This is a genomic window from Raskinella chloraquaticus (SeqCode), assembly GCF_021731865.1.
GTDB classification, from domain to species: Bacteria; Pseudomonadota; Alphaproteobacteria; order Rhizobiales; family UBA4765; genus Raskinella; species Raskinella chloraquaticus.
This window is the reverse complement of the sequence record NZ_JAKFWN010000026.1, coordinates 1-55,496: the sequence shown is the minus strand read 5'-3', so window position 1 is coordinate 55,496 and position 55,496 is coordinate 1. Positions and strand designations below refer to the sequence as shown.

59 protein-coding genes (1 of these 59 running past the window's edge) are annotated in these 55,496 nt (G+C 60.9%); 21 read left to right on the top strand and 38 right to left on the bottom strand.

What is annotated here, in order from left to right; genetic code table 11:
- Positions 1-827, bottom strand: the 5' portion of a protein-coding gene (locus ACINK1_RS09480) for a lytic murein transglycosylase (RefSeq protein ID WP_376801591.1). It extends 436 nt beyond the left edge of the window; 827 of the gene's 1,263 nt are visible here — the first part of the coding sequence; the start codon lies at positions 825-827; the stop codon falls past the left edge of the window.
- A 167-nt stretch (positions 828-994) separates the two neighbouring features.
- Between ACINK1_RS09480 and ACINK1_RS09475 the strand changes: the two genes are divergently transcribed.
- Positions 995-1,873 (top strand): UTP--glucose-1-phosphate uridylyltransferase, encoded by an 879-nt coding sequence (locus ACINK1_RS09475; protein ID WP_376801590.1) that lies wholly within the window; start codon positions 995-997, stop codon positions 1,871-1,873.
- Here the strand turns inward: ACINK1_RS09475 and ACINK1_RS09470 are convergent, their stop codons facing one another.
- From ACINK1_RS09470 to ACINK1_RS09415, 12 genes are all read right to left on the bottom strand, one after another.
- Complete coding sequence (locus ACINK1_RS09470) at positions 1,874-3,109, bottom strand: phenylacetate--CoA ligase family protein (protein WP_376801589.1); 1,236 nt, start codon at positions 3,107-3,109, stop codon at positions 1,874-1,876.
- Positions 3,110-3,444: 335 nt separating this feature from the next.
- Positions 3,445-4,281 carry an ABC transporter ATP-binding protein gene (locus ACINK1_RS09465; RefSeq protein WP_376801617.1) on the bottom strand — a complete coding sequence of 279 codons (837 nt, stop codon included), beginning with the start codon at positions 4,279-4,281 and terminating at the stop codon, positions 3,445-3,447.
- Between the two features lie 98 nt (positions 4,282-4,379).
- On the bottom strand, positions 4,380-5,705 hold the full coding sequence (locus ACINK1_RS09460) for an ABC transporter substrate-binding protein (protein ID WP_376801588.1): 1,326 nt from the start codon (positions 5,703-5,705) through the stop codon (positions 4,380-4,382).
- A gap of 82 nt (positions 5,706-5,787) precedes the next feature.
- Positions 5,788-6,867: a branched-chain amino acid ABC transporter permease gene (locus ACINK1_RS09455; RefSeq protein ID WP_376801587.1), complete on the bottom strand. Its 1,080-nt coding sequence runs from the start codon at positions 6,865-6,867 to the stop codon at positions 5,788-5,790.
- Positions 6,868-6,891: 24 nt separating this feature from the next.
- Positions 6,892-7,896 (bottom strand): branched-chain amino acid ABC transporter permease, encoded by a 1,005-nt coding sequence (locus ACINK1_RS09450; protein ID WP_376801616.1) that lies wholly within the window; start codon positions 7,894-7,896, stop codon positions 6,892-6,894.
- A 130-nt stretch (positions 7,897-8,026) separates the two neighbouring features.
- A complete protein-coding gene (locus ACINK1_RS09445) occupies positions 8,027-8,815 on the bottom strand; it encodes an ABC transporter ATP-binding protein (protein ID WP_376801615.1) in 789 nt (262 codons plus the stop codon).
- 38 nt (positions 8,816-8,853) lie between these two features.
- Positions 8,854-10,845 (bottom strand): AMP-binding protein, encoded by a 1,992-nt coding sequence (locus ACINK1_RS09440; RefSeq protein ID WP_376801586.1) that lies wholly within the window; start codon positions 10,843-10,845, stop codon positions 8,854-8,856.
- A 149-nt stretch (positions 10,846-10,994) separates the two neighbouring features.
- Positions 10,995-14,498 (bottom strand): indolepyruvate ferredoxin oxidoreductase family protein, encoded by a 3,504-nt coding sequence (locus ACINK1_RS09435; protein WP_376801585.1) that lies wholly within the window; start codon positions 14,496-14,498, stop codon positions 10,995-10,997.
- 328 nt (positions 14,499-14,826) lie between these two features.
- A complete protein-coding gene (locus ACINK1_RS09430; protein ID WP_376803038.1) occupies positions 14,827-15,087 on the bottom strand; it encodes a hypothetical protein in 261 nt (86 codons plus the stop codon).
- 43 nt (positions 15,088-15,130) lie between these two features.
- Positions 15,131-16,456: a VWA domain-containing protein gene (locus ACINK1_RS09425; RefSeq protein ID WP_376801583.1), complete on the bottom strand. Its 1,326-nt coding sequence runs from the start codon at positions 16,454-16,456 to the stop codon at positions 15,131-15,133.
- A gap of 86 nt (positions 16,457-16,542) precedes the next feature.
- Positions 16,543-17,772: an acyl-CoA dehydrogenase family protein gene (locus ACINK1_RS09420; protein WP_376801582.1), complete on the bottom strand. Its 1,230-nt coding sequence runs from the start codon at positions 17,770-17,772 to the stop codon at positions 16,543-16,545.
- Positions 17,773-17,807: 35 nt separating this feature from the next.
- Entirely contained in the window at positions 17,808-18,575 is a 768-nt protein-coding gene (locus ACINK1_RS09415; RefSeq protein WP_376801581.1) for an SDR family NAD(P)-dependent oxidoreductase, read from the bottom strand.
- A 114-nt stretch (positions 18,576-18,689) separates the two neighbouring features.
- Here ACINK1_RS09415 and ACINK1_RS09410 point away from each other — a divergent pair, with 114 nt between their 5' ends.
- The 4 genes from ACINK1_RS09410 (at position 18,690) to ACINK1_RS09395 (ending at position 21,209) form a co-directional block, all read left to right on the top strand.
- The gene (locus tag ACINK1_RS09410; RefSeq protein ID WP_376801580.1) at positions 18,690-19,469 is read left to right on the top strand and encodes a gamma-glutamyl-gamma-aminobutyrate hydrolase family protein; all 780 of its coding nucleotides are present in this window, start codon (positions 18,690-18,692) and stop codon (positions 19,467-19,469) included.
- 63 nt (positions 19,470-19,532) lie between these two features.
- On the top strand, positions 19,533-20,189 hold the full coding sequence (gene nthA, locus ACINK1_RS09405) for a nitrile hydratase subunit alpha (RefSeq protein WP_376801579.1): 657 nt from the start codon (positions 19,533-19,535) through the stop codon (positions 20,187-20,189).
- Positions 20,186-20,845: a nitrile hydratase subunit beta gene (gene nthB, locus ACINK1_RS09400; RefSeq protein WP_376801578.1), complete on the top strand. Its 660-nt coding sequence runs from the start codon at positions 20,186-20,188 to the stop codon at positions 20,843-20,845. Before nthA ends, nthB begins: the two co-directional genes overlap by 4 nt.
- Complete coding sequence (locus tag ACINK1_RS09395; RefSeq protein ID WP_376801577.1) at positions 20,829-21,209, top strand: nitrile hydratase accessory protein; 381 nt, start codon at positions 20,829-20,831, stop codon at positions 21,207-21,209. Before nthB ends, ACINK1_RS09395 begins: the two co-directional genes overlap by 17 nt.
- 9 nt (positions 21,210-21,218) lie before the next feature.
- On the opposite strand, the gene ACINK1_RS09390 is transcribed toward ACINK1_RS09395, so the two are convergent.
- From ACINK1_RS09390 to ACINK1_RS09375, 4 genes are all read right to left on the bottom strand, one after another.
- On the bottom strand, positions 21,219-22,208 hold the full coding sequence (locus ACINK1_RS09390; RefSeq protein ID WP_376801576.1) for a nickel/cobalt transporter: 990 nt from the start codon (positions 22,206-22,208) through the stop codon (positions 21,219-21,221).
- A 2-nt stretch (positions 22,209-22,210) separates the two neighbouring features.
- A complete protein-coding gene (locus tag ACINK1_RS09385; RefSeq protein WP_376801575.1) occupies positions 22,211-22,870 on the bottom strand; it encodes a DUF1007 family protein in 660 nt (219 codons plus the stop codon).
- 121 nt (positions 22,871-22,991) lie between these two features.
- Positions 22,992-23,552, bottom strand: coding sequence for an EF-hand domain-containing protein (locus tag ACINK1_RS09380; RefSeq protein ID WP_376801574.1), 561 nt, complete (start codon positions 23,550-23,552; stop codon positions 22,992-22,994).
- A gap of 102 nt (positions 23,553-23,654) precedes the next feature.
- Positions 23,655-24,323 carry a chloramphenicol acetyltransferase gene (locus tag ACINK1_RS09375; protein ID WP_376801573.1) on the bottom strand — a complete coding sequence of 223 codons (669 nt, stop codon included), beginning with the start codon at positions 24,321-24,323 and terminating at the stop codon, positions 23,655-23,657.
- Positions 24,324-24,372: 49 nt separating this feature from the next.
- On the opposite strand from ACINK1_RS09375, the gene phnN reads away from it, so the two are divergent.
- Complete coding sequence (gene phnN, locus ACINK1_RS09370; RefSeq protein WP_376801572.1) at positions 24,373-24,957, top strand: phosphonate metabolism protein/1,5-bisphosphokinase (PRPP-forming) PhnN; 585 nt, start codon at positions 24,373-24,375, stop codon at positions 24,955-24,957.
- Here phnN and ACINK1_RS09365 read toward each other — a convergent pair.
- Genes ACINK1_RS09365 through phnG form a run of 9 tightly spaced genes read right to left on the bottom strand, consistent with a single transcriptional unit; the run spans position 24,947 to position 31,885 of the window.
- A complete protein-coding gene (locus ACINK1_RS09365) occupies positions 24,947-25,642 on the bottom strand; it encodes a DUF1045 domain-containing protein (protein ID WP_376801571.1) in 696 nt (231 codons plus the stop codon). The genes phnN and ACINK1_RS09365 overlap by 11 nt on opposite strands.
- A complete protein-coding gene (locus ACINK1_RS09360) occupies positions 25,639-26,784 on the bottom strand; it encodes an alpha-D-ribose 1-methylphosphonate 5-triphosphate diphosphatase (RefSeq protein WP_376801570.1) in 1,146 nt (381 codons plus the stop codon). The genes ACINK1_RS09365 and ACINK1_RS09360 overlap by 4 nt, the downstream gene beginning before the upstream one ends.
- Entirely contained in the window at positions 26,784-27,482 is a 699-nt protein-coding gene (phnL, locus tag ACINK1_RS09355; RefSeq protein ID WP_376801614.1) for a phosphonate C-P lyase system protein PhnL, read from the bottom strand. The genes ACINK1_RS09360 and phnL overlap by 1 nt, the downstream gene beginning before the upstream one ends.
- A 47-nt stretch (positions 27,483-27,529) precedes the next feature.
- Positions 27,530-28,339 carry a phosphonate C-P lyase system protein PhnK gene (phnK, locus tag ACINK1_RS09350; protein WP_395760084.1) on the bottom strand — a complete coding sequence of 270 codons (810 nt, stop codon included), beginning with the start codon at positions 28,337-28,339 and terminating at the stop codon, positions 27,530-27,532.
- Positions 28,336-29,250, bottom strand: coding sequence for an alpha-D-ribose 1-methylphosphonate 5-phosphate C-P-lyase PhnJ (locus ACINK1_RS09345; protein WP_376801568.1), 915 nt, complete (start codon positions 29,248-29,250; stop codon positions 28,336-28,338). Before ACINK1_RS09345 ends, phnK begins: the two co-directional genes overlap by 4 nt.
- Entirely contained in the window at positions 29,247-29,666 is a 420-nt protein-coding gene (gene fosX, locus ACINK1_RS09340; RefSeq protein ID WP_376801567.1) for a FosX/FosE/FosI family fosfomycin resistance hydrolase, read from the bottom strand. The genes ACINK1_RS09345 and fosX overlap by 4 nt, the downstream gene beginning before the upstream one ends.
- Entirely contained in the window at positions 29,663-30,772 is a 1,110-nt protein-coding gene (locus tag ACINK1_RS09335; protein ID WP_376801566.1) for a carbon-phosphorus lyase complex subunit PhnI, read from the bottom strand. Before ACINK1_RS09335 ends, fosX begins: the two co-directional genes overlap by 4 nt.
- 3 nt (positions 30,773-30,775) lie before the next feature.
- Complete coding sequence (phnH, locus tag ACINK1_RS09330; protein ID WP_376801565.1) at positions 30,776-31,399, bottom strand: phosphonate C-P lyase system protein PhnH; 624 nt, start codon at positions 31,397-31,399, stop codon at positions 30,776-30,778.
- 3 nt (positions 31,400-31,402) lie between these two features.
- Positions 31,403-31,885: a phosphonate C-P lyase system protein PhnG gene (phnG, locus tag ACINK1_RS09325; protein ID WP_376801564.1), complete on the bottom strand. Its 483-nt coding sequence runs from the start codon at positions 31,883-31,885 to the stop codon at positions 31,403-31,405.
- A 120-nt stretch (positions 31,886-32,005) separates the two neighbouring features.
- Between phnG and phnF the strand changes: the two genes are divergently transcribed.
- Together phnF and ACINK1_RS09315 are read left to right on the top strand one after the other, a co-directional pair.
- A complete protein-coding gene (phnF, locus tag ACINK1_RS09320) occupies positions 32,006-32,773 on the top strand; it encodes a phosphonate metabolism transcriptional regulator PhnF (protein WP_376801563.1) in 768 nt (255 codons plus the stop codon).
- Positions 32,774-32,840: 67 nt separating this feature from the next.
- Positions 32,841-33,095, top strand: a complete 255-nt coding sequence (locus ACINK1_RS09315) for a hypothetical protein (protein WP_376801562.1) — start codon at positions 32,841-32,843, stop codon at positions 33,093-33,095.
- A 4-nt stretch (positions 33,096-33,099) separates the two neighbouring features.
- On the opposite strand, the gene ACINK1_RS09310 is transcribed toward ACINK1_RS09315, so the two are convergent.
- The 3 genes from ACINK1_RS09310 to ACINK1_RS09300 all read right to left on the bottom strand — a co-directional run bounded on the left by ACINK1_RS09310 (position 33,100) and on the right by ACINK1_RS09300 (position 37,269).
- Positions 33,100-33,624 (bottom strand): hypothetical protein, encoded by a 525-nt coding sequence (locus ACINK1_RS09310; protein WP_376801561.1) that lies wholly within the window; start codon positions 33,622-33,624, stop codon positions 33,100-33,102.
- A gap of 95 nt (positions 33,625-33,719) precedes the next feature.
- Positions 33,720-35,777 carry a glucans biosynthesis glucosyltransferase MdoH gene (gene mdoH / locus ACINK1_RS09305; protein ID WP_376801560.1) on the bottom strand — a complete coding sequence of 686 codons (2,058 nt, stop codon included), beginning with the start codon at positions 35,775-35,777 and terminating at the stop codon, positions 33,720-33,722.
- Positions 35,770-37,269 carry a glucan biosynthesis protein gene (locus tag ACINK1_RS09300; protein ID WP_376801559.1) on the bottom strand — a complete coding sequence of 500 codons (1,500 nt, stop codon included), beginning with the start codon at positions 37,267-37,269 and terminating at the stop codon, positions 35,770-35,772. The genes mdoH and ACINK1_RS09300 overlap by 8 nt, the downstream gene beginning before the upstream one ends.
- A 710-nt stretch (positions 37,270-37,979) precedes the next feature.
- Between ACINK1_RS09300 and ACINK1_RS09295 the strand changes: the two genes are divergently transcribed.
- The 5 genes from ACINK1_RS09295 to ACINK1_RS09275 all read left to right on the top strand — a co-directional run bounded on the left by ACINK1_RS09295 (position 37,980) and on the right by ACINK1_RS09275 (position 42,245).
- Positions 37,980-39,110 (top strand): type III PLP-dependent enzyme, encoded by a 1,131-nt coding sequence (locus ACINK1_RS09295; protein ID WP_376801558.1) that lies wholly within the window; start codon positions 37,980-37,982, stop codon positions 39,108-39,110.
- Between the two features lie 69 nt (positions 39,111-39,179).
- On the top strand, positions 39,180-39,719 hold the full coding sequence (locus tag ACINK1_RS09290; protein ID WP_376801557.1) for a GNAT family N-acetyltransferase: 540 nt from the start codon (positions 39,180-39,182) through the stop codon (positions 39,717-39,719).
- Between the two features lie 95 nt (positions 39,720-39,814).
- Positions 39,815-40,219, top strand: a complete 405-nt coding sequence (locus tag ACINK1_RS09285; protein WP_376801556.1) for a cupin domain-containing protein — start codon at positions 39,815-39,817, stop codon at positions 40,217-40,219.
- A 215-nt stretch (positions 40,220-40,434) separates the two neighbouring features.
- Positions 40,435-41,868: a homospermidine synthase gene (locus tag ACINK1_RS09280; RefSeq protein WP_376801555.1), complete on the top strand. Its 1,434-nt coding sequence runs from the start codon at positions 40,435-40,437 to the stop codon at positions 41,866-41,868.
- A 134-nt stretch (positions 41,869-42,002) separates the two neighbouring features.
- A complete protein-coding gene (locus ACINK1_RS09275; protein ID WP_376801554.1) occupies positions 42,003-42,245 on the top strand; it encodes a twin-arginine translocase TatA/TatE family subunit in 243 nt (80 codons plus the stop codon).
- A gap of 81 nt (positions 42,246-42,326) precedes the next feature.
- On the opposite strand, the gene ACINK1_RS09270 is transcribed toward ACINK1_RS09275, so the two are convergent.
- From ACINK1_RS09270 to ACINK1_RS09235, 8 genes are all read right to left on the bottom strand, one after another.
- Positions 42,327-42,626 carry a hypothetical protein gene (locus tag ACINK1_RS09270; protein ID WP_376801553.1) on the bottom strand — a complete coding sequence of 100 codons (300 nt, stop codon included), beginning with the start codon at positions 42,624-42,626 and terminating at the stop codon, positions 42,327-42,329.
- Position 42,627: 1 nt separating this feature from the next.
- Positions 42,628-43,644, bottom strand: coding sequence for a WD40 repeat domain-containing protein (locus tag ACINK1_RS09265; RefSeq protein WP_376801552.1), 1,017 nt, complete (start codon positions 43,642-43,644; stop codon positions 42,628-42,630).
- A 54-nt stretch (positions 43,645-43,698) separates the two neighbouring features.
- Entirely contained in the window at positions 43,699-44,661 is a 963-nt protein-coding gene (locus ACINK1_RS09260; protein ID WP_376801551.1) for a GTP-binding protein, read from the bottom strand.
- Between the two features lie 9 nt (positions 44,662-44,670).
- On the bottom strand, positions 44,671-45,612 hold the full coding sequence (locus ACINK1_RS09255) for a metal ABC transporter substrate-binding protein (protein ID WP_395760083.1): 942 nt from the start codon (positions 45,610-45,612) through the stop codon (positions 44,671-44,673).
- Positions 45,613-45,633: 21 nt separating this feature from the next.
- On the bottom strand, positions 45,634-46,503 hold the full coding sequence (locus tag ACINK1_RS09250) for a metal ABC transporter permease (protein ID WP_376801549.1): 870 nt from the start codon (positions 46,501-46,503) through the stop codon (positions 45,634-45,636).
- A gap of 8 nt (positions 46,504-46,511) precedes the next feature.
- Complete coding sequence (locus ACINK1_RS09245) at positions 46,512-47,252, bottom strand: metal ABC transporter ATP-binding protein (protein ID WP_376801548.1); 741 nt, start codon at positions 47,250-47,252, stop codon at positions 46,512-46,514.
- Positions 47,249-47,458 carry a hypothetical protein gene (locus ACINK1_RS09240; protein ID WP_376801547.1) on the bottom strand — a complete coding sequence of 70 codons (210 nt, stop codon included), beginning with the start codon at positions 47,456-47,458 and terminating at the stop codon, positions 47,249-47,251. Before ACINK1_RS09240 ends, ACINK1_RS09245 begins: the two co-directional genes overlap by 4 nt.
- A gap of 69 nt (positions 47,459-47,527) precedes the next feature.
- Positions 47,528-47,848, bottom strand: a complete 321-nt coding sequence (locus ACINK1_RS09235) for a lysozyme inhibitor LprI family protein (protein WP_376801546.1) — start codon at positions 47,846-47,848, stop codon at positions 47,528-47,530.
- Positions 47,849-48,046: 198 nt separating this feature from the next.
- Here ACINK1_RS09235 and hemH point away from each other — a divergent pair, with 198 nt between their 5' ends.
- Positions 48,047-49,132, top strand: coding sequence for a ferrochelatase (hemH, locus tag ACINK1_RS09230; protein WP_376801545.1), 1,086 nt, complete (start codon positions 48,047-48,049; stop codon positions 49,130-49,132).
- A 153-nt stretch (positions 49,133-49,285) separates the two neighbouring features.
- Positions 49,286-50,239 (top strand): sterol desaturase family protein, encoded by a 954-nt coding sequence (locus tag ACINK1_RS09225; RefSeq protein WP_376801544.1) that lies wholly within the window; start codon positions 49,286-49,288, stop codon positions 50,237-50,239.
- Here the strand turns inward: ACINK1_RS09225 and ACINK1_RS09220 are convergent.
- The gene (locus ACINK1_RS09220) at positions 50,194-50,814 is read right to left on the bottom strand and encodes a TetR/AcrR family transcriptional regulator (protein ID WP_376801543.1); all 621 of its coding nucleotides are present in this window, start codon (positions 50,812-50,814) and stop codon (positions 50,194-50,196) included. The two genes, ACINK1_RS09225 and ACINK1_RS09220, sit on opposite strands and share 46 nt — an antisense overlap.
- A gap of 139 nt (positions 50,815-50,953) precedes the next feature.
- Here ACINK1_RS09220 and ACINK1_RS09215 point away from each other — a divergent pair, with 139 nt between their 5' ends.
- The 6 genes from ACINK1_RS09215 (at position 50,954) to ACINK1_RS09190 (ending at position 55,373) form a co-directional block, all read left to right on the top strand.
- On the top strand, positions 50,954-51,271 hold the full coding sequence (locus ACINK1_RS09215; protein ID WP_376801542.1) for a hypothetical protein: 318 nt from the start codon (positions 50,954-50,956) through the stop codon (positions 51,269-51,271).
- Between the two features lie 181 nt (positions 51,272-51,452).
- Complete coding sequence (locus ACINK1_RS09210) at positions 51,453-52,100, top strand: TetR/AcrR family transcriptional regulator (protein WP_376801541.1); 648 nt, start codon at positions 51,453-51,455, stop codon at positions 52,098-52,100.
- A gap of 81 nt (positions 52,101-52,181) precedes the next feature.
- The gene (locus ACINK1_RS09205) at positions 52,182-53,150 is read left to right on the top strand and encodes an SPFH domain-containing protein (protein ID WP_376801540.1); all 969 of its coding nucleotides are present in this window, start codon (positions 52,182-52,184) and stop codon (positions 53,148-53,150) included.
- Between the two features lie 9 nt (positions 53,151-53,159).
- A complete protein-coding gene (locus ACINK1_RS09200) occupies positions 53,160-53,615 on the top strand; it encodes an NfeD family protein (RefSeq protein ID WP_376801539.1) in 456 nt (151 codons plus the stop codon).
- 126 nt (positions 53,616-53,741) lie between these two features.
- Positions 53,742-54,515: a motility protein A gene (locus ACINK1_RS09195; RefSeq protein ID WP_376801538.1), complete on the top strand. Its 774-nt coding sequence runs from the start codon at positions 53,742-53,744 to the stop codon at positions 54,513-54,515.
- A gap of 3 nt (positions 54,516-54,518) precedes the next feature.
- Positions 54,519-55,373 (top strand): flagellar motor protein MotB, encoded by an 855-nt coding sequence (locus tag ACINK1_RS09190; RefSeq protein ID WP_376801537.1) that lies wholly within the window; start codon positions 54,519-54,521, stop codon positions 55,371-55,373.
- Positions 55,374-55,496: the final 123 nt, after the last annotated feature.

Sequence of the window (55,496 nt, the reverse complement as noted above, 5' to 3'; positions counted from 1 at the left end):
CTGACCAGCCGCTCGCGCCGGTTATCTGCCAACTCAAAATTGAAACCGTCGGCAGCCTTGACCTCATATCCCCAGGGCAGACCGCTTTGCCAGCCACCGCGATCTTTCAGATAATGGGCCGCCGACCCAAGCGCATCGGCAATCGTGTTGAGGTCGATCTTTCCATCCCGATCAAAATCAACGCCGTTGCGCAGCCAGGAGCTTGGCATGAACTGGGTCTGGCCGAGTGCACCCGCCCACGAGCCCACGAGTGTCTGCTGCGTTCCCCACCCCTTCTCGATCAGGACAAGCGTGTTGATGAATTCGCTTTCCCAGAACGCCTGGCGTCGTGCCTCCCGCCAGGCAAGCGCACCCAGCGAAGGCAATGTCGGTTTCATCGCCCGCGGATTAGTCATCACTTCGCCATAGGCTGATTCATTGCCCCAGATCGACAGGACAACAAAACGGTCGACACCGTAGACGCGCTCGACCCGGGCGAGCAGATCACCATGCTGGCGGGCCCGCTCCCTGCCCGTATCAATCCGCCATTGCGACACACGGCGATTGAGATATTGCCACAGCACCTCGGTGAACTCGGCCTGGCGGTTGACCGTATCGAGAACCGACAGGTCAGGCACCAGCCCTCCCGTCTCGCGATCAAACGTCTCAGGTGACACGCCCTTGGCGAGCGCCTTGGGCCGTATCCGCGATAGCCATTCGGCGAAACTGTCAGCATGCGCCAGCCTCGGCGCCACCAGCAGCGACACGGCCTGCAACAAACTGCGGCGCGGCAGCCCTCGCGGTGCAGCCCGAGGTGGCAGCGTTATGCTCTGGTCAACCGGTCTCATCAGATGAGTTTAACCGGACCACGGCTATCACCCAAGCCCCATTCGCCCGTCGCCGCTTGTTTTCAGCCAGGCAGCTGCGTTAACGCTCCATTCACGCCACGCAACCCATGTAGCTCGGCATACCCGCCTCACCCCCTGCAGAATAGTTTTCAGACAGCGATCGCACCATGAGCTCAAAAATCCGCAAAGCCGTCTTTCCCGTCGCCGGCCTCGGCACACGCTTTCTGCCCGCCACCAAGGCCATGCCCAAAGAGATGCTGACCGTCGTCGACCGGCCGGTGATCCAGCATGTGGTTGACGAGGCGCGTGAGGCGGATATCGAGCATTTTGTCTTTGTGACCGGCCGCAACAAACAGGTGATCGAAGACCATTTCGACCGCTCCTACGAATTGGAAGACACGCTTCAGGAGCGCGGCAAGAAGCCTGAGCTCGAATTGCTGACCAGTGACCTTCCCGGTGCCGGCCAAACCAGTTTCACCCGCCAGCAGGCCCCGCTCGGCCTTGGCCACGCGGTGTGGTGTGCCCGCGATATCGTCGGTCGTGAACCTTTCGCGCTGCTCCTTCCCGACATGCTCCATCAGCCCAAGACGCGGCCCTGCATGGCGATGATGGTGGAGGCATACGCAAAAAATCCCGGCAATTATGTTGCCGTCTATGAGGTTCCCGAAAGCCAGACCCATCAATATGGCATCGTCGGGCGCGGCAAGGATGTCGGACACGGCTTCGAAATCACCGCCATGGTCGAAAAACCGGCAGCAGGAAAAGCGCCGTCAAATCTGGCCATTTCGGGGCGCTATATCCTGGAGCCGGCGATCTTCGACATCCTGCAGACCCAGCCGCGCGGCGCTGGCGGCGAGATCCAGCTCACCGATGCAATGAAGACGCTGGCAGCGACGCGGCCCTTCTACGGCATCACCTTTGACGGCCAGATCCATGATTGCGGCATGAAGATCGGCTTTCTGGTTGCCAATGTCGCCTATGCGCTCGCCCGCCACGACCTTGCGCCGACCTTTCGTCAGGAATTGCGCAAGCTGATTGACGGTTGATTATTGGTCGGCACGCTCGTCAGCAATAATGCGCCCGTCATTTGGCAGCGACCCGGCAGCGACGATTTTGACAATCCCGCTCATTTTGGTGAACTCACGCAACGTCGATGCAACACCGTCGGCAAGACCGTTGACGGGATTGGCGCATTCGCCGTGCAGCGTCATCACATCCTGATCATCCTTGCGGCTGACGACCAGCCGCACCTTGGTGATCTGCGCATGCCGCTTCATGATGTCAACGATGGTGCCGGGATGAACGAACATGCCCTTGACCTTCGTCGCCTGATCAGCGCGCCCGAGCCATCCCGCCAGAAGCTGATTGGAGCGCCCGCAGGATGAGCGGCCCGGCAGGATTTTCGACAGATCGCCGGTGGCAAAGCGCAGCAGCGGATAATCCTGGTTGAGGCGGGTCACCACAACTTCGCCAACCTCGCCATCCTCGACGACATCCCCGGTGCCCGGACGGACGATTTCAACGATCACCGTTTCGTTGATAATGAGCCCCTGGCGCGCGTCGCTTTCATAGGCAACCACCCCAAGATCAGCCGTAGCATAGGCTTGGTACACAGGCAGCCTGTGCTGCTTGAAGAACTTCTGAAGCGCCGGCGTGAGCGCCGCGCCGGACACCAGCGCCCGGTCGAAAGGCTGTGAGATGCCCTCTTCCGCTGCTTTTTCGATCAATATTTTGAGGAAATCGGGAACGCCGACATAGCCGTCGGGCTCAAACCGTCGCAGACAGGCCATCTGCTGCTCGGTATTGCCAGGCCCCGAGGGCACGACCGCACAGCCAAGCGCGCGCGCCCCGCTGTCCATGATGAAGCCACCCGGCGTCATATGGTAGGAGAACGTGTTAAGAATGACGTTATTCTTGCGGAAACCGGCCGCAAAAAGCGCCCGCGCTGCTCCCCACCAATCCGATGACGACCCCTCGGGTTCGGCGATGGGACCCGGCGACAGGAAGAGCCGGCTCATCGATCCGCAGCGCCGGGCGGCAAGGCCGCCAAAAGGTTCAGCACCTGTCTGCAAATCGAGCAGATCGGATTTGCGCAGAACGGGCAGTTGCGCCAGCGCACTGCGCGACGTGATCTCGCGTGGATCCACGTCCTTGATCTGCTGGCGCAGCTGCGGCGCCTTGGCTTTGGAATAGGACAGCAAGGCGCGCAGCGTCTTGAACTGCGCCCGCTCGCGCTGGATCGGCTCTCGCGTTTCCTGACGATCAAAATGATCGGGCGTCATCGCAGATCCCAGCGTTCACGACTACAGGGTTTCAGGCCGGACGAAGGCGCCAGGCCGCTGCCGGCTTCAGCGCTGCCATATCGATACCAGCTGACACAAGAGACGAATGTTCCAGTCACCTATCCACCATTCCGGTACCGGTGAGGCAGCGTGACCGCCGCGCTGATCCGTATTGATTGGTCATATCACCCATAACCACGACACAAGGGCGGCATTGCCAGAGTGCAGTCACCTCTACAAATATCTACGACTATCCGAAGGTAACGTTCCCCATCTCAATTATACGCCGCAAATATTTACCGCGTCACTGGTAAAAATGCGCATAAAATAAGCAGTCATGACAACCAGCGCTTGCGGCGTTTATAGAATTTGAGATCTTTGAAGTTCTTGCGCCCGCCCCCCGAAACACCGAGATAGAATTCTTTCACGTCCTCGTTTTCACGCAACGCGCTTGCCGCCCCATCCATGACGATGCGGCCCGTCTCCATGATGTATCCGTAATGAGCATAACGCAGCGCCATATTGGTATTCTGCTCGGCAATCAGGAACGATATATTTTCGCGCTGGTTAACATCACGGACGATCTCGAAAATCTGTTCGACAATCTGCGGCGCCAATCCCATGGATGGCTCATCGAGCAAAATCATCTTGGGTCGCGACATCATCGCCCGCCCGAACGCCATCATCTGCTGCTCGCCACCCGACGTATAGCCCGCCTGCGATTTGCGCCGGTCCTTGAGCTTCGGGAAATAGGTATAGATGCGCTCCAGATCATCATTGATCGCCCGCTTGCCATCCTTGCGGGTGAAGGCGCCGGTGAGCAGGTTTTCCTCAATCGTCAGATGAACGAAGCATTGCCGCCCCTCCATCACCTGGATGCAGCCAGCGCGCACCAGCTGATGGGGCGACAGGTTGTCGACACGGTGGTCATCGAAGGTGATCGACCCCTTCGTCACCTCGCCGCGCTCGGCACGCAGCAGATTGGAAATGGCCTTGAGCGTCGTCGTCTTGCCAGCGCCATTGGCACCGAGAATGGCAACGATACCGCCCCGGGGGACAGCAAGCGACACGCCCTTGAGCACCAGGATGACGCGGTCATAGATGACTTCGACATTGTTGACGTCAAGTATGAGCGGCACCGCCGGCATCGGCGCCTCGGAATTAGCGGCCATGCCGCTGACCGCTTCGGATACTGCCGACATCGAAATGCTTCTCCGCTTACCATAAAGAACGGCTCCCTCCGCCTCATGCAGAGGGAGCCTGCATCATGTCATGAACGCTGGTCGCACGCCTCCGAGCGCTTCGGCCAGCCGCTGTTTTGCGTCGCATAGTCCTTGGCCGCCTGATCGATCAGCGGTTGAACCTTTTCGCTCAGCGGCTTCAGCCAGCTCGAGCCCTTCTGCCATTTGGTCCCGTCCCAATCGAGGACGAAGGCGTCATTATGGCCGTTATGATTGGCGCAAGTGACCTTGACCGGCGCTCCAAATCCCTCAAGTCCCAGCGCCTTCCAGCGTTCCGCTGGAATGTCGAGCGCTTCCAGGCCGCGGCGCATGTCCTCGGCCGTGATCACCTTCTTGCCGGTCAGCTTCTGGGCGTTGCGGACGGCTTCAACAAACAGCACGCCCTGATAGAGGCCGCGATTGTAAAGGCTGTCGCCAACCTTGTCCTTGGGCGACTGGCTTTGTCCCTTGTCGACGACGTGTTTGATGACATCCTGCAACAATGGGAAATCGGTGCCGACCTGATGCCAGGAGAGGGATTTGTATCCCTTGCCGGCCGGACCAGCGGGGCGGGCATCATCATCCCCACCCGACCACCACACGCCCAGAACCTTGTCGACAGGAAAGCCCGCACGACCAGCCTCGCGCACAGCCGTCGGGTTCATCGCTCCCCAGCCCTGGAGATAGATCCAATCCGGGCGGTCGCGACGGATCGACAGCCACAACGACGACTGGTTTTGCATTTCAGTCGGCGCCACCGGGTAGAGCTTCAGGGTGAAGCCATATTCCTTGGCAAGCGCATCAAGGACCGGAATGGGCTCCTTGCCATAGGGTGCATCAAGATGCACCAGGCCGATCGTCTTGCCTTTCAGCTTGTCAAAACCGCCCTCGCGATCGGCGAAATAGCGAACGGCGATCGACGCTCCGTCCCAATAGGTGAGCGGCGGATTGAAAATCCACGGAAACGTCTCGCCATTCGCTGACGCCGACAGGCCATAGGCCATCGACATCACCGGCATCTTGTCGATATGAGCGCGCGGAATGGCAGCAAGCGTTGCCCCCGTCGACCACGGCAGATACATCACCGAGCCCTTGGCGCGCGCCTGTTCATAGCATTCGATGGATTTCTTGGTGTCGTAGCCGGTCTCGCATTCCTCGAAAGCGATCTTGACGCCGTTGACGCCACCATCCCTGGCGTTGATCATGGTAATGAAATCACGCATGCCATCGGCAATCGGGATGCCCGAACCGGCAAACGCTCCGGTGCGGTAGGTGTTGCTGACAAGCGTGATCTGCTCCTGGGCTTGCGCCCATCCACCTGCGCTCAGTGCGGCGGCCAGAGTGAGGGCCGCTGTCAGTACTCGTGTCGATTTCATACATAACCTCCCTTGGAACGAACGGCTGTTTTGCCGGTAATTTGCTCCCGGTGCACCCCGGGCTTGTCGTCAGATTACGCATTTAATATGGAAACGGCCATACCCTCAGTTTCTGCTTGGTGATCTGCCACAAACGGGCAAGGCCAAGCGGCTCGACGATCAGGAAGAAGATGATCAGCGCCCCGGTGATCATCGAGTTGATGTGCTCGGCATTGGCACCCGTCAACGGGATGCCGATGGCCGGCAGGCCGAATTTCAGGATGGTCGGCTGCGCCACCAGAAGAGCAGCGCCCAGAAATGAGCCGATGAGGCTGCCCAGCCCGCCAATGATGACGATGAAGAGGATAACAAAGGAACGCTGGATCGAGAATTCGGTGCCAGCCTCCGCCCCTCCCAGCCACAGGAAGACCGCCATGGCGCCCGCCACGCCGCAGTAAAAGGACGAAACGGCAAACGCGAGCAGCTTGGCTTCAAACAGTTTTATGCCCATCAGTTCGGCAGCGATATCCATGTCGCGCACCGCCATCCACGCCCGCCCGACACGCCCGTGGACGAGATTTGACGCAAGCCAGGTGAGCAGCACGACGATGGTGAGACAGATCAGATATTTCGCCTCCAGCGACGCGGTTGGACCGGTGATCGCGACACCCATGAGCGTGCGCGTTGGCACTTCGATCGAACCCGAGGTGTTGTAATTGAACAGCCACGGCACGCGCACGAACGACCATTGCAGGAAGAACTGGGCAGCCAGCGTCGCGACCGCCAGATAAAAGCCCTTGATGCGCAGTGATGGCAGGCCGAAGAGGACGCCGATTGCTGCGGAAAAAAAGCCCGATGCAATGATCCAGACGACGATATTGATCTCGGGGAAAGCCAGCGTCAGCTTGTAGCAGGCATAGGCTCCGACTCCCATGAAACCCGCCGTACCAAGCGAGATGAGCCCGGTATAGCCCACCAGAATATTGAGGCCGATCGCCGCCAGCGCGAATACCAGCGAGGGGATCATGATGGTCTTCAGCACAAACTCGCTCGACAGCGCCGGGATGCCAACATAGGCCGCCAGCAGAATGAGCGCGATGCCGATGCGGTCCTGGCGGATCGGAAACACCGCCATATCGCCGATATAGCTCGTCTTGTACTGACCGGTTTCACGATAATACATGTGGTCTTTTCTCCCGCGCCCGGCTCAGATGCGCTCGATGATTTTCTCGCCGAACAGGCCATGCGGCCGAAACAGCAGGAAGATGAGGGCGATGATATAGGCAAACCAGGTCTCGATGCCGTTGCCAAACAGCGGGCCCCAGTAGAATTCACCGAGTTTTTCGCCGATGCCGATGATGAGGCCGCCAATGATGGCGCCGGGTATCGAGGTGAAACCACCCAGGATCAGCACCGGCAGCGCTTTGAGTGCAATGATGTCGAGGGCAAACGACACATCCGAGCGCGCGCCCCACATGATGCCGGTGACGAGCGCCACGATGCCGGCGGCAAACCACACCACGATCCAGATCTGGTTGAGCGTGATGCCAACGGAAAGGGCGGCCTTGTGGCTGTCGGCAACCGCCCGGAGCGCCCGCCCGATGCGCGTATACTGGAAGAAGAAGGCCAGACAGGCGATCATCGTGGTGGCGATGATCGCGGCCGCGACATCCAGATGCTGGATCGACACACGCCCGCCCAGAATGGCAAAGTCGCTGACCCCCGTCGGCAGCCCCAGCGCCTGGGTGATCATGACCTTCGGATTGCCGCCAAACACCATCTCGCCAAAGCCGATGAGCACGTAGGTGAGCCCGAAAGTCGCCATGAAGAGAATGATTTCAGGCTGGTTGACCAGCGGCCGCAAAACAACACGCTCGACCGTCACAGCCAGCGCAAACATGACAGCCAGCGTCAGTACGAGCGCCAGAAGCGCCAGAAATCCGCCCGCCGGCAGACCGGCATTATCCATGAACTCGTAAAGCCCGACGAGTGTCAGGGCGGCAAATACCACCATGATGCCTTGCGCGAAATTGAAGACGCCCGATGCTTTGTAGATCAGCACGAAACCAAGCGCGATCAGGGCATAAAGCACGCCCGCGACAAACCCCTCCCACACCGTCTGAACAAACAGATCAGGTAGCGAGGCGATGGCAATGAAGGGATCGATGAAAACATCATAGACGAGATTGCCGCGCGCAATCACCCCCGTCATGGCAGCCGCGACGATCGCTGCCAGAGCGCCAAGCGTTGCCAGGGCGGGAAGCGCCTTGCGCCAGCGTGCCGCGTCACCATCGCCCTTCGCTATGACCGCATCGCTCATCGTCTGCTCCTCACATCCGCCGTCAATGCGCCACGCCCAGATAGGCATCGATGACCGACTGGTCGGCCTTCACCTCGTCCGGCGTGCCATCGGCGATCTTGCGCCCATAGTCGAGGACAACCACCCGGTCCGACAGATCCATCACCACGCCCATGTCGTGCTCGATGAGGGCAATCGTCGTGCCGAACTGTTCGCGCGTATCGAGAATGAAACGGCACATGTCCTCTTTCTCCTCGACATTCATGCCAGCCATCGGCTCGTCAAGCAGCAGCAGATCAGGCTCCATCGCCAGCGCGCGACCAAGCTCGACGCGCTTTTGCAAGCCATACGGAAGCCGCCCCACAGGCTGCTTGCGGATCGCCTGGATTTCGAGAAAATCGATGATCCCTTCGACAAAACGGCGATGGGCGACGTCCTCGGCCAAAGCCGGTCCGCCGCGCCATAATTGCCAGCCGAAACCCCGCTTCATCTTCAGGCTGCGCCCGGCCATGATGTTGTCGATCGTCGACATGCCCTTAAACAGCGCGACATTCTGGAAGGTGCGGGCAATGCCGCCGGCCGCCGCCTCATGCGGGCGCATGGCCGAGCGCACATTGCCCTTGAAGGTAATGCGCCCCTGCTGGGGATGATAAAAGCCGTTGATGACGTTGAGCATCGACGTCTTGCCCGCCCCGTTGGGGCCGATGATGGCGCGGATTTCACCCTTGCGAATATCGAAGCTGACGCCCTGGATCGCCTTGACGCCACCAAACGACAGGCTGACATCCTCGACCTTGAGCAGCACCTCGCCGTCACGCGCTGGCGCTGCCATTGTCACATCGGCGGGTGCCATTCTCGTCATTGCGTCGCTCATTCGGCGGCTTCCCTGTAGGCAGCCGCGCTTGCAGCCGGAAAAAGCGTCAGATCCTGGATCTTCACCACCGCCGACAACATGCCCTTGCGGCCATCCTCGAACGTCACCTCCGTCGCGATCGGACACTCCGTCTTGCCGGAATAAAGAGCATTGATGAGCGGATCATAACGCTCGGCAACGAAGGAGCGCCGCACTTTCTGGGTGCGTGTCATCTCTCCATCATCCGCATCCAGCTCCTTGTGGAGGATCAGGAAGCGCTTGATCTGCGCGCCAGCCATGCGCGGCTCGCCAGCAAGCGCGCGGTTCACTTCGTCGAGATTGGCGGCAATCATCTCATAGATGCGCGGATGGCCCGCCAGCTCCTGATAGGATGAATAGGCCAGATTATTACGCTCGGCCCAATTGCCCACCGCCGTCAGATCAATATTGATGAACGCGGTGACGAAATCCTGATCCTGCCCGAAGGCCACTGCCTCGCGGATATTCGGAAAGAATTTCAGTTTGTTTTCGATATATTTGGGGGCGTAGAGCGAACCGTTACGCAGCTGACCGACATCCTTGGCGCGATCGATGATCTTGAGATGGCCATCCTGATCGAAAAAACCGGCGTCACCCGTTTTCACGTAGCCGTCGGGCGTCATCGTCTCAGCCGTCTTGTCGTCATCCTTGAGGTAGCCGATGAACTGACCAGGCGAGCGGAAATAAACCTCGCCACTGTCAATGATGCGGATATCGACACGCGGCGCCGCCGGCCCGACCGTGTCGGAACGGATCTGCCCGTCGGGCTGGCAGGTGACGTAGAGAAACGCTTCCGTCTGCCCGTAAAGCTGTTTCAGATTGATGCCAAGCGAACGGTAGAAGGCAAAGAGATCAGGGCCGATCGCCTCGCCGGCCGTATAGGCGGTACGGATGCGCGAGAAGCCCAGAACATTCTTCAGCGGCGCATAGATGAGGAGATTGCCAAGCCAGTAGAGCAGCCTGGCGCCGGCAGGAACATCGCCGCCATCCAGCACCTTCTCGCCCCAGCGTCGGGCATGGGCAAGAAAGAATTTGAACATGGCCTGCTTCAGCGCCCCCGCATCCTCCATGCGGATCATGACGCGGGTGAGCAAGGCTTCGAGCGTGCGCGGCGGCGCGAAATAGAAGGTCGGACCGATCTCGCGCAGATCATCCTGAACGGTTGCCTGGCTTTCCGGGCACGACATGCAGAAACCCGCCACCAGCCCCTGGGCATAGGACAGATAGTGATCACCCACCCAGGCGAGCGGGAGATAGCACACCACCTCGTCGGCATCCGTCAGCCGGTCGAAGGCAACTGTATCGCGCGCGGCTGCAATCGAGCGCTCGGATGACAGGACCACGCCTTTCGAGCGCCCCGTCGTGCCGGACGTATAAAGGACGATTGACGGGTCAGAGCCCTTGCCATCGGCGATCGCCTTTTTCCATGCCGCGCCTAGCTGCGGCTCGGCGGCAATCCTCGCGCGCATCGTCTGCTGCAACGCGACGAATGAATGAAGGTGAGTATGGTCGTAGGCGCGCAAGCCCCGCTCATTGTCATAAACGATGTGCTTGAGGGTCGGCAGGCGCTCAGCAACGCTCAGGACCTTGTCGACCTGCTCCTGATCCTGCACCACCGCCACCTTCACCTCGGCGTGGTCGAGCACGTAACTCATCTCGTCGGCAACAGCATCGGCATAGACCGGCACCGGTACGGCGCCAAGCGCCTGTGCGGCGAGGATGGCCCAGTAAAGTCTGGGGCGGTTGGCACCAATGATCGCCACGCGGTCGCCATGCGCCACCCCCAGGCTCTTGAGCCCCAGCGAGAAGGTCATCACCTCTTCGCCCGTCTCGGCCCAGGTCCAGGTTTGCCAGATGCCAAGATCCTTCCAGCGCATGGCAATGCGCTGTGGTCGCAGGCGAACATGTTCGAGCATCAGCTTGGCGAACGTATCGCCAACAACCTGATCCACGACGGCTTTTTCAGCCATCGCTGCCTCCTTGCTACGGCCCGGTTTTCCGGTGCCAGTTCCCAAACAGCAATAGAGCCTGCGCGGGCCGTATAAATCAAGGAGTTCTTTCTATCACCTTCGTATGAAGTCGACACCGTACCGGGCGCAGCAAAACCGGCGATTTATCTCTATTCCGCCGCCCGCGCCACAATTGGCTTGCCCTTATGGAAGGCATCCAGCAAGGCGGATTTTTCACCTTCCGCAATCTTGACGTTGCGCTCCTTCACATGACCAAAGCCGCGGATCTTATCCGGCAGGCTGGCAAGCGCCACCGCCGCCACGTGATTGTCAGGTGACAGCCTCGTGACCAACTCGTCGAGCAGGTTTTCGTAGTCGCTGATGAGACGCCGCTCCATCCGCCGCTCCTCGGTGTGACCGAAGAGGTCGAAGACCGTGCCGCGCAATCCCTTGAGCCGGGCGAGCACGCCGAAAGCCTTCATCATCCACGGGCCAAAGCTCTGCTTGATGGCCTCGCCGGTGCGCGGATCGCGCTTTGACAAGAGGGGCGGCGCCAGGTGGAATTCAAGCTTGTCAAACTCGCCGAACTGGGCGGAGAGCTGCGCTTTGAAGCTGCCATCGGTATAAAGGCGCGCCACCTCATACTCGTCCTTGTAGGACATGAGCTTGAAGAGAAAACGCGCAACCGCCTCTCTGAGATCGCGGCTGCCGGGCGCGACGCGCTCTTCCGCAGCAGCGACCAGCTTGACGCGCTCGCTGTAGCGCTCGGCGTAAGCCTCATTCTGGTAGCCGATGAGAAAAGCGCGGCGGCGCTCGACCATTTCCTCAAAGCTCGACGATTTGTGCTGATCAACGCTCTGCGGGCGCGCGGCATCGACCAGCCGGGCGACCTGTGGCGCATCAACAGCGGCAAGCCGCCCCCAGTCGAAGGCGGCCAGGTTCATGGCGACCGCTTCACCATTGAGGCGGATCGCTTCCTTGAGCGCGGCTTGCGACAAGGGAATACCACCCATCTGCCAGGCATGGCCGAGGAGGAACATGTTGCTGGCAATCGAATTGCCAAACAACGCCGTTGCCCACGCGCTCGCCGGCACGAAGGCAGCCTTTGTCCCTCCTTCCGCTGCAATCTTGCGCTTCAGCCGCTCGAAGGGGAGCGAGAAATCGGCGGAGCGGGCAAAATCGCCGGTCATCGTCTCCTGTGTGTTCACGACGAGCAAGGTCTCGCCCGGCTTGATCGCCGACAGCACCTTGGCCGAGCCGGTGACCAGAAGATCACCCCCGATCACCAGTTCGGCGCCACCCGCCGGCACCCGGATCGCCTGAATCTGTTCAGGCTTCTCGGCAATCCGGACATGGACGTAAACCGCCCCGCCCTTCTGCGCGAGGCCCGCCATGTCGATCACGCCACAGCCCTTGCGCTCGACATGGGCGGCCATGCCGATGATCTGGCCGATGGTCACCACGCCGGTGCCGCCAACCCCGGTGACCAGAATGCCATAGGAACCGGTGAGCGGCTTCAGCACAGGCTCGGGCAGATTGGCAAGGAGGCCGGACGCGCCCTCGGCGAGCCGCTCGGCTTTTTTCACCTTGGCGCCATGGACGGTGACGAATGACGGACAGAAACCGTTGACGCAGGAAAAATCCTTGTTGCAGCTTGACTGATCGATCGCTCGCTTGCGTCCAAACTCCGTTTCAAGCGGCACGACCGAAACGCAGTTCGACTTGACCCCGCAATCGCCGCACCCCTCGCAGACCAGCTCGTTGATGATGACGCGCTTGTCGGGATCGGGAAATTCGCCGCGCTTGCGTCGCCGCCGCTTTTCAGACGCGCAGGTCTGGTCATAGATGAGGGCCGTCACACCGGGGATCCGTGCAAGCTCACGCTGCACCACATCAAGCTCGCCGCGCTCATGCAGGCTGGACCCGGAAGGAAACGACGTCCCCGGCGGGTATTTTGCCGGATCATCAGCAATGATGGCGATGCGCTCGACACCCTCGGCCCGCACCTGCGCGGCAATCGCTGCGACGCTCAGATTGCCTTCATGGCGCTGGCCACCGGTCATGGCGACCGCGTCGTTGAACAGGATCTTGTAGGTGATATTGACCTTGGCAGCGACCGCTGCCCTGAGCGCCAGAACGCCGGAATGATTATAGGTGCCATCACCCAAATTCTGGAACACGTGGCCGCGCGTTGAAAACGGCGCTTCGCCAATCCAGTTGGCTCCCTCGCCCCCCATCTGCGTAAAGCCGCTCGTCTCACGGTCCATCCACTGCACCATGTAATGGCAGCCAATGCCCGCATAGGCGCGCGCGCCATCAGGCAGTTTGGTCGAGGTATTGTGCGGGCAACCTGAACAAAAATAGGCGGTGCGCACCGCAATATCCTTCTGGTCGTGCCGCCGCGCCTCGATATCCTGCATCCGCTTGAGACGGGCTGCCACCTGCGCATCGGGACTGTAGCGCAGGACCCGTTCACCAACCGCCAGGGCGATCATGTTGGGATCAAGCGCCCCCTTGACCGGGAACAGCCAGCCACCCTTCTCATCATGCTTGCCAACCAGGATCGGAGCGTGGTCGCGCCCGTACAATTCCTCGCGGACCTGCACTTCAATCAGCGAGCGCTTTTCCTCAACCACGATGATATGGTCAAGGCCTTCAGCGAATGCGGCAATCGTCTCGGGAACAATCGGCCATGGCGCCGCGATTTTCAAAAGGCGCAGTCCCAGCTGGGCCGCCTTTGCTTCGTCGATGCCCAGATCATCGAGCGCCTGGCGCACATCGAGATAAGGCTTGCCGACGGTGATGATGCCGATCTTCGCTGCCGGCCCGCCCGAAAAAATTGTGCGGTCGAGCTGGTTGGCCTTGAGAAAGGCAACGGCTGCCGCCCGCTTGACCTCATGCAGCCGCGCTTCCTGTTCAAGGAAATCATCGACGATGCGGATGTGGACGCCGCCCGGCGGAAAGGCAAAATCGGGCGTGACAATCGTCACCCGGTCAGGCGAGCCATCGACCGAGGCGGTCGATTCAACCGTATCCTTCATGCATTTGAGACCGACCCAGACACCGGCGAAACGCGAAAGGGCAAAGCCGTAAAGGCCGTAATCGAGCAATTCCTGAACGCCGGCCGGATGCAGGATCGGCATCATCGCGTCGAGCAGGTGGAATTCCGATTGATGAGCCGTGGTCGAGGATTCAGCGGTATGGTCATCACCCATGAGTGCAAGCACGCCGCCATGCGGTGCCGTGCCGGCAAGATTGGCGTGGCGAAACACATCGCCGCAGCGATCAACGCCCGGCCCCTTGCCATACCAGATGCCAAAGACGCCGGCCTTGCGGCCTTCGCCGCGCAGCTGTGCCTGCTGGGTTCCCCACAAGGCGGTGGCGGCGAGATCTTCGTTGATCGCCGGATGAAACAGGATGTCGTTGGCATCGAGGAGTTTTTTCTGCCGCATGAAATTCTGGTCGACGCCGCCAAGCGGTGAGCCGCGATAGCCCGAGACATAGCCGGCCGTATCGAGGCCGGCCGCCTTGTCGCGCGCCTTCTGCATCAGGCACAGCCTGATCAGCGCATGGACCCCGGACGAAAAGATATCACGCTGAGAAAGATCGAAGCGGTCATCCAGACTGACCTTGCGCAGGGCGATCGCCTGCGGATCGAGACCATCAGCAGCCATGATTACCTCCCTGAACGGCTGGACAATCCAGCGCGCGGTTTATGCACGTTTACCGTCCCGCAGCCCCGCTTGCCGCGAGGTCTTGATATGATCAGCATACGCCGAATTATCAGCCGTCAAAGCCCTATCGACACAACCCGTCCGGTAGACCGGCTAGACGATCAAACTGCGAATTTATGTCAGTAAAGCTGACATAAATAAATGAGCCCTGCAATTTTGAAAAAGAACATTTTCAGGAAATAAAATTACATCATCATCGCTTCAGGCGAACGAAACCGCCGGCCTTCCAACCGAACGCTCGCGTTTCAACCCGACATTCTCGTGCCACTTAGCGGATGACCTTGGTCAACTTGATGACCTCGGGCCATTTGGACTGCGCATCCTTGATGTTGGCCTTGAGGTCGGACTGAAAGGCATCGCGCGCCTCATCCGAGAAGAAGACGTCAGCCTCGAGCGTGTTAGCCGAATGGACGATTCCAAGCGCTATGACCTGACCCAGCGCAAGATGCTTCAGGACAGGCAGAACCGGCTTGTCATACCTCCACTTTGGCCGCGCACCTCTCACCACAATCGAGAAAGGCCTCGCCAATAATTAAATGCGCAGCGCATTCATGTGGGGAAAATATCACGCCTCACCGGCTGGTACGGATCTTGGTGATCTGGCCGAGAATCGCCTCGAAAGCCGCGCCAATCTGAGATGCGCTGGTGATCGGAAAATAATAGGCGGCGGGATCGGTCGCGCAGGAACGCAGAAGGTCATTCGCCCCATCGCCGATTCCCACCGTGAAGATCACAGCACGGGCAGATGAGCGGGCATTGTCGCAGGCTTTTGAAAAGCGCGCGTCAACCTGTGGCGATTCGGGATTGCTGTCGTAGCCATTGCCCTTGAAGCGGTTCTGCGTGTTGTGCCCATCGGTGAAGACAATGACGAATTTGTTGGTGAACGTATCCGTCGCACTTTGAGCGCCAAACGGTGTGTCAGCGCGCAATGTCGCCAAACCGGTGACCAGACCGATGGTGATGTTGGTGGCGCCTGTGGGGATCATGCTGTTGGACGCAGCCCGCACGCTTTCCAGATCCGTCGTCAACGCCTTCATCGCCGTGATCTGCTGACCCGCAACAGGATATCCGCCGACATAATAATGGCAGTAGGCCGCTACATATTTCGATTCCATGGCGGTCGTCGGCGCATCACCCTTGGTATCATAATCCTGATAGTCATCATCGCGATCCGAGACGCAGCCCGGCCAATTGGCCGGTATCGGGGCGTAGCGGGAAATGCCCAAATTCTTGATGTAGTTGCGGATATGGGGATTGGAGACATCGACGTCCCAGCGCAGCGCGGTGCTGTTGGCGTAGCCTGTACCGATATTCACCTGCGTATTGAACGGCACCAGCGATAACTTCACATCACCGGGATTGGCCACAAGTGACGATAATCGGGTGATGAGATTATCGACGGCGTTTTTAAGCGCCGTGATTTTACCATCGATCGCCATCGATCCCGAATTGTCGAGAACAAGCGCGATCTCGATCTTGTTCTTGCCATAGACCGTGTGCGAACTGACCCCGACCGGCCAGCTATTGGTTCCCGTCAGCGCCAGGACCGAAAGGGGCACATCGTTCACGGCTTCGAGCTTGATCCCGTTTGCCATCTGCGTTGTGGTAAGACGCGGCGTTGGAAATCCCGGTGAAGGCTTATAAACGCCGCTGAAGAAGGCAAGCGCCTGCTGGCTCAAGACCGCAGCGCTTGTATCACTTGGCAAATGTACAAGCGCAAGGCCCGTGGCGTCGATGGCCGATTGCAGGCGGGTACGCTCATTGGCAGCGCGTGAATAATCGATCGCACCCCCGACCAGCATGAGCAGAACCAGGCCGACCAGGCCAAACATCAAGGCGACAGCCCCATCCTGTCGCTGGGCAAAACGTGACAACAGACCGTCGCGAGCAAAACGCATAACCCAACCATCCTGGTTTAGCAGCAAGCGATATTGTGCCGCTTTGGCAGGATTACGTATGCGAATTCCGTTAATTTCACATAAAATCACGCGCTAAAATGCGACCGATCCCCGTCTTCGCCCCAGCGCCAGGAATCATCGCCGGCGGACGCATAGGCCTTTGCCAGAACCATTTCGTGAACTTCCGACGCGCCATCGACGAGGCGCGCCTGACGGGCGTAACGGTAGATCCACTCCAGAACGGTATCCTTGGAATAGCCGCGCGCGCCGTTGAGCTGGATCGCTGTGTCGGCGGCCAGATGCAGCGTATCGGCAACCTGGATTTTGGCCATCGACACCGCCGTCCGTGCCCGCCCGCCCTGATCAAGCTCCCACGCTGCCTTCATGACCAGCAGCCGGCCGATCTCAATGGCTGCCGCCACTTTGCCCAGCTTGATCTGCACGCTCTCGCGCTGCGACAATTTGATCCCGAAGCTTTCGCGCGCTTCGACATAGCCATAGGCAATTTCCATCGCCCGCTTCGCAAGCCCCAGCCAGCGCATGCAATGCGTGAGCCGTGCCGGACCAAGGCGGATCTGCGCCAGCTTGAGCCCATCCCCTTCACCCATGAGCATCGCCTCATCGGGGATTTCGAGCCCGTCGAACACCATTTCGCAATGCCCGCCATGCTCCTCCGGACCCATGATGGGAATACGCCGCACAATCGACCAGCCAGGCTGGTCGCGATCAAAAAGAAACGCGGACAGGCCGCGCCTGGGATCATCGGAGGTGCGCGCCAGCAAGATGAAGTGCTGTGCGACGCCGGCCCCCGTGATGAACCATTTGTGCCCGTTGATGACCCAGCGATTATTGCCCTTGCGGGTGGCGGTCGTCAGCGTCATCGACGGGTCCGAGCCCGCACCCGGATGGGGTTCCGTCATGACGAAGGATGAGCGCACCCTGCCCTCGACGATTGGCTTCAGCCAGCGCTCCTGCTGGGCTGGTGTCGCCACCTTGCGCAACACGCGCATATTGCCGTCATCGGGTGCGGCGCAGTTGAACACCGCCGGCCCGAAGATCGAGCGGTTGGCTTCCTCATACATGGCTGCCCAGCCGATGATCGGCAAATCCATACCACCAAGCTCGCGGGCCGATTGCGGCGCCCACAAGCCGGCAGCTTTCGCCTTCTCCCGCACCTGAGCGAGCAGGTCGAGGCGGATATTCTCGTGGTCATCATAGGCGTCCGCCTGCGCTTCCAGCGGCAGGATGTGGTCAGCAACGAAGGCCCGTGTCCTCAGGCGCACCTCTTCGAGCGCGCGCGGCAACGTGAAATCCATTCTTGCCTCCTGGAAATTCCGACAATTTTCTTGCCTCACGCCGTGAGCATCTGCCCGCCGTCTACGATGATGATACTGCCCGTCATGAACGCTGAAGCGGAGGAGGCCAGCAAAAGCAGGGCGCCATCAAGGTCGCTCTCGCTCCCGAAGCGCCGTTGCGGTATCCGGCGGCGCAACCCCTCGCCGGACTTGGCGGCGGTGAAATCACGATTAAGCTGCGTTGCGACATATCCTGGCGCCAGCGCATTGACCCGGATGCCGGCAGGAGCCCATTCCAGCGCCAGCGCCCGCGTCAGCTGCACCAACCCTGCCTTGGCGACCGTATAGGCCAGCACGCCCTTGCCCGTCCCGACCCCCAGCACCGAGGCGATGTTGACGATCACACCACCATCCCCTTCAATCATGCTTGCCGCCACCTGCTGGGCTACCCGCCAGGCGCCGTCGAGATTGACATCAAACACGCGGCGCCATTCGCTTTCAGCGAGCGTGATCGCCCGCCCCTTCGACAACACACCGGCATTGTTGACGAGGACATCAACCCGGCCAAACGCCAACTCACCCGCCCGCAAACCAGCGGCGATCGATGATGCGCTGGTCACATCGATGGCAACAGCCATGGCTTGCCCGCCTTGCGACAGGATGGCGGCGGCGGTCTCTTTTGCCGATGCGCCATCAATATCGCTGACGATGACGCGCGCCCCATTGGCTGCCAGCACCTCGGCAAACCTCCGGCCAAGGCCCGATCCGGCGCCCGTGACCAACGCCACCCGCCCGTCAAGGGAAAAAACGTCTTGCGCACGCATGGCTAGCTGCTTACCGAGCCTGGTTGATGTTCGCCCTGTCGACCGCCTATCATGTCCTGGCCCAGGTATGAAGCATTTGCTTGCATCCCGCCTGCTTGCCGACGAGGTTTCCTGATGAAGTTGCGCCCGCTGGTTGCTGTCACCGCCGATCACCGGCGCGTCGACCCCCATGACTGGCATATGACGCCAACCACCTATGTCGATGCGGCCGCCGACGTGGCCGGCGTCACGCCGCTCCTCTTGCCCGCGCTGGCTGAGCGCCTGGACATTGACAGCCTGCTGGCCCAAATCGACGGCATCATCTGTACCGGTTCGCGCAGCAACGTTTACCCTGGCGAATATGGCGTCGAGCCGGCGGCGGAATTCGAGCCCTATGACCGCCTGCGCGACCAGACCACCCTGCCGCTGATCCGCGCGGCAATTGCCAAAGGCGTGCCGCTTCTGGCGATCTGCCGCGGCTTTCAGGAACTGAATGTCGCCCTTGGCGGTTCGCTCCACACCGAAATACAGACCCTGCCGGGTCGCATCGATCACCGCTCGCCGCAATCAAGCGACAATGACGTGCGTTATGGCATTCGCCAGCCGGTCTATGTCGAGAAGAGCGGCTGCCTTGGCCGCATCCTTCCTCCGGGCGAAATTGCCGTCAATTCGCTCCATCGCCAGGGCCTCGCCCGTCTCGCCGATCGCCTGATCATTGACGCCACCGCTGCTGATGGCACCATCGAAGCGGTATCGGTCGCCAACGCTCCGGGCTTTGTTCTTGGTATCCAGTGGCATCCCGAATATTGGGCGGCAAGTGACCATCCCTCGCGTCGGATATTCGAAGCCTTCGGCGTGGCGGTCCGTCAACATCAGGGCAAGCGCCTGGGCCTGTCCGCAGCGGCGGCTGAATGAACTGTTCCTGTTAGCGCCGCGATGGCATTGACAGGAACCATGGGAGAAGGAGACGATCCCGCTATGCATGACGATCCTGATCATCATCACCACGACCATGACGGCCACCACCATCATGGTGAGATGTCCGAACTGAGCGAAACCGAAATCAGGGTACGCGCGCTTGAAAGCCTTCTGGTCGAAAAAGGCTATGTTGAAAGCGCCACTGTCGACACCCTCGTCGAGCTTTACGAAACCAAGATCGGTCCGCGCAATGGCGCCCGCGTGGTCGCTCGTGCCTGGGTGGACGAGCATTTTCGCCAGCGCCTGCTGAGTGATGGCACAAAGGCCATCGCCGAGCTTGGCATGGGCGGGCGCGGCGGCGAACACATGATCATTGTCGAGAACACGCCCGAGATCCACAACCTCATCGTGTGCACGCTTTGCTCCTGTTATCCTTGGCCGGTCCTTGGTCTGCCGCCGGTCTGGTACAAGTCCGCGCCCTACCGTTCACGTGCCATCATCGACCCGCGCGGTGTATTGGCCGATTTCGGCGTCGTGCTGCCGGATGCAACCAAAATCCGGGTCTGGGATTCAAATTCCGAACTGCGTTATCTCGTACTGCCCATGCGCCCCGCCGGGAGCGCTGGCCTCAACGAGGACGAGCTGGCAGCGCTCGTCACCCGCAACTCCATGATCGGCACCGGTCTTGCCCTTGACCCGAAAGCCCTGGCGACATGAACGGCGGACACGATCTTGGCGGAGCTCACGGCTTTGGTCCGGTGGTCCCCGAACCCGACGAGCCGGTGTTCCACGCTGACTGGGAAAAGCGCGTGCTCGGACTTTATGTTGCCGGCGCCTGCACAGGTGCCTGGAACATCGATATGGCGCGCTTCACCCGCGAAGATCGCCCGGCGCAGGATTATCTCGGCTGGAGCTATTATCGCATCTGGCTTGCCGGGCTTGAACGCCTGCTGCTCGAGACCGGCCTGGTCAACCAGACCGAACTGACAGGCGGGAAAGCGATCGACCCGCCCATCGCGCTCAAGCGCGTCCTCAAGGCCGACGAGGCCGAGGCGGTCATGCTGCGCGGGTTTCCCGCCGAACGGCAGGTCGGTTTTCAGCCACGCTTCCAAGTTGGCGACGCGGTGGTGACCCGTGCCATCAATCCGGCAACCCACACGCGCCTCCCGCGCTATGCGCGAGGCCGGCGCGGCACCATTCATGCGCTGCACGGCGCCCATGTCTTCCCCGACGCTCATGCGCACGGGCACGGCGAGGCCCCGCATTTTCTCTATACCGTGCACTTCACCGCCCGCGAACTGTGGGGGCCCGATACCACGGCCGACTCCGTCTATCTCAATTGCTGGGAGCCTTACCTTGATCCGGCAGGTTGATGACGCGCTGCCTCTCCCCCATCTGCCGCGCGATGAGGACGGGCCGGTCTTCACTGCACCCTGGCAGGCCCAGGCCTTTGCCATGGCAATGGCGCTGAGGGATCGCGGTGTTTTCACCTGGGAGGAGTGGGGCCAACGCCTCAATGCTGAAATCGCCAAGGCGCAGGCCGGCGGCGACCCTGACCATGGCGATACCTATTATCGCCACTGGCTTGCAGCCCTCGAGGGGCTGGCGATTGAAAAAGGCACGATGGGTTCGGGCGAACTTGCTGATCGCCGCGCCGCCTGGGACCGCGCTGCGCGTGCCACCCCCCATGGCCAGCCCATAGTGCTTGGCGCCGAAACCGGCCCTGCGCATGATTGATGCGGGTTGTTAAAGCGATGCCGGCCCGCTGATGAGAGCCGCTGACAGCAAGGTCAGCCCGAACAGCAACACGAACAGCGCTCCGCCGATTTCAAATATATGCTGGAATGCCAATGCCAGCCCCGAGCGCCTGGCCGCCAGCCGCATCGCCAGTCCCTGGGCGCCAACCGCAAGTGCTGCCAGAAGGCCGACTGTTGCCCCGGTGCCCAGCGATATCGCCAGCACGCCGAGAATTCCAACGGCAAAGACCCCCTGTGCGAGGGCAAAGACCAGAACCAGAACAGCGCCCGTGCAGGGGCGGGCGCCTACCGCAAAGACCGCAAGCGCAGCGCTGCGCAGATCAAACTTGCCCTGCAGCATTCTCGGATCTGCAGCATGTCCGTCACAACACGTGCCGTCGTCCAGATGGCCAGCCGCCACGCCGCCCGCGCTCGCGAGCCTGTGGCGCGGCCACAAACCCGCCAGTTTGCGCACCAGCAGAACGCCGCCGATGAGCGCCACCAGGCCATAGCTGACGATCTCGGCATAGCGGCTCGCCTGGTCCATGGCCGCTGCCGTTGCCTTGAAGAACAGCGCAAAGACCCCGACCAGCGCGATCGCCATCGCACCTTGCACGAGCGAGGCTGCAAACGAGATGACAATCCCGCGCCGCAGCGTCTCGCGGGTGGCAAAGAGGTAGGACGAGATCACCGCCTTGCCATGGCCGGGACCGGCAGCATGCAGCACGCCATAGGCCAGACACAGGCCGATGATCGTCACGATCGCCGTTGGATCATGGGCTGCCTGGCGCATGGCGGAAGCAAACAGGCGATAGATTTCCGCCTGCTTCACGGCGATATAGCTTGCCACGCCGGAAAGCGGTCCAAAACTTGACGGATTGATCGCCGGCTCCGCCCGCCCGACGCCGAACGGTGTTGTGCCCTGCGCTGCTGCGACGACCTCGAATGCCAGCAGGGCAAGCGCCGCCAGCGCAACGATCGCCGGCGTTCGCGCGGACATCTTCATGAGCAGGTGACGATCACAACGTTGAACAGGCTTTGCGTCAGCCCCGACAATTCCGGGGGTAACTGCCTGACCGAGGATGGCAGCCGCGACAGCTGGCTTGCAGCCGCGCTGTCAAGGCTTGCAGGCTCGCGCACCCGGGCCTCACAGCCCGCGCGCGCCTGAAGAAGCGCAACCGGCTTTGCTTTCGCCATCTCGAAGGCAACAAAATATTCCGGATCGCCTATTTCGATCATCAATGGCGCGGCCGCGACCGGAAGGGGAGCGGCGAGCGCCAAGGTAAATTGCAGGACCAGCGTCCCGTCCTTGTCGTCGTGATCGATCCAGTAATTTTCCGGCTTGCCGAATTCAAGGCGCTTGCCGCCCGTTTTCATGCGCGTGAAATAACTGAACTCGCTCAGCGATTTGACATTGACCTCAGCCAATGGCTGCAAGGTTTCGCGCGTATATTTGCCATCCTTGTCAAGACCCTGCTTGGCAAAGGACGAGAAGGCTTCATCAAAGCGCCACAGATGGCGCACCGCCATCACCTCACCCTTCTCGTTGAAGAGAATTTCAGCGCGCGCCTCAACGATCACATGAGGATGCGCTGCGGCTTTATGCGTTGGCGCTGTAACGCCGACCGCGAGAAGCAGCCCACAGATCAGCAAACGTCGCAAGAAACCATGCTTTTGCATCATCATCGCCCCACGCGCACGCTTCCGGCGCCAAGCGCTTATGGCATAGCTTTCACTGCGGCGAAAACGGGGCGATATCGCTTTTATTATCGTAACACAGCGATCACAGCGTCGGCGCGCTGGTCCGGCTATAGGCGTTGGCGGCGCGGTTGAGACGATCACGGTCGACATCCGTGCCTGAGGTATCGCTCGCCGGTTTCAACCCGCTGGCGCCAAGGCTCGCGGCGCCGCGATTGCCTTCGCCAGCAGCACCAACACCGCGCAGAACGCCGCGGATGCCCTGGCCGATGGCGCCAAACTCTTCCTTGCCGATCTGCCCATCGCCATCCTTGTCGAGGCTGGAGAACAGCTTGGAGGTGAATTCGTTCGACCCGTTGCCCGCCTCCTGAAGCGCCAGAAGCGATGACGAATTTCTACCCTCGGGCAGATTGCCCGCCAGGCTCTTGAACTCGTCCTTGGTCAGATTGTTGTCCTTGTTCAGATCAAGGCTCTGAAACAATTTTTGCAGGTCAAATTTTGCCGGGCTGCCCGGCACATTTTGCCGATCAGCCGCCGCTTCCGCACCTTGTGTCGCCGCACTCGTCTTTTGCGCCTGATTGAGGCCCTGACGCGCAACCGAGCTGATTTTCGACAAAAGACCAATCGCCAGAAGGGGTGTGGACATCAGGAAGCCCTCATTTTCAGTTTCAGGAAGCCGGCCGCTTGCTCATCGTCTGCGTTTCGACCGGCACTATCTGCAACAGAACATGCACACTCCGTGCCAAACTCAGCTGACGCCGGTCACTGCTTCAAATCGATCGAGAAACGCCTCGACCGACAGGCGGCGGAAATCAGGCAACGCCTTGTGCAGAGCCTCATGGCTCCACTCCCACCATTGGAGGCGCATCAGGCGATCAGCTGTCTCCTTACTGAAGCGCCGCCGCACGAGCTTGGCCGGCGCACCGGCAACGATGGTGTAGGGGGCGACATCGCGCGAGACCACCGCTCCGGCGGCGATCACCGCGCCGGTCCCGACGCTGCGCCCCGGCAGGATGATCGCGCCATGTCCGATCCATACATCATGGCCGATGGTGACACGCTTGGCGCGCCGCCAGTCGAAGAATTCCGCCTCGTCGGCTTCCCCTTCGAAATAGGCGCTGGCGCGATAGGTGAAATGGGCCTGCGTCGCCCGCTCCATCGGATGATTGCCAGGATTGATCCGCACCATGGCGGCGATCGAGCAGAACTTACCGATATCGCTGTAGATGACATCGCCATCATTGACGATGTAGGAATAATCACCAAGCGCGCTTTCAACGAATTTGGTCCGCTCGCCAATCTCGGTATAGCGGCCAAGCGTGGCGCCTGTGACTTTGGCGCTGTCGTGGATCAACGGCTTGATACCGAGTTTTTTAGGTGCTTGACCTTTTTCAGGCCCCGGCCGACTGGTGTCCAACTTGCTCTCCTTCATTCTTCTGACATGGCATTTGCGCTAGCTCTTGACGATGAACGCTGATCGCACCGCCTCCCCGCCCGCATTCGGCAAACTCATTCTCGTTGTCGGGCCGTCTGGCGTCGGCAAGGACAGTCTGATTAACGCGGCCCGCCGCCATTTCGCCGGCAATCCGGCATTGCTTTTCCCCGCCCGCCACATCACCCGTCCGCCGGAGGCGGGTGGCGAAGTGCATGCGGCAATCAGCAAGGATGAGTTTGTCGCCAGGCAGGCCGCTGGCTTTTATTGCCTCTCCTGGCAGGCGCACGGGCTGGGCTATGGCATACCTCGCGCTGACGTGCTTGAGGCGATCAGCCTGGGAAAAAGCGTTGTGGTGAACGTCTCGCGCCGGATCGTGCCGCAAGCCGAGGCGCTCGGTGTGCCGGTGGCCGTCTTGCATGTCACGGCACAGCCCGAAACCCTCGCCCGACGCCTGGCAGCCCGCGGGCGCGAAAGTGCTGAAGATATCGCCGCGCGCCTGCAGCGGGACGCTCCGCTCATGACCCATACCGCATCCGTGATCGAGATCGCCAATGACGCTGACCTTGCAGCCGGCGAGGCTGCTTTCATCGCCGCTGTGGAGCGCCTTACCCTGTGAAAGCATGGCGCGACACGATGACGAAGCGGCTGCCTTGGGTGTCCTGGCGAAAAAGGACGAGTTCGGCGAGAAAGAACGGGTCAGGCGGCAAGGCGGCGTAGGCATCCCTGAGCACTGCCTCGACCTGTTCCCGCTTCTCCTCACCCACCCTGCCGGTGAGCGTCATGTGGAAGCGGAAGGCATCGAACACGTAAGGATAGCCCCAGCGTTCGAGATAGCCGCGTTCACGGGCCGGCAATTGAGCGGGGTTGCGCCGCCCCATCTCCTCCAGGCTCAAGGCGGCGCGGAAGAGATCAAACGCCTCGACCACATCGCCGGCCAGCGCCTGGAGGCCGGGATTGGCGTTCTTGGGAATCAGGGCGAAAAACGGTCCGAGGCGGGCCACGTGAAGCGAAAAGGCTGGCAGCGCTTGATGCCGGCGGCAAAAATCAGACAACGCGTTCTGCAACGCGCTCTCCCTTTGTCCACCAGCCAGACGAAACGGCGCCTTCAACGTCGCATGGAAGCCGTAGCGGCGCGGCTCGGCCGTGAGGCTATGCCAGTCGGCTCGCGTTATCCCCGCCAGATCGGGCGCGGCCACATCGCCGGGCTTTGCTGCATCATAGCCAAGAAGCCCCGAGCCGAAGCGCCATAACGCCTCATCACGGCGTGGCGCAGCATAAATTGCGTAACGGGCCTCGCTCACAGAGCGCGCACGCCTGCTGAATAAAGCCCGCGCACCACCGGCGTCGTACCGACAAAACGAAAGCGCACGATATCAGCGCGCAAGCCCGGCTTCAGGCGACCACGATCAGTGAGCCGCAACATGTCAGCAGCCCGCCACGTCACATAGCTCATCGCTGTTGCCATCGATTGCCCGAGCGCCCGATGGAGCTCGCCCACAGCCTGCAGAAGGCTGGACGGGACATAGTCCGACGACAGCGCGTCAAGCAGACCAAGCCGTGCCAGATCGCTGGCCGCGACATTGCCCGAATGCGACCCGCCGCGCACCACATTGGGAGCGCCCGCAACCGTCGCCATACCGCGGGCCCTGGCCTCGCGCGCGGCTTCTTCCGTGGTCGGGAATTCAGAGATCGTGCAGCCGGCATCGGCCGCCATGTCGATATGCTCCGCCGTCGTGTCGTCATGGCTTGCCAACGGCACCTGTCGATTGGCGAAGAGGTCGACCACGCGCGGCCAATTGGCGTTCACATAAGCAGGCCCCTCATCCATGCGCAGCTTGAGATCATGATCAATCTGCTGGTCGGTGCGATCTCCCTGCCCCTTGGCATAGGTGATGAGGTGTTCGATTTTACGGAATTGCCGCGTGCCGGGCGTATGATCCATGAGGGAAACCAGTTCAAGCAGCGGCCTGTCGGCATGCGGCTCGATTTCTTCCATCAGATCGGGATTGGTCAGCTCACAGCGCAGATGCAGCTTGTGATCGATGCGGAAATGTCCGCCGAACTGCCCGGTTTCGATCGCCTCGATCATGCGCCCGAACAGATGCTTGCGGTAATCCTTGCCGGTATCAAGCACACCGGCGCAGATCGCGTCATAGACCGTCGTCACGCCAGCAGCAGCCATCTGCGCGTCATGGGCAAGGGCTGCCGACAACCCATCCGGCCAGAACACTTTGGGGCGCGGCATGAAATGACGTTCAAGATTGTCGGTATGCATCTCGATGAGGCCGGGCGCCACGAAATCGCCATCGCAGTCGATGGCGCCCGCAGCCCGGCTCCCGCCCGGCTGCATGTCGGCGATCTTGCCGTCCTTCAGACACAACGTTCCGTGAATTATCTCATCATCAAGGACGAGCATCGCATTGGTCAGTGTCGTTTCTGTCATCAGGCGGCCTGCTTGAAGGGTATCAGATCGAAGCTGCGGGTGGCGATACGCTCGCGCGTCTCGTCATCATGGAAGATGCCGACAATCGCCGTGCCCTTGTGGCGCGCTTCGCCGATGAGGTCCACCACCACGTCGCGATTGCGCTGGTCAAGCGAGGCGGTCGGCTCATCAAGCAGCAGGATCGGCGCCGGATCGACAAAGGTGCGGGCGATGTTGACGCGCTGCTGCTCGCCGCCGGAGAATGTGGCGGGCGCCAGCTTCCACAGCGTCTCGGGCAGATTGAGACGCCCCAGGATCGCGCGCGCGCGCTGATCAGCCTCGCTCTCGTCGACGCCGCGGCTGATCATCGTGTCCTTGACGATGTCGAGCGTCGTGACGCGGGGGATGACCCGCAGGAACTGCGACACATAGCCAAGGGTCCGCCGCCTGACTTCGATGACGAGGCGCGGCGCATCGCCAGCGATATCAATCCACTGCCCCTCATGGCGCACCCGCACCGCGCCGGAACTGGCTTTATAATTGCCGTAGAGAAGGCGCAGGAACGTCGATTTTCCCGTACCCGACGGGCCCGTGAGCACGACGGCCTCGCCCGCCGCAACGCTGAAGCTCACATCCTCGAATACCGGCAGTTGCGCGCCGCCCTGATTGTGCAGGACGAAGCGTTTGCACAGGCCCTGAACCTCGATCATGGCTCTCATCGCCTCACACTCGCCATGCCTTGAAGAATTCGCCATGTCAGCCTCCCTCATGCCTGCAGCACGGCGGAGGTGAGAAGCTGCGTATAGGGATGGTGCGGATCGTCGAGAACCTGATCGGTGAGCCCGGTTTCAACGACATGCCCATCCTTCATCACCATCAGCCGGTCAGTGAGAAGACGCGCAACCGCCAGGTAATGGGTGACGACAATCGCTGAAATTCCAAGGTCGCGCACCAGCACGCGCAGAAGATCGAGGAGCTTTGCCTGCACGGAAACGTCCAACCCGCCGGTCGGCTCATCCATGAACACAAGGCGGGGCTCGGAGACGAGAATGCGGGCAATCTGCAAACGCTGCTGCATGCCGCCTGAAAACTGCGACGGCTTGTGATCGATACGCCCGCCCTCGATCTCGACCCGTGACAGCCAGTCGAGCGCCGTGGCCCTGATCTGCCCGTAATGGCGTTTGCCGACCGCCATCATGCGCTCGCCGACATTGCCGCCGGCCGAAATCCCCATGCGCAGCCCATCGCGGGGGTTCTGGTGGACGATGCCCCATTCGGAGCGCATGAGACGCCGGCGCTCCGGCTCGGGCAGAGCCAGCACATCAACCTCGGCGCCTTGCGTGTTGCGGAAGTGGATATCACCGTTTGTCGGCGCCAGAAGCCCGGCGAGGCACTGCAGCAAGGTGGATTTTCCCGAGCCTGATTCACCGACGATGCCGAGAATTTCACCGGGATAGAGCTCAAACGAAATGCCCTCACATCCGCGCTGGACACCGTAGAATTTGGTCAGCCCATCGACCCGCAACAGCGGCGCGGAGAGGGCAAGCGCTGGCACCATGTCGCCAATCACATTCATGATGAGCCCCCCGTCAGGCGCTGCCCCGCGCTCTGCTCAAGCTGCGTACCCACATGGCCCTCGGCCCGCCTGCCCTCGCAATAATCGGTGTCGGAGCACACAAACATCCGGCTGCCCTGGTCATCGATCACCACCTCGTCGAGATAGCTGTCGCCGGCCCCGCATAATTCGCAAGGTCGCGACCAGCGCTGCACCTGAAACGGATGATCGTCAAAATCGAGGCTCCTGACGGTGGTGTAGGGCGGCACCGCATAGATGCGCTTTTCACGACCGGCTCCGAAGAGCTGCAAGGCCGGCATGTGGTCCATCTTCGGATTGTCGAATTTGGGGATGGGCGTTGGCGCCATGACGTAGCGGCCATTGACGAGCGCCGGATAATCATAGGTGGTGGCGATATGGCCGAAGCGGGCGATATCTTCGTAAAGCCTGACCTGCATCAGCCCGTATTCGCCGTAGCCATGCATCTTGCGGGTTTCCGTTTCCCGCGGCTCAAGCTTGCGCAGGGGTTCGGGCTGCGGCACCTGATAGACCAGCACCTGATCGGCGCTGAGCGGCGCCTCAGGGATACGATGGCGGGTCTGGATGATGGTTGCTTCTTCTGTTGCCTCCGTTGTCGCCACACCGGCAACGCGCGCAAAGAAGCGGCGGATCGACACCGCATTCGTCGTGTCGTCCGCACCCTGATCGATCACCTTCAAAACGTCGTCAGCGCCGATGATTGCCGCCGTGATCTGGATGCCGCCGGTTCCCCAGCCGCGCGCCAGCGGCATCTCGCGGCTGCCAAACGGTACCTGATAGCCCGGCACGGCGATTGCCTTCAGCAGCGCGCGCCGGATCATGCGCTTGGTCTGCTCGTCGAGATAGGCGAAGTTGTAGGTGATGTCCGACGTTGAAGAGGATGCCAAGGTCATTCCGCTGCTTCTCTTCCTAACCCATAGCGCGCCAGCCGCTCTTCAAGCGTGCCGGTGTGCAGTTCAAAGAGATGGTTATCGTGATCATAGAAGTAGATTGAACGCCCTTCACCGCTGACCCTGGATCGCGCCGCGCTTATCTCCAGGCCAAGGGCACGGATACGCTCTTCATAAACCTCAAAATCATGTTCTGAGATTTTGAAAGCGATATGGTTGTAACTGCGTGAGGGCAGCGGATCGCCCTCCATGACAGCAATCCACATACCGCCGATGAGAAAGAATTTTTCCTTTGATATGGAGAAAGTCTGGTCCAGCGAAGAATAGACTTCCACCGCTCCAAGCCCCTCGACGCAAATGCGCGTCATAGCTTCAAGATCACGAACAACGAGCGTGAGATGAGAGAGACCTTCGATCATTCCGCTGCCTCCCTCTTTTCGGTCGTCATCACGCGCTCTGCAATCTCGCGATGCATCCTGCGCAGCAGTTCAAGCTCGCCCTGGAAGTCGACATAATGCGGCAGTTTCAGATGCTCGACGAAGCCGGAGGCTTCCACATTGTCGCAGTGATAGAGGACGAATTCCGCATCCTGCGCCGGATAGCGCACGTCTTCGCCAAGTTCATCGGCCTTCAGCGCCCGGTCGACCAGCGACATCGCCATCACCTTGCGCTCGGCATGGCCGAAGGCGAGACCGTAGCCACGGGTGAATTGCGGCGGCTGATCCTTTGAGCCGGCAAACTGGTTGACCATCTGGCATTCGCTGAGCGTGATGTCACCGATGTCGATGGCAAAACCCAGCTCTTCCGGCACGATCTCGACCGATACTTCGCCAAGACGGATTTCACCGACAAAGGGATGCGAATGGCCAAAGCCACGCTGCACGGAGTAGGCAAGGCCCAGCAGATACCCTTCATCACCACGCGCCAGCACCTGCAGGCGCTCATCGCGCTCGGCCGGAAATTCCAGCGGCTGGCGCGTGATATCGAACGGCGCTTCATCGCCAGGCGGCGGCAATTCGCGCTCCATCAGGCCTTCGGCGCCCAGAATATCGGGAACGCGTGGCATGTTCTCGTCAAGCGCCTCTTGCGCCGGCTGAACGCTGCCGCGCTCGCCCTCACTGTCCATCAGCGAAAAATCAAACAGCCGATGCGTGTAATCATAGGTAGGCCCCAGCACCTGCCCGCCCGGAAGGTCCTTGTAGGTGGCTGAGACGCGACGGCGGATCAGCATGCGCGCCGTATCAACCGGCAGGCTCGCGCCAAAGCGCGGCAGGGTGGTACGATAAGCGCGCAGCAGGAAGGCCGCTTCGATGAGATCGCCCTGCGCCTGCTTGATGGCAAGCGCAGCCAGCTCGCGGTCATAGATCGAGCCCTCGTTCATCACCCGGTCAACAGCGATGCCAAGCTGGCTGGCGATCTGCGCCACGTCGAGCTCGGGCAGCAGCGGGTCACCCCGCCTGGTTTGCGCGATGAGATCATGGCTGGCGAGAATGGCCTTTTCGCCGCCCTTGACTGCGACATACACGGCTCAGCCCTCCACCATCAGTGCTAAAGCGCTCGAGCGCGGCAAGCCCATCATCTCGTGTCCAGCGCACAGGAAACAATCAACACCAAGCGGGTAGAGGCGATGATTTTCACCCATCGCCTGCCAGAACGCGGTCGAAAGGCCGGCGGGAGAGAGTGTCACGGTGTTCCTGATGCCGGGACCGCTCGCGCGCACGCCCTGTCCACCGGTGAGCGCCGGCACATCGACAAGAAGGGTCGCCGAGCGGTCGGGATAGCGATCCTCGCCGATCGACAGCTGCGCCAACACGGCGCCAGCGCCATGCGCTCGACTGGCAGCGAACATGGCGAGCGCCGGATCATCGACCAGAGGCACGCCGGTATGAAACCGCACATAGGCGCGCAAACTCTCATCGCCAAGATCGGGCGCCAGCCATAGCGGCGTTTCGAAATCAGCCAGCGTCAGCAGCAGCGCCACAAGGGCTGGTGAGACGCCCTCAGGCACATCGCCAGGCGGGGTTATCGCCTGCGCCAGTCCCGGACGGGCGAGCGCCGACATGGTTGCTCTGAAGACCTCTTGTGCGCCTGCAACCGGATCGACGAAACCGCGACCAACCTGGCGAAGATCAAGACCCGACATCTGTGACATGGTTCAGCCGTCGCCCCGCACCAGCGTAAAGAAATCGACCTTTGTCGCGGCGGCCTGGCGTGAGCGCAGATCCCGCGCCGCCTGCTGCTGTCGTGCCAGCGGGCGGATATGATGCTCATAGAGGTCAGCGCCGCCTGAAGCCGCCTGCAGCAACGCATCAAGCACTGCCGCGAGTTCCGCATGGCGCCGGTCACGCCCCAAGGCATAGGCAACGCCGGCGGTGCCCTCGTCCAGCCGCACCGTACAGCGTGTCACACTTGCTTCACCCAGATTGAATTGGCGTCCGCTGCCACCGGCCCGCGCCCTCACCATGATGGCGCCACTCTCCGGCGGGCGCAGCAGCGTGTAACCGGGCACCGTCGGCAGATCGGCAAGAACCGCTTCCAGATCGCACCGCGAAGCGCGCGCGAGAACCGCCAGCCAGTCGCGACGGCGCGCCGTGATGTCTGCAGTTTCCCTGGGAAGCGCGCTGGATGGATGCGTCATCTGTCTCACGAATGATAGCTGGGCAGTCTGGATTGTTATAAGGTCTAGACCATTTATAGGTCTAGATCAATACATATGTTTTGTTGTAGACTGGCATCGTGACGCTGAGGTGACATTGCGATGGACGCTATCGACAACATCGTGCGCGATACCGACCAGCCTGCAAGCGGGCGCAACGCCCCGCGCTGGCGCCGGATTGCCGAGGAACTGGAACAGGATATCCGCAACGGCGTGGTGCCAACCGGCAGTCCGCTGCCGACGGTGCTTGAACTCGCAAGCCGGTTTGCGGTCAATCGCCACACCGTGCGTCAGGCACTGCAATTCCTGCAGATGCGCGGGCTGGTATCGATTGAACAGGGACGCGGCACCTTTGTCCGCCGCCCGACATTTGATTACCGCCTCGGGCGTCGTGTCCGCTTCGCTGACAGCTTCATCGGCGATAGCAGCACCGACAATACGCTGATCGGGGCGATGGAGGTTGAGGAGGCGCTCGACAAGGACGCCCATCGCCTCAATCTCCCGGTTGGCACCCTGCTGTGGCGTTTCCGCACCCTGCGCCATGCCGGTGGCGCGCCGCTGGCGACCAGCACGCACTGTCTTGAGCATGCCCGCTGGCCGGACTTCGACCGCCACTTCGTGCGCGCCGGCATGTCATTCACGCGCGCACTCGCCTCTTACGGCCTGAGCGATTATGTCCGTCTCTCAACCCGCATCAGCGCGGTATTGCCAACCCCGCAGGAACAGGAATTGCTGAACATCTCCAGCACCGAGCCCCTGCTCCTGTCACGCGCCATCGACGGCGTCTCGGTCGATGACCCCATTCATGCCGTCACCACCGCCTTCATCGGCGCGCGCATCGACTTTGTCGTCGAGCCGCCTGTCGGATGACTAAATTCGGCTTGCCTTGCGCGATCGTATCGCCCTGCGCTAAGAGTGCGCAATGCAGGACCGTTCAATGACCAGTTCAAAATCCGTCCCTTCGCCTCGGCGCAGCGCCGTCACCGTCATCGCCGCCATTATCCTTGTGGCAAGCGAAGTGCTGGCCGCAGCGATTGCCGGTGCCTGGGCGATCGCCGGCTTGTTGAAGCTGGGCGACATCCTGTTCTGGGGACTGCAACTGGTGATGGTAGGCGGCGCCATGATGGCCATTATCGCCTTTGCCCGCCAGGCGATGCGCGTTGAACCGGTTTTCGGCAGCCGCAAACGTTAGGCATTCAAAGAACCTGTCGCGTCATCTGGCGCCGGTGTATCGTTGGCGTCGGCTCGATCATCGCCGCTTCCACATCGCTGGCCAACTCGGCAAACGCCGCCCGTGGATCAAGAAACGCATCGCCCCAGCGCCCGTCGCGATTGACCTCGATATAGGCGAGCCGGATGATGGCAAGCGGTGTCGCACCTGCCTCCACCGGACGCCCCAGCACGACTGCAAACCAATGCCGGATCGCCGCTTCGGCTGCCTGATCAAGCTGTTCGACGATCAGATCAAATCCAACGCCGCCGGCAAGCGCCGCAAGCGCCTTGTCGCTGAGCAAGGTCGTGAGCCGCTCCCGCGCCATGTCGCTCACAACGCCAAATGAGCGACACCACAGCCGCGCCACCGGATCAACCGCCGCCGCCAGTGCCGCTGCGCGCTGCAGGGAGTGGCTGTTCATGAGCGCATGGGCTTCTCGGGTCAGATTGTCGTCAAACATCGGCATTTCCTTGGCATCGGCGGCAGGCGAGATATGGCCTTGAACCACGACGGCACCCTATAGTTCCTAACCTTAAATGAGATGATTAAAAGATGAAGCCGAGGCGCAAGGCCTCTTTTGCGCAAGAAAAAGGCAAAGCCAGGTCAATTCGGCAGCGCCATCCGCCCCGCCATGATCTGGTCGAGCGGCTTGACGGGGAACGACAGAAGTTTGATTTTTTCATCGCGCGTCAATGAGTGCGGGCCGATGCGCGCCAGCTTTTCGTAAAGGAGCGCCACCTCGACCCGCACCCGCTCGGAGGGTGCGGCGTCGGGAATAAGTGCGGCATGGAGTGCGCTTGCCGTCGGATCTTCAAGAATCTTGAGAAGCCCGCTGTCAACCGCCACCGCCGGCTCGCAGCGTAACGCTTCCGCGCGCGCCAGCTCACGGGCAGGCGCTGTCTCATCGGGCGTCAGAAACAGACGATGGCGCGCGGCCATCCGCCCCAGATCAAGGCGGCTCGACAGATGGGTCAGCACTGGCGCCACGATCATGCCGGCGAGCACCGGTGTCATCCACCAGAAAAACCCCGGATTGAACCAGTAGGCAACCCCGCTCCAGACCAGACCGATGACCACATGCACCCAATGCGCGCGAACCGCCGCGCCAAGCGCCACGCCCCGATCATCGCGCGACTGGCTGTCCCATTGCACCACAAAGCCGCAAAGATTGCTGGCAACGAAATAGGAATGAAACAACATCATGATCGGCGCCAGCAATGCGGAAAAAATGAGCTCGATCACGGCTGAAACGATCAGCCCGACCGCTCCGCCGTAAAGCCGCGCCCGGCTGGGGTGACAGGCCGCCATCACGATCGACAGCAGCTTCGGGATCACCAGCATGCCAAGCGTAATCGCCAGCAGCGTCAGCATGTCGCCGGCCCGATCAATCGGCCAGGTGGGAAAAAGCGACAGCGAGCCGGTGAAGAAGCGATGCCCCTTCTGGGCCGTTTCCCACGCTGTCAGCGTCGAGAAGATCAGCAGCGCAAGCCACAGCGGCGATGACACGAAGGCCATCACCCCCATGAACAGATGAAGCCGCGATAATGGCTTGATGCGGGTGGCAAAGACGACGCGGATATGTTGCAGATTGCCCTGGCACCAGCGCCGGTCGCGCGCCGCATAATCGAGGATGTTGGAGGGCAGTTCCTCCCACGATCCCTCAATGTCGGGAACCAGCCACACCTTCCAGCCAGCGCGGCGCAACAAGGCCGCCTCGACGAAATCATGACTGAGGATGGCGCCACCCAGCGGCGGCCGCCCGGGCAGATGCGGCAGGCCGCAGCACTCGATGAAGGCCTCGGTCCGGATGATGGCGTTATGGCCCCAGTAATTGCCCGAGCCCAGCTGCCAGAAGGCAAGCCCCGCCGTCATCGTCGGACCATGAACGTGGCTGATGAATTGCAGAATGCGGGCAAACAGCGTCGAGCGCCCCGTCGGCTGCGGCGGCGCCTGGATGAGGCCGACCCTGGGATTGGCCTCCATCAGCGCGGCCATGACGGCGAGTGCTTCGCCCGTCATCGTCGAATCGGCATCAAACACCACCATGAAATCATAGCCGGCTGCCCATTTCTCGCAGAAATCCATCAGATTTCCCGATTTGCGCTCGGTATTGAATTCGCGCCGCCGGTAGAACACTTTTCCGCGCAATTTCAGAGCCTGCCGCAACGCCCCCCATTCCAGCTCCTCGGCAATCCAGATGTCGGGATCGCGCGAATCCGACAGGACGAAGAAATCGAAGGCGGAGGCGAGGTTGAGGCGATCAAGCGATTCGTAGACGGAGCGGATGCGGGCAAACACCGCATGCGGCTCCTCATTGTAGACGGGAACGACAATCGCCGTGCGCGATGACAGGCTTTTGGGCACAGGCCGCAGGGTGGCGCGCCTCAGGCTGATGGGATCGCGCTTCGTCAGGCACAACGCCAGCCCGGTGATGGCACTGATGAACGAAAGCGCGATCCACAGGAAGTTGACGGTAAACAGGCTGACGATCATCGCTTCAAAGAATGTCAGCCCGTCGCTGCCCAGAATATCCAGCATCGACATCGAGGCAATCGCCGTCAGCAGCAGGACGGAACCGAAAAAAACAACACGCCGCAACCCCGCCGCCGGCCCGTGCAACCGATAAACGTCGCTCACCTTCTCCAGCCCAAGATCAGCCATCCTGGCGCCATGGATAGATCCACGTTTCCGACAACGTCTTGTCGCCTGCCCGCAGATAGGCCCGCAGATCGGTTGTGGAATTGGGCGGCGCCTTGAAGTCGAATACGGCGCGGATACCTGCGATATCAGGATTGGCGATGACGAATTTGCGCAGGATCTGCCCCGATGGCGCCGAGGGCATCACCTCGACTTCACCCGGCGCGCGCATGAAATAGGCAAGCTCGCCGCCGGCAAAATCAATGAGGAAGCGCCGTACCGTCGGGTCGTTATGCTCAGCCGCTTCATGGCTGAGAAGGCGCTTGCTGAAGGTATTGACGACCCGCCCGCCGGGATGATCGACATCGACATTGCTCACCGACATCAACGCACGCAACCGGTAGGCAAAACTGATCGGCTCGCCGACTTTCAGCTCGCTGCGCGGCACCCAGAAGGCCGAGATATTATCATTGGTCTCATCCGGCGTCGGGATTTCGATCAGCTCGACATGCCCCTCGCCCCACGCGCCCACCGGTTCGATCCAGTACGTCGGGCGCGCCTCATAGCGCAGATCGAGATCCTGATAATGGTCAAAGGCGCGATCACGCTGAACCAGCCCGAAGCCCCTCATATTATTGTCGAGGAAGGCTGAGACGGCGAGGCCGTTCGGGTTGCGCAAAGGCCGCCATATCCATTCCCCCGCGCCCGTATGGATCAAAAGCCCATCCGAATCATGGACCTTCGGGCGATAATCGGTGGCCGGTCGTGACTGGTTCTCGCCATAAAAGAACATCGAGGAGAGCGGCGCGAGCCCGAGCTTGCGGATCGGCTTGCGGGCAAAAAGCGTCACCTGCACCGTGAGCTGCGATGCTTCACCCGGGTAGAGCGCGAACGCATAGGCTCCCGTCACCGAGGGGCTGTCGAGCAGCGCATAGATCATAATCTGCTCGCCACCGGGCGCTGGCGGCACGATCCAGAATTCGCGGAAGGACGGAAATTCCTCGCCGCTGGAGACAGCCGTATCAATCGCCAGTCCGCGCGCCGACAGACCGTAGCGCTGGCCGCGTCCGAGCAAGCGAAAATAGCTTGCACCCAGAAACGAGATCAACTCATCGAAAAGCTTCGGTTGATTGAGAGGATAATGCAGACGAAAGCCGGCAAACCCCAACGTTTCGGGAAGGGGCGGGTCGAATTTGTTGCGCCCGAGATCGAAGAGATCGGAACGATAGGTGATCGGCTGGGCAACGCCGTCACGGACAATCGAGACACTGACCGGCCGCGTATAAAGAAACCCGAGATGAAACATCTGCAGGCGATAGCGGCTGCCTTCTTCATCCAGCAAGGCGCGATCGCGGCGAAAACGCAGGTCACGATAGGCGTCAAAACCAAGCTGACGCAAATTGTCTGGTGCCTGCGGACCCGGCTGGAAACCTTGCTGGCTCAGCGCCCGCGCCCGGGCGATGACCGAATCAAAGGCAAAAGCCGGCGTTTGCGCCGCGAGCCCGCCGGGGAGCATCACATGACCGCCGAGTATTGTGGCCGTTTTAAAAAAATCGCGCCGTCGCATGAGCGTCGATCGCTCCATTTCCTGCCAGCATCGCCCCTGCATCATTGCCCAAACGTCAACGCTGCATGATCGCGCTTTCCCCTCGCACACATCGACGGAACTGGCAACGCAGCGCATTTTGTTAAGTCACTGTTCATCCTCAGCAACTCTTTCCTCAAAAAAGAAGAAAAACTGAAGCCGCCGCGCCGTTTTTCTCTTGCGTGCGATGGTCAATTGCCTCATATAGCGCTCACCCAATTCTGCACGTGCCTGTGGTCGCGTGCTGGTCGGTGGGCATCCGGACAAGAGGCCGGACAGCCGCCCGATGCAAATGAATGGCGAGGGATCGTCATTCGGGGTGCGTTACGCACCGAGCATCGAACCTCGACCGGCAGCCGGAATAGACCGGTGAACCCCGTCCTCCGCGGGGGACGCGACTTGAAGCAACGACGGAGCGGGTCTTTTCGGTCTCAGCCGGTTTCCACCGCCGGCGGTCTGTCGAGGCTTGTCCATCTTGCCCGGCGTGCGGAGCGGTCTCCCGTTCCAATCCACGGCATATCATTCGCGGGGCCGGTCGCTACCGGCCTGCTATTGATGCCCATGACGTCCTGCCTCCACAGCAGGCGCATGATCACATTGATAGCCTTGGGTTAACGCCTTGCGGCATGGGAGATACCGCAATGAGCGATCGCATTCGCAACTACCTCGCCGCTCATCGTTTCGATGAGCCTGTCATGGTGCTCGATCTCAATCGCGTTCGGGACAATTACCTGGCCTTTGCCAAGGCCTTGCCTGACACGCGCGTGTTCTATGCAGTGAAAGCCAACCCGGCGCCGGAAGTGTTGTCGCTTCTGGCGGATCTTGGCTCCTGCTTTGACATCGCCTCCGTGCAGGAATTGCAGATGGCGCTGGCCGCTGGTGCGACGCCCGATCGCATTTCGTTTGGCAACACGATCAAGAAGGAAGCGGATGTTGCGCGCGCCTATGGGCTTGGCATCCGTCTCTTTGCCGTTGATTGCGTGGCTGAAGTGGAAAAGATCGCCCGTGCCGCACCTGGCTCGAAAGTGTTCTGCCGCGTGCTCTGCGACGGGGCAGGCGCCGAATGGCCGCTATCGCGCAAATTCGGCTGCGAGCCGCAGATGGCGGTCGATGTGCTCGAACACGCCCATCGCCTCGGGCTGATCGCCCATGGGGTCTCGTTCCATGTCGGATCGCAACAGCGCAATCCGAACATGTGGAACGAGGCGCTTGCCATGGCCTCGAAAGTGTTCCGCGATTGCGCTGATCGCGGCATTACGCTTGCCATGGTCAATCTCGGTGGCGGCTTTCCGACCAAATACCTGAAGGCGGTGCCGAAGGTACAAGCCTATGGCAACGCCATCTTCGAGGCGCTGCGCCGCCATTTCGGCAACCGCATCCCGGAGACCATCATCGAGCCTGGCCGGGGCATGGTGGGCAATGCCGGCATCATCCAGGCCGAGGTGGTTCTCGTTTCGAAGAAGCGCGAGGATGATGACGTGCGCTGGGTCTATCTCGACATCGGCAAATTCGGCGGTCTCGCCGAGACGATGGACGAATCGATCCGCTACGCCATCAAAACGCCGCGCGACGGCGCAGCCCTTGAGCCCTGCGTTCTGGCGGGCCCGACCTGCGATTCGATGGATGTGATGTATGAGAAAGAGCCCTACATGCTGCCTATCTCGCTCGAGATCGGCGACAAGGTTCTGATCGAAGGCACCGGCGCCTATACCACTACCTATGCGGCAGTGGCCTTCAACGGCTTTCCGCCCTTGCGCCAGATCGTCATCTGATCCGCTGCGCCGGCCCTGCGGGGCCGGCGGCTCTGTCCTTAATCCTCCTCATGGCTTCAGGGGGTTTACATGCTCGTCTTCGATCATCACACGACAGTCGACAGGCAAGGCGTCGAGGACCTCCTCGATCGCGCCTTCGGTGCGGATCGCCTTCAAAAGCCGGCCCAGGCACTGCGCGAGGGCCAGATGCCGGCGCGCGGCCTTGCCTTTCTTGTGCGCGACAACGCTCTGCCCTGGGGCAGCCGCATCGTTGGCACGCTGACCTTCTGGAACGTGCTCGCCGGCCCGGCAACGCGCGCCCTGCTGCTTGGCCCGCTCGCGGTTGATCCTGACTATCAGGGCACCGGGATCGGCCGCGCCCTCATGCTGCGCGGGCTTGATCAGGCCCGCCAGCTTGGCCATAGCGCCGTCGTTCTGGTGGGCGATCCGCGCTATTATAGCCGGTTCGGCTTTTCGAAGGCACCCGTCGAGCGGCTTGTCATGCCGGGCGATGGCGATGAGCGGCGGTTTCTTGGCCGCGAACTCATTCAGGGCGCCCTCGCTCATGCCACGGGTTTCATGCGCCCGGCGGTCCGCCTGCCCACCTGTCTGACCGCGCAGGCGGCGTGATGCCTCTTGGCGCGGGGCGCTGAAAGCGCCATCCTTGCGGCCTGAGCCAGCACCTCGCTGTCGCTCGGGCGCAGTGAGCCCACAAGGGAGCCAAAATGGTCACGACCAATGACGCCAGTTCCGCCCAGAGCTTCACCGTCAGCCATCATAACGAGGCCGATTTCAAGACGGGCGGCTTGCGCGACTATTCCGCCTACCGCGATCTTGGTGTGGCCGCCGCCACCAACGGGCTTGCGACCGCTCACGTCATCCGCATGGTCAAACCCTTCTCGCCAGCCCTGAGTGAACGCCATCGCCACGACGTGCACTTCCAGATGATCTATGTGCTGAAGGGCTGGTTCTCGACTGAATTCGAGGGCGAAGGCGCCCATGTCTTCAAGGCTGGTTCAAGCTGGGTGCAGCCTCCCAATATCCGCCACACCGTGGTCGGCTGGTCTGATGATTGCGAGCTTCTCGAAATCATCCTGCCCGCTGACGCTGAAACCGTTCTTGAGCCCTGATTCGGTTTGCCGATTCTCGCCAGAGCCACCAGATGAGCCAGGCTGTCGCAAGCCATATCAATGTCCGCCAATGCCGGATTGAATGATCGGGCGAACCTTGCACTTGGCTGCGCCACGCGTGATCGACAAGGCAAGAGTTAACGTGTAGCAAGCCCTCGTCACGTGGCGCCGTCAGGCTGCCCTTCCCGTCATCATTTGCCTTTCAGGGACAATCCATGCCCCAGCACCCCATCCATGCAAAAATTTCCGGCCCTGTCGTCATGATCGGCTTCGGCTCGATCGGTCGCGGCACGCTGCCGCTCATCGAGCGTCATTTCGAGTTCGACAAGAGCCGTTTCGTTGTCATTGATCCCGATGACAGTGACAGGGCCATCCTTGACAAACATGGCATCCGCTTCATTCACCAGGCGGTGACGCGGGACAATTACAAGGAATTGCTGAAGCCGCTCCTCACCGCAGGCGGCGGACAAGGCTTCTGCGTCAACCTCTCAGTCGACACCTCCTCGCTCGACATCATGGAGTTCTGCCGCGATATCGGCGCGCTCTATATCGACACCGTGGTGGAACCCTGGGTCGGCTTCTACTGGGATACGTCCAAAGGGCCGGAAGCGCGCTCGAATTATGCCCTGCGCGAGACTGTCCTTGCGGCACGGCGCAAGACGCCTGGCGGCACAACAGCCGTCTCCTGCTGCGGCGCCAATCCGGGCATGGTCTCATGGTTCGTCAAGCAGGCTCTGGTCAATCTTGCCGCCGATCTGGGACACAAGGGCAACGAGCCGACGACGCGCGAGGAATGGGGCAGGCTCGCCCAGCGGCTTGGCGTCAAGGGCATTCATATCGCCGAGCGCGATACCCAACGCTCGAGAACCCCGAAGCCGCGTGACATCTTTGTCAACACCTGGTCGGTCGAAGGGTTCCTGTCGGAGGGCATGCAACCAGCCGAACTTGGCTGGGGCACGCATGAAACCTGGATGCCGGAGAATGGCCGCACCCACAAGGATGGCTGCGGCGCGGCGATCTATCTCCTCCAGCCCGGCGCCAATACCCGCGTGCGCTCGTGGTGTCCGACGCCAGGCGCCCAGTACGGCTTTCTCGTCACCCATAATGAATCGATCTCGATTGCCGATTATTTCACCCTGCGTGACGGTGCCGGCAAGGCGATCTATCGCCCGACCTGCCATTATGCCTATCACCCGGCCAACGACGCCGTGCTGTCGCTGCACGAGATGTTCGGCAAGGCCGGCAAGATGCAGGATGAACACCACATTCTCGATGAACATGAGATCGTCGATGGCATCGACGAACTGGGCGTGCTGCTCTACGGCCATGGCAAGAACGCCTATTGGTATGGCTCGCAACTCTCCATCGAGGAAACCCGCTCCGTTGCCCCCTACCAGAACGCAACCGGCTTGCAGGTAACGTCTGCGGTGCTGGCCGGCATGGTATGGGCGCTCGAAAACCCGATGGCTGGCATCGTTGAAGCCGATGAAATGGATTTTCGCCGCTGCCTTGAGGTACAGACGCCCTATCTCGGCCCGGTGAAAGGCTATTACACCGACTGGACGCCGCTGACCGACCGCCCGGGCTTTTTCCCTGAGGATATCGACACCAGCGACCCCTGGCAGTTCCGTAACGTGCTGGTGCGTTGAGGCGGGGCCGCGTTTACGTTCTTCAGCGAATTTGCGTCAGGGGCTAGCAATCCTCTTCCCGCTACCCGATATTATGCTTTAGGATAGGTACGACAGGCGGCCTATTGGCCGCGCACAGAGTTTGAGAGGACGTGATGGGCGCATTCAGCATCTGGCATTGGCTAGTCGTCGGGCTTCTCGCCCTGCTGCTGTTCGGTGGCAAGGGCAAGATCTCGGAAATGATGGGCGATGTCGCCAAAGGCATCAAATCCTTCAAGAAAGGCCTTGCCGAAGACGAAACCGTTGAAGCAAAGCCCGCTGGTTCTGTCACTGACCAGACGGTGGCACAGCAGGCCGCTCCGCAGGCGAACGCCTCCGCCGCGCCACCACGCAGCTGAGGCGCGGTGCGCCTCTTGACGGCGCCGCAGACGGAAAATCGCCGGAAACGAGTGATGGGCCCGGCAGGAGCTCTGATCGCGTCATGAAGCGGGGCCGGTCATTCTGGCTGCCCGCCACGCGCCGACGGCGTCTGCGACCATCGCTTCGCTCAGGCTGTCGAGCGGCCCGCGCAATTTGAAGGCCGCCTCGACGCTTGCTTTGCCGCGCACCAGCACGGCGGTCTCGATGCCGCCAGGGCACGAGGGATCGCCGCATTCGATCTCGCTGATCGATACCGTCTTGCTGTCATCGACCGCCAGCGCTGCCCGCACCCACCCTTTGAGGCGCTCGACATCCTTCTGGCGCTTCTCATCCGGCCTGAACCAGCGCCCGAGACGCATGTCAGACGCTCTGCCGGGCTGAAAAGATACCGGCAAAACCGCTATCGCTGCCCCAGGCAAGCATCGCCCCGTCAGCCGACCAGGCGAGCGCCGAGATCGCGGACGCCATGGGGCGCACCGCGACAATTTCGGCCAGGTCATCAAGCCGCGTCAGCAGCACCATGCCATCATCATAGCCGGTTGCCACGACATCAACCTGCGGATGGCAGGCAACCCGCGTTACCTTGCTGTCGCCGCGCACGGCGATTTCCTTTGGCGCTTTGCCCATCGGCCCGTTCTTGTCCTGGAACGGCCAGAGAATGGCCGCATCCGCCCCCGAGGTTGCCAGCCATTTGCCCTTGACCGTCCAGGCAAGCGAGCGCGGCTTGCCAGGATAGCCGGTCATGCGCATATGCGCCTTGTCGGCAAGCTTCCAGCCATGAAGGGCGTTTTCCTGCATGGAGGTGACCAGAAACGCCCCATCAGGCGAAAAGACGACGTCGAGATGGGCGCCCTTCCAGTCCAGCCGCGTCGGCTCGGCAGCCGGTTGCCCCGGATACCACAGGCTGGCCCCTCCCCCATGGGCTGCCGCCACACGAAACCCCTTGGGGGCAAACGCAAGGCCCTGCACCAGCGACGGCGCTTGCGTCGTGAAAATCGTCTCGCCACCCCGCCACACCGACAGCTTGCGCCCTGCGGCAACAGCCACCGCTCCATCCGGACCGCTGGCAAGCGCCGTTGGCCAGGCGCCGCTGCAATGAGCGATGTCGCTCACATCTTTCAACGTAACGCGACGTACAACGCCACGCTCGCCGGCAACGATGAGCGCCTTGCCATCGCTGGCAGCCACCGCCAGAACGAGCCCGGACTGGTCGACCTGGTTTTGCCCTTCAAGCCCCGAGCCGGGTGTCGCTGCCGCAACCGCGCCCTCGGCGGTGGCAAAGAGCGCCAGCGGGCCAATGAAATGCGCCGTCAGCACATGGGCGCCAAGTTCGAAGCGCGGACCCTGATCGGGAGAAGACGTTATCGAGGCTGTCATGAGCTAGGGTCAGACCTCATAAATTGACACGAAGGCGGACAGCGAAAAAGCCCTTCAAGCCTTGCAGGCCTCAAAGCCGGCCGTCAACGCCGCCTGATCAAGATCGCGCCCGATGAAGACGAGGCGCGACACGCGCTTCTCATCCGCTTTCCAAGGCCGCTGCAGATCGCCATCGATGATCATGTGCACGCCCTGCAGCACGAAGCGGCGCGGCTCGTCCTTGAAGGCGAGAATGCCCTTGTAGCGCAGAAGCTGCGGACCAAAGGTCTGCGACACCTCGTTGATCCACGGCAGGAATTTTTCCGGATCGATATCACCCGGAATGGTCAGCGACATCGACACCACATCCGGATCATGGTCGTGATCATGATGGCCGTCGAGGAAGTCGGGCTCGACCGACAGGATGCGCTCAAGATCAAACGCGCCGCGATCAAGAATGGCCTCAAGCGCCACATTTGAGTTTTGGGTGCGATGCAGCTTGGCGTAAGGGTTGATCGCGCGGATACGTGCCTCCACGGCTTTCAGATCATCCTCGCTCACCAGGTCTGTCTTGTTGAGCAAGATGACGTCGGCGAAGGCGATCTGGTCCTGCGCCTCGGGTGCGTCATCAAGTCGCGCCACCAGATGCTTGGCATCCACCACCGTCACCACCGCATCAAGCCTGGTTTTCGCCCGCACATCCTGATCGACAAAAAAGGTCTGCGCCACGGGGGCCGGGTCAGCGAGCCCTGTCGTTTCGATGATGATGGCGTCAAAACGTCCGCGCCGCTTCATCAGATTGTCGATGATATGAATGAGATCACCGCGCACCGTGCAGCAGATGCAGCCATTGTTCATCTCGAAGACTTCTTCGTCCGCGCCAACGACGAGATCATTGTCGATACCAACCTCGCCAAACTCGTTCACGATCACCGCATAGCGCTTGCCGTGCGGCTCGGAGAGAATGCGGTTGAGCAATGTCGTCTTGCCGGCACCGAGATAGCCGGTGAGGACGGTAACGGGTATCTGTTCCTGCATATGAAAGCCTCACGAGGTGAGAAGCGCGCTGACCAGCGTTCGCGCGTTATGGCGCATGAGATCGATATAGGTCGCCGCCGGACCTTTTGCATCCGACAACGCGTCAGAAAAAAGCGTTCCTCCGACAAACGCTCCGCTTTCCCGGGCAAGCTGCTGCGCAAGCCGGGGGCTCAGCACATTCTCGGTGAACACTGCCTTGACCTTCTCCTTGCGGACCTGGCGGATCAGCGTGGCGATCTGGGCAGCCGTAGGCTCGCTTTCCGCTGACAGGCCCTGGGCCGCGATAAAGGTCAACCCATAAGCCCTTTCAAAATAGCCAAAAGCGTCATGCGAGGAAACGACGCGGCGGCTGGCCGGCGGTATACGGGCAATCTCGGCGCCAATCTCCGCTTCAAGCGCATCAAGCCGCGTCAGATAGTCCTTGGCTCGCTGCCGGTACCCCTCAGCCCCGGCGCTGTCGGCGCCGATCAGCCCGTCACGGATATTGGCCACATAGATCTTGGCATTTGCGACCGATTGCCAGGCATGGGGATCGGCAGCCTCGTCATGGTTGTGGGCTTTATGGCCGTGAGCGTCTGCGTGGTCTGCGCCCGTTTTGGCTTTCAGGGGCACGATGCCCTTGCTGGCAACGACGATCTGCGCCTTGCTTCCCGACGCTTTCACCAGACGATCGATGAACCCCTCGAAGCCAAGGCCGTTGACGACGATCAGCCTGGCAGCGGCAAGAAGACGGGAATCACCTGGCTTGGGTTGATAGGCATGCGCGTCCGAATTGGGGCCGACCAGACTTGCCACCGGCACCGCCGGGCCGGCGACGTTGGCGATAAGATCGGCAAGGATCGAAAACGAGGCAATGACGGAAGAGGGCGGGCTTGCGCCCGGCGTTTGCGCGCGGGCCGCTACTGCTGGCAGGCCTGCAAGTGCCAAAAGGATGGTACGCCGGTCAATCATGTCATTCTCCGTTGGTAGCCATCAGGCAACCCGATGGCGGGGGCGTAACAGGCGCGGGACCAGGCCGCCGGCGCGCCCGAACATCAGGGAAAGAAACACCGCGAACCCCTGCGTGAGAACGATCGCCGGGCCGGTCTCGCTATCACCATGGTAGGAGACAAGCAGACCGATGATATTGGCGCTGATGCCAAACAAGGGCGCCGTGAGCACCATGGTGTTGACGTCACGCGTCCAGAAGCGCGCGGCGACCGCCGGCAGGATCATGGCCGCGACACCAAGCAACGTGCCAAGAGCCTGGATGGCACCAACCGTTGTGATCACCACGACCGCCAGAAACACCAGATGCGCCACGCCGCCGGCCCGGCTGAGCGTCGACAGAAATTGCGGATCAACGCTGTCGATGACAAGCGGCCGATAAAAGAGCGCCAGCACGATCAGGCTTAGCGAATTCGTCATCGCGATGAGGAGAAGCGAGGGGTCATCGAGCGCCAGCACATGGCCGAAGAGAAAGTGCAGGAGATCGACATTGCTGCCCCGCGCTGACACCAGCATGACGCCGCAGGCAAGCGAGACAAGATAGAACGCAGCCAGCGTCGCATCCTCGTTGAGCGCGGTTGAGCGCGCCGCGATCCCAGACACGACGACGACAATGAAACCCGCGATAAGCCCGCCAACCGTCATCGCCACCACTGAAAACCCTGCAAGCGCAAAGCCAACCGCCACCCCTGGCAGGATGGCGTGCGCCACCGCATCGCCCGTGAGCGACATGCGCCGCAGCATGAGAAAAACGCCAACCGGCGCTGCCCCGAGGCCCAGAGCAAAAAGGCCAATGAGCGCACGGCGCATGAAATCGAATTCGACAAAGGGCGCGATGAGGAGGCTGTATAACATGTCAGCTCTCAATCGACCGGGCACAGAGGCGCATGCGGATCCGGCGCCTCGATCATGTGCCGTGCGGCGGCCAGATTATCAATCGTTAGCACCTCGCCGGTCGCACCCCACGCAACCGCCGTTCTTGCCAGCAAGAGCGTACGCGGAAAATGCTCCCGGACGAGATCAAGATCATGCAATACCGCAATGACCGTGCGCCCTTCCTGGCGCCACCGGCCGATGAGCGCCATCAGATCACGCGTTGTGGCATTGTCGATAGCGGTGAACGGTTCATCCAGCAGGATGATGGCCGCATCCTGGACGAGGACGCGCGCGAAAAGCGCGCGCTGCAATTGCCCGCCTGACAGGGCGCCGATGGCACGCTGTTCGAAGCCGGTGAGGCCCACATCGCCGATCGCCTGGCTGACCCGCGCCTCCATCGTGCCGTTGATGGCTGAAAATATCCCGCAATGGCGCCACGCTCCCGCCGCCACCAGATCGCCGACGCTCAGCGGAAAGCTGCGGTCGATTTCGGCCACTTGCGGCAGATAGGCGATATCGCGCCTGGCTCGCGCACCGCACTCGATGCGCCCGCCAAGGGGTGTCATCAACCCGTTGATCGCCTTCAGCAGCGTCGATTTTCCAGCGCCATTCGGCCCCGTGACTGCAACGCAATCGCCACGTTCAACCCGCCCGCGCAGATGGTGGACAACCGGGTGGCTGTCATAGCCAAGCGTCACATCATCAAAGACGAGCGCGCTGTCACTCATGAGAAAACGACCAGCGCGACGCCAGCCCACATCACCGCAAGCACGGCGATAACGCCACCAACACGCCAGCCTGCCGACATCGTAAACAGCGATAACCGACGAACCACCGTCACGGTGTGCTGCATCGCGCGGGCATGGCCATGCGCATGAGCGCTGTGATCGTGCGGTGCGGCTGCAGAGGTGAGCGTATCTGAATGCGACGTCATGACCACCCCTCTAGCGCGCCGGCCGGAGGTTTGGCAACACAAATGTTATATTATAACATTGCAAATCGCTCAGCGGCGATTGAGCTCGGCAATCCGCACGTTATAGGCTGCCCGTATACAGCGCGCATCGCGACCGCAAACGCGCCGTGACGCCAGCCAATCCGCCTGATCAGCCTCCATTTCCGCGCGAACCGGCGCAGGCGCACGATTGCGCGCCTCGAAATAGAGCGCTGACATCCGCTCATCCAGACGCGATAACTCATCATCCTGGCAGATGAGGATTTCATCAGGCGCTCGCGCCAGTCGGCAATTGAAGCTTTGAGCCTGAGCGGCGTGCGAGGCCACCAGCGGCACCAGCAGACACGCCAATCCTAGAACGCTACGCCACATCTTGTTCATCCTTTTGCCGTCGCCTCACACTCCATTATGACCGAGGCGTCAATCACGCGAAACCGCACTCTCACGGAGGCCTGCGACATTGCGCCAGCGCCGATCATGCTTGCAATTACGGAGTTAGCGTTTGACTAATTCAAAGACACCATGACCCGCTGCGATCTGACCCGACCTGACACAACAGCCGGAGAAAAAATGCCCTCTCGCGATACCGCCGCCGCATCGCCTCATCTCACCCTTCCTGCAGGACACCCTCCTGTCAAGGTTGGCCGCATCGGCGTCCTGATCGCCAATCTTGGTACCCCTGATGGCACCGACTACTGGTCGATGCGCCGCTATCTGAAACAATTCCTTTCCGACCGCCGCGTCATCGAGGTCAATCGCGTGCTGTGGTGGCCGCTGCTCAATCTCATCATTCTGACCACAAGGCCGGGGCGCAAGGGCAAGGATTACGCTTCGATCTGGAACAAGGAGCGCAATGAAGGCCCGCTCCTCACCATCACCCGCGCGCAGTCAGAGGGCCTGGCATCGCGCCTGGCCAAGCTGTCTCCTGATATCATCGTTGATTTTTCCATGCGCTACGGCAATCCCGCCACCGGCCCGGCCATCGAGCGGCTGCTGGCACAGGGCTGCGACCGCATCCTTTTCGTGCCGCTCTACCCGCAATATGCCGCCGCCACATCGGCCACCGCCTGCGATGACGTGTTTCGCCAGTTAATGCGCATGCGCTGGCAGCCAACACTCCGGGTTGCCCATAATTGGGCGGATGATCCAGCCTATATCGACGCTCTGGCCAATTCGGTGACCCGCCATCTCGCCACTCTCGACTGGCAGCCTGACATGCTGCTCGCCTCCTTCCACGGCGTGCCGAAATCCTACCTGATGAAGGGCGATCCCTATCATTGCCAATGCGTGAAGACCGGGCGTTTGCTGCGCGAGAAACTCGGCTGGCCGGCTGACCGATACAAGGTGACGTTCCAGTCCCGTTTCGGCAATGAAGAATGGCTACGCCCCTACACCGATGAAACGATCACGGAACTGGCAACATCCGGCACGCGGAAGCTGGCGGTGATCGCACCAGGCTTCAGCGCCGATTGCCTTGAGACGCTGGAAGAGCTCGATGTCGAGAACCGCCATTTTTTCGAAGATAATGGCGGCGACAAATTCACCTACATCCCCTGCCTCAATGATAGCAAAGCGGGTCTCGATGTTCTGGAAGCGGTCGTGCGCCGTGAACTGTCAGGCTGGATCCAGCCCGGGTCAGGAAAACTGAGCGAATAAGCTCATTAAGTCTGCTACCTTGAATAATACTGATTATAATTCAATATCTTGAACAAAACACTTGCCACGCTGGAACACGAAACGCCGGGAAGCCCATTCGCCTATAATTGGATAACGATGATGGCGCCGATGGCTGCGGAGTGAACCTTGCCGATGTCGTTTGAACCGCGATATTTTCTGTTTGCTTTGCCGCTTTTGCTGGTGATCGCGGCCGCTGAAGCGGTGCTCTATCGCTGGCTTGGCAAACGCCCTTTCGCCTGGAGCGAAGCGGGAATATCGCTTGGTATCATCGCCGGCCAGTTTCTCAAGAACCTGGTCACGCGCGGCCTTGTCGCTGGTATCTACCTGTGGCTGTGGCAGTTTCGCCTGTTCACCGTTCCGCTCGACCAGTGGTGGGGGATTGCGCTTCTGGCGATCGGTTTTGAATTTTTCTATTATTGGGAGCACCGGCTGAGCCATGAAATCCGCTGGTTCTGGGCGACCCATGTCGTCCACCACACGCCCAATCATCTGAATTTCCTTGCAGCACTTCGCCTCGGCTGGACGGCGGAATTATCCGGCCTCGCCCTCTTTTTCACACCGCTGGTGATCCTGGGGTTTCATCCTCTGGCCGTTCTCGCCGCGCTCTTCGTCAACCTGATCTATCAATTCTGGCTTCACAGCGAATGGTTTCCGCGTCTGGGGGTGTTGGAATATGTCCTCAACACACCCTCCAATCACCGCGTTCATCACGCCGCCAACCCGGAATATCTTGATCGCAATTTTGGCGGTATGATCGTTCTCTTCGACCGCCTGTTTGGAACGTATGTGGCTGAACGTGACGACATCAAGCCACGCTTTGGCCTTGTCACCCCCCTCAAGACCCGCAACCCGATCAAGATCGCGCTGCACGAATGGGCCGCTCTCCTGTCGGATGTCGCGCATGCACGCAACTGGAAGGACAGGCTGGGCTATCTCTTCGGCCCTCCGGGCTGGAAGCCTGACGGGAAGGGCATGACCAGCGAGAGCTTGCGCCGCTCCCTCGCCAAGGCAACGCAGCCTGATGTTCAAGCCCAAAAACCCTATAATTCGCCCGCCACGCCCCTGCGCACCGGTGCCGCCAAATAAGCAAGCACCAGCGTCACCAGCTCATCCTCGAAGCCCTGCGTTGTGATCAATTCGGGATCGTCGATCAATGTGCCGCGAATGGCACCCATCACCGCCGACATCAGAACGGCGCGCCTGACCTTGTCTGGCACCCCTTCGAAGGCAACGTGATAGCGCATGCGCTCGAACAATCTGCCTGACATTTCCACCACGATCTTGCGCGCCACCAGAATATCGATGCGCTTGGCCAGAAACAGCATGGCAGCCCGCCTTGCCCTGGGACGTTTTGAGAAAGGTTCGATCAGCACCCGCACCACCGCCCTGACGGCGGCCTCCTGCGTCAGATTTTTCTCCGCTTTGATCAGTTGATCGAACTTTTCGTTGACGAGGCGAACTTCACGCTCTGCCATCGCCTGAACGATCGCGTCCTTGTTCTTGAAATACTGATAGAGCGTACCAACCGAAAATCCCGATCGGGTGGCGATGTCATTGGTGTTGAGCCCTTTTTCGCCTTCCGCATCGAGAATCTGAGCGCTGGCCTCCAGGATCGTGTCGATGGTTGATTCCGAACGCCTCTGTATCGGCTTTTTTCTCATGAAATCAGCTGGTTGAAAGAATTTCATCAAACCACTCCGCAGGGCCCGAAACTGAATAACGATGACCGCAGGATCGATTAGAACAACTGTATGCCCGGCGCCTTGGCGCAGGAGCGATAAACCAGAAAGGAATACCACCATGAACCTGCGCATTGTGTCGAAATTTGCTACCGTTCTCCTGTTTTCGGGCATTCTGCTGGGTGACGCCGCTGCTGCCGGCATCCAGCGCTCAGGCAATGTGACCGGACCGGGCGGGCGCCAATATGTCACGCAGGGAAACACTTCCTGCGCTGGCGGCGCCTGCACCTCGCAGCAATCGATCACCGGGCCGAATGGAAAATCGGCGACCCGCGCCCGCGCGGCGCAATGTGCAGGGGGACAATGCACAACGAGCGGCACCCTCACCGGTCCGCGCGGGCGGGCGCTCCAGCGCTCCGGTACCATCACCCGCAACTGATCAACCCTTGCGTGAATTGCTGAGATTTACGGCTGCACAGGACAAACTGTGCAGCCGCGATCCAGTTGAGGAATTGAATGCCATAGGTATCGCCGTCAAAATCAGGCGCATCCACTGGTTATTTTCCGGAATTAAGCCTAGAAACCGCGTCAGAAAAAGCTGACGGGGACGTTCGAGTTTTATGGCCGATGACAGTAAGGAAACCGAAGTGCGCATGGTTCAGGCCCGGCGCAGTCCGGCGCAGGAACGCAGCCAGGAGACCGTCCAGCGGATATTTGCCGCAGCCGCGCGCGTGCTCGCCCGCGGTGTGCCGTTTGATGATGTGACAACCGGCATGATCGCCACCGAGGCCGGCGTATCGGTGGGCTCGCTTTATCGCTTTTTTCCCGACAAGCAGGCGATTGTCGACGCGATTGCGGTACGACATCTGGGGATTTTCAAGGAAGAATTGCTGCGCGACATGATGATGTCGCCGCCAGCCGACGGACCCACCGCCCTCATCGCCGCCATTGACGCGTTTATCGCCTATCTCGACCAGCACGCGGATTTCCGTACCATCGCCTATGGCGGGCGCCACGTCAGCCGCCATGCCCGCGACAGCCAGGCCGCATCCGATGTGGACGGCGAACAACTGGTGAAGATGCTGATGGGCCAGGTGCTGGGGCTTGAACCCGGCCCCGAGCTTGATATCAAGCTGCGCATCCTGGCAGAGGTCGGAGATACGCTTCTGGCGCTCGCTTATGCGCCGGGCGGCGACAAGGAGCGCCCGCTGATCATTGCCGAGATGAAGCGCCTGCTGAGCGGTTACCTGTTTCCAAACGGCGCGTGAGCCGCGAGCATGACACACTGATATCGCGCGCCCGTCAGGCGTGCTAGACAGGCGCCCTCAGCACATGGGGAGGATTGACCCTTGGGTAGCGAAATTTTCGTCATCATCTTATTGGTCCTCGTCGTATTGACCGTTCTGGCCGGGGTCAAGACCGTCCCGCAAGGGTTCAACTGGACGGTTGAGCGCTTTGGCCGCTACACCGGCACTCTCAGTCCCGGGCTTAACATTCTCATCCCCTTTATCGACCGCATCGGCGGCCGCATCTCGATGAAAGAGCAGGTGATGGATGTTCCCTCGCAGGAAGTCATCACCAAGGACAACGCCATCATCCGCGTCGACGGCATCACCTTTTTCCAGGTCGTCGATGCCGCCAAGGCCAGCTACGAGGTGCAAAACCTCACCAATGCGGTTCTGAACCTCACCACCACCAATATCCGCACCGTCATGGGCTCGCTCGACCTTGATTCGCTGCTCTCGCATCGCGACGAGATCAATGACCGGCTTCTGCGCGTTGTGGATGCCGCTGCCTCTCCCTGGGGCGTGAAGATCCTGCGCATCGAGATCAAGGATATCATCCCGCCAACCGATATCATCGAGGCGATGGGCCGGCAGATGAAAGCCGAGCGCGAGAAGCGCGCCTCCATCCTCGAGGCGGAAGGCCAGCGCCAGGCGCAGATCCTCAAGGCGGAAGGCGCCAAGCAATCACAGATCCTGGAGGCCGAAGGGCGCAAGGAAGCGGCCTTCCGCGACGCCGAGGCGCGCGAGCGCTCTGCCGCCGCGGAGGCCAAAGCCACCGAGCTGGTGTCGCAGGCGGTTGCCGGCGGCAACGTCACCGCGCTCAACTATTTCATCGCCGAGAAATACGTGAAGGCCTTCGAGGCGATCGGCCGCTCACCCAACCAGAAGGTCATCATGCTGCCCATCGAGGCAACCGCCATCCTGGGCTCGCTTGCCGGTATCGGCGAGATCGCCAAAGAGGCCTTCGGCACAAACGCAAAACCGCCGCCAGCACGCCCGGGCGTCCCCGTCGTGCCCGGCGACAGAAGCTGAGACCAGACAATGGAATGGCTGCAGCATTGGACTGATCAGTTCGGCGCCTGGAGCTGGCTGATCGTCGGCCTTGCCTTGATGGGGCTGGAAACACTTGCCCCGGGCTTTGTCTTCCTGTGGTTTGGGCTGGCGGCAGTCGCAACCGGGCTGATGGCATCCCTCATTGGTCTTTCACTCAAAGGCCAGCTGGTCGCCTTCGCCTTGCTGGCGCTGGCCAGCCTCGTCCTATGGTGGCGATTGCAGCGCCGGCTGGCGCCTCAATCCGCCGATCCCACGCTCAACGCCCGCGCCGCGCGCCACATCGGCCGCGAATTTATTCTGGCCGAGCCGATCATTTCGGGTAACGGTCGTGTGAGAATCGACGATAGTTTCTGGCGCATCGCTGGAAATGACTGCCCGGCAGGGACAAAAGTGACTGTAAGCGGCGTCGACGGCTCCGTCCTGACCGTACGTCAAGCAAGCTGATTCGGTGCAACACAGCTGATTTCGTGATCAAAAACCCAGTCACCTTCCGGCTTTTTTAACTACTCACGCCCATTCTAGCGCTGTCTTAGTGGAGCGTCGGCAGAAGCCGTCCGGAGGCAGCGTGTTATGAAAGTTGATCTTGGTTCGGTGTTGGGCTTTGTAGCCGCAATAACTGTCCTTTATATTCTGATGACGCATGATGGCGACATCTCGGCCTTCTGGTCCGAGCACGCCGCCCTTGTCATCGGTGGCGGCGTCATCTCGGCGACCCTCGTCCGTTTCCCGATGAAGACGACCTTCACCGGCCTGATATCAGGCATGAAGATGGCAATCGCCCATCAAACCGCTGACCCGCGCGAATTGATCGAGCAGATCACCGAACTTGCCGATGTCGTGCGCAAGAAGGGGCCGATCGCCCTTGAAACCGTCGAAGTCGATAATGAGTTTCTCGCCAAAGGCGTGCGCATGATCGCTGATGGCTATGATTCCGCTTTCATCCGCGAAACACTGGAGCGCGAACGCGACCTTCACGCCACTCGCATGGAAGATGGCGGCAAGGTGTACAAGGCCATCGGCGATTGCGCCCCCGCTTTCGGCATGGTCGGCACCATCATCGGCATGGTGCAGATGTTTGCCCACATGTCAGACCCCTCCAAGCTTGGCCCGTCGATGGCGGTGGCCTTGCTCGCGACCCTTTACGGCGCAGTGATCGCGAACTTCGTTTGCATGCCGGTTGCCGAAAAACTCGAGATGAAACTCCATCACGATGAGATCGTCGAGACGCTCGTCATCGACGGCGTATTGCAGATCCGCGAGAACAAGAGCCCGGCGCTGATCCGCGAGATGCTGCTCGCCTATCTGCCGCACAAGCATCGCGAAGCCTTCGAAGAGGCAGCCTGAGCCGTGGCCCGTAAGAAAAAAGCTCACGCTGGCGGTCACGGCTGGTTCGTGACCTTCGCCGATCTGATGGCGCTTCTCATGAGCTTCTTCGTGGTCGTCGCCGCCTTTTCGAGCCAGGACAAGGTGAAGCTTGCCAAGGTCGCCGGTTCCATGCGCGAGGCCTTCGGCGTTGCCCGTGACTCGCGGCTTGCCGGCGTCGTCGAGATCAGCGGCGTCCAGACCAAGGACTTCCTGAAGGACGTGTCGCCAACGGCCGACGACAAGCTCGAAATCGCGGTCGCCAATGAGCGCAACGATCAGCAACGCCGCCAGGGCCCCGAGCTGACAACGAGAGACAACGAACAAACCACCCAGGCCAAATCACGTCAATTCGCAACCGCTGCCGCAACGCTGCGCCAGGCCTTGCAGAACCTGCCGGAAATTTCATCCCTGTCACAAAATATCATTTTCGAGGAAACGCCCGACGGTCTGGCAGTCCAGCTGGTTGATCAGGACGGGCGCTCCATGTTCCCAGATGGCTCGCGCTTTCCTTATGAGCGGACCCGCCAGGCCCTGCAGAGCCTCGCGCCCGCGCTCACCCGCCTGCCCAATCCCATCACCATTATCGGCCATACCAGTTCGCGCCGCGTCCAGGGCCGCGCCGGCTATTCAAACTGGGATCTGTCAAGCGAGCGCGCCAACGCCGTTCGTCAGGTTCTGTCGGAAAGCGGCCTGCCCAATGACCGGATCGCCGCCGTCACCGGCAAGGCGGACAACGAGCCCTACGTGCTCAACAATCCCTTCGCCACCACCAATTCGCGCGTCACCATCCTCGTGATGCCCGCCGCCAGCGCCTTGCCGCGCAATTTGCGCCCCTAGAGCATGCTGTTTTTTGAGGGAATCGGGATTCCCAAATCAGGCGGATTCTGATTCAAGCTCCGTGCTGGGGAGGGAGGCCAGCATGGATGACGCGACCCTATTCGGAAGACCTTCGGGAGCGGG

Excerpts from the sequence above, each read along its gene's own strand:
- ACINK1_RS09475 (WP_376801590.1), top strand. The coding sequence starts at position 995 with ATGAGCTCAAAAATCCGCAAAGCCGTCTTTCCCGTCGCCGGCCTCGGC.
- ACINK1_RS09470 (WP_376801589.1), bottom strand. The coding sequence starts at position 3,109 with ATGACGCCCGATCATTTTGATCGTCAGGAAACGCGAGAGCCGATCCAG.
- ACINK1_RS09465 (WP_376801617.1), bottom strand. The coding sequence starts at position 4,281 with ATGGCCGCTAATTCCGAGGCGCCGATGCCGGCGGTGCCGCTCATACTT.
- ACINK1_RS09460 (WP_376801588.1), bottom strand. The coding sequence starts at position 5,705 with ATGAAATCGACACGAGTACTGACAGCGGCCCTCACTCTGGCCGCCGCA.
- ACINK1_RS09455 (WP_376801587.1), bottom strand. The coding sequence starts at position 6,867 with ATGTATTATCGTGAAACCGGTCAGTACAAGACGAGCTATATCGGCGAT.
- ACINK1_RS09450 (WP_376801616.1), bottom strand. The coding sequence starts at position 7,896 with ATGACGGGGGTGATTGCGCGCGGCAATCTCGTCTATGATGTTTTCATC.
- ACINK1_RS09445 (WP_376801615.1), bottom strand. The coding sequence starts at position 8,815 with ATGGCAGCGCCAGCGCGTGACGGCGAGGTGCTGCTCAAGGTCGAGGAT.
- ACINK1_RS09440 (WP_376801586.1), bottom strand. The coding sequence starts at position 10,845 with ATGGCTGAAAAAGCCGTCGTGGATCAGGTTGTTGGCGATACGTTCGCC.
- ACINK1_RS09435 (WP_376801585.1), bottom strand. The coding sequence starts at position 14,498 with ATGGCTGCTGATGGTCTCGATCCGCAGGCGATCGCCCTGCGCAAGGTC.
- ACINK1_RS09425 (WP_376801583.1), bottom strand. The coding sequence starts at position 16,456 with ATGCGTTTTGCTCGCGACGGTCTGTTGTCACGTTTTGCCCAGCGACAG.
- ACINK1_RS09420 (WP_376801582.1), bottom strand. The coding sequence starts at position 17,772 with ATGGATTTCACGTTGCCGCGCGCGCTCGAAGAGGTGCGCCTGAGGACA.
- ACINK1_RS09415 (WP_376801581.1), bottom strand. The coding sequence starts at position 18,575 with ATGCGTGCGCAAGACGTTTTTTCCCTTGACGGGCGGGTGGCGTTGGTC.
- ACINK1_RS09410 (WP_376801580.1), top strand. The coding sequence starts at position 18,690 with ATGAAGTTGCGCCCGCTGGTTGCTGTCACCGCCGATCACCGGCGCGTC.
- nthA (WP_376801579.1), top strand. The coding sequence starts at position 19,533 with ATGCATGACGATCCTGATCATCATCACCACGACCATGACGGCCACCAC.
- nthB (WP_376801578.1), top strand. The coding sequence starts at position 20,186 with ATGAACGGCGGACACGATCTTGGCGGAGCTCACGGCTTTGGTCCGGTG.
- ACINK1_RS09390 (WP_376801576.1), bottom strand. The coding sequence starts at position 22,208 with ATGTCCGCGCGAACGCCGGCGATCGTTGCGCTGGCGGCGCTTGCCCTG.
- ACINK1_RS09380 (WP_376801574.1), bottom strand. The coding sequence starts at position 23,552 with ATGTCCACACCCCTTCTGGCGATTGGTCTTTTGTCGAAAATCAGCTCG.
- phnN (WP_376801572.1), top strand. The coding sequence starts at position 24,373 with ATGAACGCTGATCGCACCGCCTCCCCGCCCGCATTCGGCAAACTCATT.
- ACINK1_RS09360 (WP_376801570.1), bottom strand. The coding sequence starts at position 26,784 with ATGACAGAAACGACACTGACCAATGCGATGCTCGTCCTTGATGATGAG.
- phnL (WP_376801614.1), bottom strand. The coding sequence starts at position 27,482 with ATGAGAGCCATGATCGAGGTTCAGGGCCTGTGCAAACGCTTCGTCCTG.
- phnK (WP_395760084.1), bottom strand. The coding sequence starts at position 28,339 with ATGAATGTGATTGGCGACATGGTGCCAGCGCTTGCCCTCTCCGCGCCG.
- ACINK1_RS09345 (WP_376801568.1), bottom strand. The coding sequence starts at position 29,250 with ATGACCTTGGCATCCTCTTCAACGTCGGACATCACCTACAACTTCGCC.
- fosX (WP_376801567.1), bottom strand. The coding sequence starts at position 29,666 with ATGATCGAAGGTCTCTCTCATCTCACGCTCGTTGTTCGTGATCTTGAA.
- phnH (WP_376801565.1), bottom strand. The coding sequence starts at position 31,399 with ATGTCACAGATGTCGGGTCTTGATCTTCGCCAGGTTGGTCGCGGTTTC.
- phnG (WP_376801564.1), bottom strand. The coding sequence starts at position 31,885 with ATGACGCATCCATCCAGCGCGCTTCCCAGGGAAACTGCAGACATCACG.
- phnF (WP_376801563.1), top strand. The coding sequence starts at position 32,006 with ATGGACGCTATCGACAACATCGTGCGCGATACCGACCAGCCTGCAAGC.
- ACINK1_RS09315 (WP_376801562.1), top strand. The coding sequence starts at position 32,841 with ATGACCAGTTCAAAATCCGTCCCTTCGCCTCGGCGCAGCGCCGTCACC.
- mdoH (WP_376801560.1), bottom strand. The coding sequence starts at position 35,777 with ATGGCTGATCTTGGGCTGGAGAAGGTGAGCGACGTTTATCGGTTGCAC.
- ACINK1_RS09300 (WP_376801559.1), bottom strand. The coding sequence starts at position 37,269 with ATGCTCCCCGGCGGGCTCGCGGCGCAAACGCCGGCTTTTGCCTTTGAT.
- ACINK1_RS09295 (WP_376801558.1), top strand. The coding sequence starts at position 37,980 with ATGAGCGATCGCATTCGCAACTACCTCGCCGCTCATCGTTTCGATGAG.
- ACINK1_RS09290 (WP_376801557.1), top strand. The coding sequence starts at position 39,180 with ATGCTCGTCTTCGATCATCACACGACAGTCGACAGGCAAGGCGTCGAG.
- ACINK1_RS09285 (WP_376801556.1), top strand. The coding sequence starts at position 39,815 with ATGGTCACGACCAATGACGCCAGTTCCGCCCAGAGCTTCACCGTCAGC.
- ACINK1_RS09280 (WP_376801555.1), top strand. The coding sequence starts at position 40,435 with ATGCCCCAGCACCCCATCCATGCAAAAATTTCCGGCCCTGTCGTCATG.
- ACINK1_RS09275 (WP_376801554.1), top strand. The coding sequence starts at position 42,003 with ATGGGCGCATTCAGCATCTGGCATTGGCTAGTCGTCGGGCTTCTCGCC.
- ACINK1_RS09270 (WP_376801553.1), bottom strand. The coding sequence starts at position 42,626 with ATGCGTCTCGGGCGCTGGTTCAGGCCGGATGAGAAGCGCCAGAAGGAT.
- ACINK1_RS09265 (WP_376801552.1), bottom strand. The coding sequence starts at position 43,644 with ATGACAGCCTCGATAACGTCTTCTCCCGATCAGGGTCCGCGCTTCGAA.
- ACINK1_RS09260 (WP_376801551.1), bottom strand. The coding sequence starts at position 44,661 with ATGCAGGAACAGATACCCGTTACCGTCCTCACCGGCTATCTCGGTGCC.
- ACINK1_RS09255 (WP_395760083.1), bottom strand. The coding sequence starts at position 45,612 with ATGATTGACCGGCGTACCATCCTTTTGGCACTTGCAGGCCTGCCAGCA.
- ACINK1_RS09250 (WP_376801549.1), bottom strand. The coding sequence starts at position 46,503 with ATGTTATACAGCCTCCTCATCGCGCCCTTTGTCGAATTCGATTTCATG.
- ACINK1_RS09245 (WP_376801548.1), bottom strand. The coding sequence starts at position 47,252 with ATGAGTGACAGCGCGCTCGTCTTTGATGATGTGACGCTTGGCTATGAC.
- ACINK1_RS09240 (WP_376801547.1), bottom strand. The coding sequence starts at position 47,458 with ATGACGTCGCATTCAGATACGCTCACCTCTGCAGCCGCACCGCACGAT.
- ACINK1_RS09235 (WP_376801546.1), bottom strand. The coding sequence starts at position 47,848 with ATGTGGCGTAGCGTTCTAGGATTGGCGTGTCTGCTGGTGCCGCTGGTG.
- hemH (WP_376801545.1), top strand. The coding sequence starts at position 48,047 with ATGCCCTCTCGCGATACCGCCGCCGCATCGCCTCATCTCACCCTTCCT.
- ACINK1_RS09225 (WP_376801544.1), top strand. The coding sequence starts at position 49,286 with ATGTCGTTTGAACCGCGATATTTTCTGTTTGCTTTGCCGCTTTTGCTG.
- ACINK1_RS09220 (WP_376801543.1), bottom strand. The coding sequence starts at position 50,814 with ATGAGAAAAAAGCCGATACAGAGGCGTTCGGAATCAACCATCGACACG.
- ACINK1_RS09215 (WP_376801542.1), top strand. The coding sequence starts at position 50,954 with ATGAACCTGCGCATTGTGTCGAAATTTGCTACCGTTCTCCTGTTTTCG.
- ACINK1_RS09210 (WP_376801541.1), top strand. The coding sequence starts at position 51,453 with ATGGCCGATGACAGTAAGGAAACCGAAGTGCGCATGGTTCAGGCCCGG.
- ACINK1_RS09200 (WP_376801539.1), top strand. The coding sequence starts at position 53,160 with ATGGAATGGCTGCAGCATTGGACTGATCAGTTCGGCGCCTGGAGCTGG.
- ACINK1_RS09195 (WP_376801538.1), top strand. The coding sequence starts at position 53,742 with ATGAAAGTTGATCTTGGTTCGGTGTTGGGCTTTGTAGCCGCAATAACT.